Genomic DNA, 56,018 nt, shown 5'->3' on the forward strand with positions numbered 1-56,018 from the left:
GTCCCTGCCCTTCACCTCCACCAGGCGCTCGCCCGCCAGGCGGCCCCTGCCGCGCAGCAGCAGCGCGGGCAGCTTGGTGATCCAGTCGGCCTGGCTGCTGTCGTCGAGGTGGCCGACCGCCTTGTCCCTGCTGTTCAGTACCGCGGCCACGTCGACGGGCCCGGCGAGCGCCAGCCCCGGCACCCTGTCCACCTCGGCCTCCAGCTCCATCGGCCGCAGCAGCGCCTTGCTGGGGATGCACGCGTAGTAGGAGCATTCGCCCCCGGCGAGGTGATCCTCGACGACGGCGCACGACAGACCGCCGCGCACCACCCGTCCCGCCACGTTCTCTCCTGCGGGGCCCGCGCCGATCACGACCACGTCCACGTCGGTGCTCTGCATCGTCATGTTCCGACCGTAAGCCCTGCGGGTGCCTCGGGCTGTCACCAAGTCAGGAAGACCGCCTCGGGGGAGCGGTGGATGAGGGTGAGCGCCATGCCGACCTCCTCGTCGGCCAGTCGCAGGCCGGGCAGCTCGCGCATCAGGGTCTGCAGCGTGATCCGGGCCTGCTCCTTGGCCAGCTGCGAGCCAGGGCATCCGTGCGGCCCGTGGCCGAACGACAGCTGCCTGAACGCGGGACGGGTGATGTCGAACTCGTCGGGGCGCGCGTTGGCGTCGGCGTCGCGACCGGCGGAGGCGAAGGAGACGAAGACCACGTCGTCCTCCTCCAGCTGGGTGCCGCTCAGCGTCACGCTGGTGGTGACCGTACGGCGGAAGCCCTGGACGGGCGCCTCGAACCTGAGCGCCTCCTCGATCGCCGCGGGGACCAGCTCGGGCCGCTGGCACAGCAGCTCCCACTGGCGGCGGTCGCGCAGCAGGTTGAGCACCAGCGTGCCGAGCAGCGCGGTCGCCGTCAGGTGTCCGGCCAGCAGCAGGTTCTGCAGGTTGGAGACGATCTCCTTGCGCTGGTCGAGCGTCAGCTCGTCGGAGCCGGGCGCCAGGTCCCTGACCATCTCGGTGATCAGGTCGTCGCGCGGGTCCTCCCTGCGGGCGCGGGCGTAGCCGTCGAGCAGGTGCTGCAGGGCCACGATCTCCTTCGCGGCCTCGACCTGCCCGGCCTCCGTCAGCTCGGTGAACAGCAGGCTCTCGGCCTGCTGCGCGCCCCTGATCGCGCCGGGGACGTCGGCGGGGTCCAGGCCCAGCAGGTGCCCGATCACGTCGGCGGGCAGCGGCTTGGCGTAGGCCGCCATCCACTCGACCTGGCCGTCACCGGAGAACGAGTCGATGAGCGCCTCGGCCCGCTTGGTGACGAACGGCAGGGCGGCGGCCACCCTGCTGGGCGACAGGCCCCTGGTGAGCGGCCTGCGCAGGCGGCGGTGCGCCTCCCCGTCCGCGGTGAGCACCGCCTGGACGCCGCCGAGTCCTTTGACCAGCTCCGAGAGAGCGGCGCGTCCAGGCAGATAGTCGGGCTTGAGCGCGCGAGCCGAGGAGAAGTACTCGGGCTTGCTCAGCACCTCGCGCACGTCGTCCCGCCTGCTGACCAGCCAGGCGCCCAGCTGGGGCAGGAAGGTGAGGCCGCGGGTCCTGCGGGCCTCGGCGTAGACCGGGTACGGATCGCGGTAGAAGGGCTCAGCGTTCACCCGCCCATCGTGGCGGGTGACCGTATGCCGGACAAGATCTGACGTGTCGGCGAACACGAAACCCCAGGCCCGCGGGCCTGGGGTGTGTGGTGGACGATACTGGGATTGAACCAGTGACCTCTTCCGTGTCAGGGAAGCGCTCTCCCGCTGAGCTAATCGTCCGAGGTGGAGACGGGATTTGAACCCGTGTGGACGGCTTTGCAGGCCGCTGCCTCGCCTCTCGGCCACTCCACCGAGGGAGGCCTTCAGCGATGGCCTCTCCGAGCGGAAGACGGGATTCGAACCCGCGACCCTCACCTTGGCAAGGTGATGCTCTACCACTGAGCCACTTCCGCGTTGCCGCTCACTCGCGGCGACAAGGAAACTCTAGCGGAGTTTCCGAGCACATGCGTCATCCATCGCTCCTGCGCAGCTGCCTGGCCACGCTGCGCTCGGTCGACGGCAGGGTCAGAAAGATCTCCAGAATCCTGGTCAGCCGGTGGACCTCGATGCGGTGGAAGGCGGGACCCTCGGAGCGCGCCAGGATCAGCGTGAGCGCCAGCGGCGGCAGGGGAGCGGCGATGATGTGCACGCCGGAGTCGAGGGTGGAGGCGACGGGCCTGGGCGGGGTGACCTCGGGTAGCGGGACGTGCTGCGGCGCGCGCCAGCTGGAGTAGACCAGGGCGCGCGGGTCCCTGTCGGTGCCGGCGGCCGCCCAGTCGGCGCTGAACAGCACCGGCATGGAGTCGATCAGCGTGGACAGCGCCCTGTCGCCCGCCGTGGTGATGTACTTGAGTATCTCCAGCTCGGGATAGGTGCCCGGGGCCTCGCGCGTGGTCCACACGCCTTCGACGGTGACGCCCTGCACGCCCGCCAGGCTCTTGGCGAGCGTCTCCTTCGAGGTGTTGTCGGGGCAGAAGAGCGTGAAGTCGTCGAGCGCCCTTCCCGCGCCCCGCTCCAGTACGGTGACCTGGGTGATGTCGGCTCCTGCCGCACCGAGCGCGCGGGTGATCTGGCCGAGGGCTCCCGGCCTGTCGGGCAGCCCGATGCGTAGTCGCAGAAGCATCGATGGCCTCCCGATGTCGCAGATCGATCCCAGGTCACACCCTATCCGCGAATAACGCTCACGGGTCCTGGTGCGCTAGAACTTAACAAACCGACCGTCGAAGCAGTCGCAGGAAGCGAGGGTGGCGCTCCGCCATGAAGATCGGGCCGCTCGAGGTGTGGCCGCCGGTGGTGCTCGCACCGATGGCGGGTATCACCAACGCGCCGTTCAGGGTGCTCTGCCGCGAGCAGGGGGCGGGGCTTTTCGTGTGCGAGATGATCACCACGAGGGCCCTGGTCGAACGCAACCCCAAGACCATGCGGATGATCAGGTTCGCCGACTCGGAGCGGCCGAGGAGCATCCAGCTCTACGGCGTCGACCCCGAGATCGTCGGCAGGGCGGCGAAGATGATCGCCGAGGAAAACCTGGCCGACCACATCGACCTCAACTTCGGCTGCCCCGTGCCCAAGGTGACGCGCAGGGGCGGCGGGTCGGCGCTGCCGTACAAGAGGAACCTGCTGCGGCGGATCCTGCGCGCGGCGGTCGGCAACGCCGGCGCGCTGCCCGTGACGATGAAGATGCGCAAGGGCATCGACGACGACCATCTCACCTACCTCGACGCGGGCAGGATCGCCGTGGAGGAGGGCGTGGCCGCCATCGCGCTGCACGGCCGTACGGCCAGGCAGCACTACGGCGGCGTCGCCGACTGGGAGGCGATCAGGCGGCTGAAGGAGGCCGTCACCGAGATCCCCGTGCTCGGCAACGGCGACATCTGGAGCGCCGACGACGCGCTGCGCATGGTGGCCGAGACCGGGTGCGACGGCGTGGTCGTGGGGCGCGGCTGCCTCGGCCGCCCCTGGCTGTTCAGGGATCTGGAGAACGCCTTCAACGGCGGCGACGAGCGGGCCAGGCCGACCCTCGGACAGGTCGCGGACACGATGGCCAGGCACGCCGAGGGCCTCACCGAGTGCTTCGACATCGAGCGCTACGCCATCGCCGACTTCCGCAAGCACGTCGGCTGGTACCTCAAGGGCTTCACCGTCGGCGCCGACCTGCGGCGCGAGCTGGCCACCGCCGAGTCGCTCGACGGGCTCAGGTCGAGCCTGGCCAGGCTCGACCGCGACCAGCCGTGGCCGCCCAACACCGACACCCCGCGCGGCAAGTCGGGCGAGCGCGACAGGGTGCACCTGCCCGACGGCTGGCTCGACGACCCCTACGACTGCGTCGTGCCGGAGGACGCGGAGTCCGACATCTCGGGCGGCTGACCCGTCCGGCGAGATCGCCGTCAACGATCTCTTGACTTCTTGTCGGTGCGCATGGGTAACTTGCCCAGCGTGAGCGCCTCTTCAGCCGAGGACCTGATCGCCGAGTACGACGCCGAACGCCCCGTGCGCAAGCTCAGCGGGCGCGTCTCGGCCCTCGTGACGGTCATCGCGCTCGGGCTCGCGCTCTACGTGCTGTGGTGGACCTTCTTCCCCGGCGCGATCCAGCCGTACCGGATCGGATTCCTCGCGGTCGTGCTGCCGCTGGTGTTCATCTGCTTCGGGCGCGACAAGGAACGCCCCTCGGCCCTCGACTGGACGCTCGCGGCGCTCGCCCTGGCGGCATGCCTCTACCCGCTGATGGTGTTCGACGCGTTCATCAGGCGCGCCTTCGACCCGACCACGCTCGACATCGTCGCGGGCCTGGCGATCACCGCGCTGGTGCTCGAGGCGGCGCGCAGGACCGTCGGCTGGATCCTGCCGGCGGTCTGCCTGGTCTTCATCGCCTACGCCTACTGGGGAGGCTGGATCCCGATCGGCTGGTCGATCGGGCACAGGGGCTACGACATCGACCGCATCGTCGTCGCCTTCACGATGGGCACCGAGGGCATCTACGGCGTGCCGCTCGACGTGGCCGCCACCTACATCATCCTGTTCACCATCTACGGCGCGGTCCTCGACCACTCCGGCGCGGGCAAGTTCTTCGTCGACGTCTCGCTCGCCGCCTTCCGCAGGTCGCGCTCGGCTCCCGGCCGTACGGTGACCATGGCGGGCTTCCTGCTCGGCACCGTCAGCGGCTCCGGCGTGGCCACCACGGTCAGCGTCGGCAGCGTGGCCTGGCCGATACTCAAGCGCGCGGGCTACCCGAGAGAGCAGGGCGGCGGCGTGCTGGCCGCCTCCGGCATCGGCGCGATCCTGTCGCCGCCGACGCTGGGCGCCGCGGCCTTCATCATCGCCGAGTACCTCAGGGTCAGCTACCTCCAGGTGCTGCTCTACGCCACCATCCCGACCGTGCTCTACTACCTGGGCATCTTCCTGGCGATCGAGATGGACGCCAGGAAGTACGGCACGCACGCGGTCGCCGTCGACGCGCCCAGGCTGGGGCCGCTGGTCAGGCGCTACGGCTACCACTTCAGCTCGCTCTTCGTGATCATCATCCTGATGGCCCTCGGCCAGTCGCCGTTCCGCGCCGTGGTCTACGCGACGCTGCTGGCCTTCGCGCTGTCGTTCCTCGACCCCGAGCACAGGCTCACGCCCCGGAGGGCCGCCGAGGCGCTGGCGGCGGGCGTCAAGGGCGTGCTGCCCGTCGCGGCCACCTGCGCGGCGGCCGGCACGATCGTCGCCGTCGTCACGCTGACCGGGCTCGGGCTGAAGGTCAGCTCGCTCATCGTCGGCCTGGCGGGCGGCAACCTGATCGCCACGGCCGTGATGTGCGCGGTCGCGGTGCTGCTGCTCGGCCTGGCCGTACCGGTGACGGCCTCGTTCGTGATCGCGGCCGTCATCATCGGGCCCGCGCTGACCAAGCTCGGGGTGAGCTTCCCCGAGGCCTACATGTTCATCTTCTACTACGCGGTGCTGTCGGAGGTGAGCCCGCCGACCGCGCTGTCGGCCTTCGCCGCCTCGGCGATAACCGGGGGCAACGCCTACCGCACCATGCTCGCCACGTGGAAGTACTCCCTGCCGGCCTTCCTCGTGCCGTTCGCGTTCGTCCTGACCCCGGCTGGAGGCGCGCTCCTGGGGCAGGGGAGTCTGTGGCAGATCGCCTGGACGTTCGCCGCGTCGGCGCTGGCAGTCGTGGCGCTCGCGGTGGCCACGGGCGGCCTGGCGGGTCCCGTCCCGCGGGTCCTGTGCGGGGTGGCCGCGCTGCTGCTCCTGGTGCTGTCACCTGTGCCGATCGCGATCGGCTCAGGTCTCGTGCTGCTTGCGCTCGCCGTACACCTATTGACATCCTCCCCCGCCTGAAGGCGGGGGATTCCAACAGCAACTACCCCACCAGGAGGAGGTCGCGTTGAGGTTCGCGGTTCACCGGCACCGGCAACCCGGAGCCTCCCCGCGCAGACACGGCATGCCCTGCCGCGTGCCGGATGTTACGAGCCGCGTTCACATCCGCGTTGCAGGCGTATCCGCAAGACCGGCAACGGAAGGCGGCTTGGCTCTCGCGCGCCTCCCCATCGACGATCCCGCACGCCGAGCACCGCTGGCTCGTGTACGCCGGATGGATCTTCACGACGCGGCCGGGAGCCTTGTGCTCCAGCCGTTCGACGAGTCGGCCCCATCCGGCGGCCAGAATGCCTCGGTTCAGCCCGGCCTTCTGGCGGATGTTTCGGCCGGGCGTTTCGATGGTGCCTTTCGCCGAGCGGGTCATGCCACGCACGTTGAGGTCTTCGACGGCGATGACGTCGAAGTGGCGGGCCAGGCCGGTGGAGGTCTTCTCGATCCAGTCCTTGCGCCGATCCGTCTCGCGCGCCTTCAGTCTCGCGATCGCCGCCTTAGCCTGCCGCGCCTGTTCGAGCCGCGCTCGGCTCGCGCGAGCCTGCGCAGCAGCCGCAGCAGGCGCGCCTTCTCCGCCTCGCGCAAGGTGGGCGCGTGCAACAGCGCGCCCGTCGACAGCGCCGCGCTGACGGCCACACCCCGGTCGACGCCGACGATCTCGCCCGCGCCGGGCGCGGGGATCGGATCGGGGATGGCGGCGAACGCGACATGCCAGCGCCCGGCCGCATCCCGGGTAGCGGGACACGCCGATCAACCTACCGACCGCCACCGACACAATCAGGAGAACACAGTGCCCGACCGTGCCGCGTTTCCTCCCCGCCCCGAAGGACGAGGCCTCCACGCTGTAGCTGATCGAAGGAGACGCACATGAGGTTGTTGTCCGTGGCGTTCTTGGCGGTGATCGTGGCCGTGGCCGGCTGCGGAGGCGACAGGGGCGCCGAACGAGCAGAACAGACAGGAGGCGGCGGGAAGCGGCTGTCGATCGCGACAGGAAACACCACCGGCGTCTACTACATCATGGGCGGCGGCCTGGCCGACCTCATCAGCAAGAACCTGCCCGGTTACGAGGCCACGGCCGAGGCGACCGGCGCGTCGGTGGAGAACATCCAGCGCGTGGTCAAGGGCGACTCCGACCTCGGCTTCACCCTCGCCGACTCCGCGGCCGACGCGGTGCAGGGCAAGGGCGCGTTCTCCTCCGCCCAGCCGATCAGGGCCCTGGCCCGTCTCTACAACAACTACACCCAGGTCGTGGCGTCAGCCGAGTCAGGGGTGAAGAGCATCGCCGACCTCAAGGGCAAGCGGGTCTCCACCGGTTCGCCCAACTCGGGCACCGAGGTGATCTCGCTGCGGCTGCTCAAGGCGGCGGGCCTCGACCCCGACAAGGACGTCACCCGCCAGGCGCTCGGCCTGCCGGAGAGCGTCGACGCCCTGAAGTCGGGCGGGCTCGACGCGCTGATCTGGTCGGGCGGGCTGCCCACGCCCGGCATCACCGACCTGACGACGACCATGAAGGAGAAGGCGGTCTTCGTGCCGCTGGACGACGTGCTGCCCAAGCTGCAGGCCGAGCACGGGCAGGTCTACGCGGCGGGCAGCATCGGCAAGGACGTCTACCAGGCGCCCGCCGACGTGGCCACGGTGGTGGTGCCCAACCTGCTGGTGGTCAACGAGAAGATGGACCCCGCCCTGGCCGAGAGCATCACGAAGCTGATCTTCGACCACCACGCCGACCTGGTCGCGGTCTCGAAGGCGGCCACGGAGATCACCAAGGAGACGGCGGTGAAGACGGAGCCCGTCCTGCTGCACGACGGGGCGAAGAAGTACTTCGGTTCGTAGGCTTGTGAGGGGCACGGCGGGCCGGGCCGGCGATCACCGGGTCCGGCCGCCGCCCCGGCTACAGGTCGACCTGCCCGCCGCTGCGCCAGTAGACGTTGGCCTCCCTGCTCAGCAGGTCCGCCTCGACCAGATAGCGCCGCAGCGCGGAGAAGTCGTGATGGAAGGCGCGCAGCACCACGTTCACGTCCTTCTCGGAGTAGCGGACGCCGGGCTCGAAGAGCCTGGCGATGTGGTGCAGCACCACCAGCCGCTTCTCATGCTTCGTGGGGATCTCCTTCAGCCGCCCGTCCACCAGGAAGGCCTGCAGGATCCGCTCCTCCTGCGTCAACGCCCGAGGCGGCGGGGCCGCCGCCTTCAGCAGCTCGCGGAAGCGCTCGGGCCGCGCGGCCCAGCTCCCGTCCTCCCGTCGTACGGCGAGGCCGCCGCGCTCCAGCCGTTCCAGGACGTCCTCACCCGCCTCCGGTGGCCGGCCCAGCACCAGGGCGGCGAAGGCGCGCAACGCCGTGTCCTGGTGGAGGAGCCCAAGGACCCGCCGGATGTCTTCGTCGCTCATGTAGCTATTTTGAACCATTGGATCACCTCGAGCGTCTGATCCAGCGTGATGACCAACCTGCTGCTCGCCGGGGCCCTCGCCTTGACCGCCGCGCCCGCCGACACCATCCCCAAGGGCTTCCTGCTCTGGGAGAAGGCTGCGGCCAAGAAGGACGACAATCCCGAGACGAACTGGACCGTCAACAAGCGGGCCACGGCCAAGCTCACCGTGAACCCGTGCGACAAGGCGAAGCTCGCCTCGGCGGGACGCGTCGCCGCCCGCACGATCGTCTACACCTCGGTGCCCGATTTCCAGAAGTCCGAGCAGGTGATCCTCTACTCGACCAAGGACCAGGCCGCCCTGGCGCTGGCCGACCTCAAGGCGGCGTTGCGGACCTGCGGGTCCGTCAAGTCCGAGGGGTCGGAGTACAGGTACTCGGGCAAGGTGGTCACGCTCGGTGACGAGGGGCTGGCCGTGACCGGGCAGAACTACGCGGGTCGCAAGCCGGCGATCGGCGGCGAGCGCGCGATCGTGTCCCGCAAGGGCAGCGCCCTGGTGGTCTACTCGCAGGCAGGGGAGTGGGGGAAGCCGGCGGCGGCGGACTTCGCGGCGCAGACCAAGGACGCGACGAAGATGCTCGGGAAGATCTGCGCGATCGCGTCCTGCTGATTGTCACGAGCTTGAGACATGATCATGACACGATCGCGGTGTCGTGACGTGGATCCTTGGAAGGAGACGTGTGCCGGGGCGCCCTTGCCAGTCCGTTCCGGCACACGTTCAGCCGTTTTCCGGCTGACCGGTGAGCGTCCCCCGCCGAGCGGGTCAGGACCACCAGATCTCCCGAGGGGCCGACCGCCGAGGCCGAGCATCGAGCCGACCTCGCCGCCGCGGCCTGAGCGCCGCGCCAGAGCCCGGCTGACGCCCGGCATGCCGATCACGATCTGGTCGAGATCGGCCGCCGACAGCCCAGCCGTGGCCGCTCCAGGGCGGGCGCGCTCGTTGGGAGTCCGCAGCACGCGCGGGCTCCCCGACGTCAGGATCGTCCGCTACCGGCCCGCCGCGTCCCGGGCGACCGGCCGGGCCGCGGTCGATGCGGTCGCCTGGGCCGGTCGTCAGGGATCGTCGTCGTCGTCGGCGCCGAGCAGGGTCACAGGCGGTTGAGGCCGAGGACGTGAAGGACGGCGCGGCCCTCCTCGTCGGAGGCGGCCAGGTCGACCTGGGCGTCGATGCCCCAGTCGCCGTCACCCGCGGGATCCTTGACGACCTGGCGCACCTTCCAGAGCTCCTTCTCCTCGGTGATGCGCAGCAGGCCGGGCCCGCGCGCGTCGGCGTCGGTGAAGATCTCCTCGTGTTCGTCGTAGTAGGCGTCGAGCGCCGCGCCCCAGTCGACGTCGGGAGCCAGCTCCTCCAGCTCGTCCTCCTTCTCCAGCGCGCACAGCTCGACCAGGCGGAACATCGCGTTCCTGACCAGGACCCTGAAGGCGCGGGGGTTGCCGGTGACCGGCCTGACCTTGCGCTCCAGCTCCTGCTCGTGCTCCAGCGCCGTCTCGGGGTTGCTGAGCTTCTCCCACTCGTCGATCAGCGAGGAGTCGACCTGCCGGACCAGCTCGCCGAGCCACTCGATGAGGTCGACGAGATCGTCGGTCTTCAGATGCTCGGGGATCGTCCGGCTCAGCGTCCTGTACGCGTCGGCCAGGTAGCGCAGGACCGCCCCCTCCGACCTGGACAGCTCGTAGAACTGGATGTACTCGGTGAACGTCATCGCCCGCTCGTACATGTCGCGCACGACGGACTTCGGGCTGACGGTGTAGTCGGCGACCCACGGGTGGCCACGCCGGTAGGTCTCGTACGCGCCGAGCAGCAGCGTCTCCAGCGGCATCGGATACATGATCTCCTGCAGCTGCTCCATGCGCTCCTCGTACTCGATCCCGTCGGCCTTCATCTGCGCCACGGCCTCGCCGCGGGCCTTCTTCAGCTGGGCCGACAGCACCTGGCGCGGGTCGTCGAGGATGGACTCCACGATCGAGACCATGTCGAGCGCGTAGCTGGGCGACTCCAGGTCCAGCAGGTCGAAGGCGGCCAGCGCGAAGGTGGACAGCGCCTGGTTGAGCGCGAAGTCCTCCTGCAGGTCGATGGTCAGGCGGGCCTTCCTGCCCTGGTCGTCGGGCTCCCTGAGCTGCTCCACCACGCCGCCCGCCAGCAGCGAGCGGTAGATCGCGATGGCCTGGCTGATGTGCCGCCGCTGCCACTTGCGGTCCTCGTGGTTGTCGGTGAGCAGGTGCTTCATGGCGGCGAAGCAGTCGCCCGGCCGGTTGATGACCGCGAGGAGCATGGCGTTGCTGACCTTGAAGCGCGAGGCCAGCGGCTCGGGCTCGGCCGTCTGCAGTTTCTCGAACGTCTCCTCGCTCCAGCCGACGAACCCCTCGGGCGGCTTCTTGCGGGCGTAACCGCGGCGGCGCTTGGGATCGTCGCCGATCTTGGCCAGGGCCTTGGCGTTCTCGATGTCGTGCTCGGGGGCCTGGCAGGCGACGTAGCCGATCGTGTCGAAGCCCGCGCGGCCGGCCCGGCCGGCGATCTGGTGGAACTCGCGGGCGCGCAGGCGGCGCACCTTGTTGCCGTCGTACTTCGACAGCGCGGTGAACAGCACGGTCCTGATCGGGACGTTGACGCCGACGCCGAGCGTGTCGGTGCCGCAGATGACCTTCAGCAGGCCCGCCTGGGCCAGCCGTTCGACCAGCCGCCGGTACTTCGGGAGCATGCCGGCGTGGTGGACGCCGATGCCGTGCCGTACCAGGCGGGACAGCGCCCGGCCGAACCGCGTGGTGAACCGGAAATTTCCGATCATGGCGGCGATGGCTTCTTTCTCGGCCTTCGTCGCCATGTTGATGGACATGAGGGACTGGGCGCGCTCCATCGCCGCGGCCTGCGTGAAGTGGACCACGTAGACCGGCGCCTGGCCCGTGCTGAGCATCTCCTCGAGCGTCTCGTGCAGCGGGGTCATCCGGTAGGAGTAGACCAGCGGGACGGGGCGCTCGGCGTGCTTGACGACCGAGGTCTCCTTGCCCGTGCGCCTGGTGAGGTCCTCCTTGAACATGGTGACGTCGCCGAGCGTCGCCGACATCAGCACGAACTGCACGTTCGGCAGCTCCAGCAGCGGCACCTGCCACGCCCAGCCGCGGTCGGGCTCGGCGTAGAAGTGGAACTCGTCCATGACGACCTGGCCGATGTCGGCCGCGGCGCCGTCGCGCAGCGCCACGTTCGCGAGGATCTCCGCGGTGCAGCAGATGATCGGGGCGCCAGGGTTGACGCTGGCGTCGCCCGTCATCATGCCGACGTTCTCGGTGCCGAACAGCGACACCAGGTCGAAGAACTTCTCCGAGACCAGCGCCTTGATCGGCGCGGTGTAGAACGTGCGCTGGTCGCGGGTCAGGGCCGCGAAGTGGGCTCCCGCCGCGACCAGGCTCTTGCCCGACCCCGTCGGCGTGGCGAGGATCAGGTTGTTTCCCGAGACGACCTCGATCAGCGCCTCCTCCTGCGCCGGGTAGAGGGTGAGCCCGCGTTCGGAGTTCCACGCGACGAACGCGTCGAAGATGGCATCGGGATCGGCGTCGATCTCTTCGGGAAGGCGGTCTATGAGGCTCACCCTCTCCATCTTGCCAAGGACAAGGCCCAACCGGTTAACGAGACCTGGTCAGAACCGCCCACGGGATGTGGTGAGGAACGTGCCGAGAGGGGACAGAGGGTGCCTTTTCCGGTCAGAACCGCGCACGGGGCGCGGTCAGGAGCAGCCCGGCGGCGATGGCGAGCGTGGACAGGACCGGCGCGCCTCCCTGCGCGAACCCGAAGGCGGTCAGTCCCAGCAGGCCGCCGCCGACCAGCGCCGCCGACACCAGCGAGCTCCTCCACGTGGCCATCCCGTACGGCAGCGCCGGCGGCTCCTCGAACCTGGCGAACGCCCGCAGCAGCGGCCAGATGACCAGGCAGAGCCCCCCGAACCACACCGGCCAGCCCAGCAGCCAGCCGAGACCGCCCGGCGCGGGAGTGTCGATCCCGAGCCCGACGACCACCACGCCGCTCACCGCGAACAGCGCGGGCATGTGCCACAGGTACACGGTCATCATCCGGGGACCCGCCCACGCCACCAGCCGCTCGGTGCGCAGCCGCATGATCCACGGCCGCAGCAGCGTGACCAGGCCGATCTGGCCGATCCCCACGCCCAGCATGGCGAGCGTGGGCGGCGCCATGTTCGACATCTCGGCGCCGGGCAGCCCGATCATGCTGCCGGGGTAGGGCCCGAAGGCCACCAGCAGCGCGGCCGCGCCGAACCCGGCCGGCGCCAGCAGCCCGGGACGGCCGAGCCTGCGGTCGACGTAGAAGAAGCCCAGCTGGTGGACGGCCAGCCACACGAAGCCGATGTTGAGGTAGCCGATCACATCGAAGCCGGAGGTGAACCTGACCAGGTCGGTGGCCACGGCGCCCGCGATCAGGACGGCGGGCACCCGCCATCCGTGCCTGGCGTGCGTCCTGAGCATCAGCGGCGTCGCGGTGACGGCGATCAGGTAGACGACCAGGAACCACAGCAGCTGCCCCGTCAGCCGCGAGCCCACCTCCAGCGGCTGCCCCGGCACCCCGAACGTCGCCAGGATGTGCGGGAAGGGGATCCACACCGCCGCCAGCGGCAGCACCGGCCAGGCCAGCCGCCGCAGCCGTACGGCCAGCCACGCGGGCGCCGTGCCGGGAGCGCGGCGGAAGCTGATCGCGTTGGCCGCGCCGCCCGCGAAGAACACCAGCGGCATGACCTGGCTGATCCAGGTGACCACCCACACTCCCGGGGTGGACAGCGCGTTGCCCGTGGTCAGGCGGACGCCGTCGTAGCCCAGCACCGGGATCGTCCAGTGCTGGAGCACCACCAGGGCCATCCCCGCCAGCCGCAGGACGTCGATGAAGGAGTCCCTGGTCGTGGTGCGTACGGCTGGGCGTTCGAGCAGGACGGTCATGGGGGAGCCTCGATTCGGAAGGTGGTGACTCAAGGCTTCCGTCCAGGACCGTCCAGCACAGTGACGCGGTCCGCCCTCTTGTGGTCAAGATCGCACTACCCCGGATGGTAGGGCTGGCCCTACCCCTTGAGACCTGCCCGCAGGGGCGAGGCGGGACCTGCGAGACTCGTAGCGTGATGCCATGCGCTCCCTGATGAGACGTGTCCTGCTCGACACGCGCTACCTCCTGGTCGGTTTCCCTACCGCCGTCCTCGCCTTCGTCCTGCTCATCGCCGGATTCGCGGCGGGACTCGGCACCGTGGTCGTGTGGATCGGCATCCCGATCCTCTGCGGCACGCTGCTGGTCGCCAGAGGCTTCGCCGACGTGGAGCGCGGCTGGCTGTCCGACGTGCTCAGCCGCCCTGCCATCAGGCCGCGCTACAAGGACGCCCCCGCGGGGGCGGGCCGCTTCCGCCGCATCGTGAACCCCCTGACGGCCGGCCAGTCGTGGCTCGACCTGATGCACGGCATCATCAACTTCCCCATCGCCATCGTCACCTTCGTGGTGACGGTGGTGTTCTGGGCGATCCCGATCGCGGGCCTGTCCTACCCGCTCTACGGCTGGATCACCTCGCGCATCCCCGACAACACGGAGCTTCCCGAGTTGCTGGGGCTGGGCGACGGCTACCTGGTCAACTCGGCCTTCTACGTCTCACTCGGTCTGCTCGGCGCGTTCGTCATGCCGTTCATGGTCAGGGGCGCGGCGCTGCTGCGCGCGGGACTCGGCAGGGCCCTGCTGACCAGCGTCGCCGAGCTGCAGGAGCGCATCGACGACCTGGCCCAGGGGCGAGCGGCGGCCGTGTCGGCCGAGGCCGACGCGCTGCGCAGGCTGGAGCGCGACATCCACGACGGCCCCCAGCAGCGCCTGGTGTCGCTCGCGATGGAGCTGTCCAGGGCCCAGCGCCAGCTGAAGAAGGATCCGCAGGCCGCCCACGCGACGATCGCCGAGGCCATCACCGCCACCCGCGAGACGCTGGACGAGCTGCGCGCGCTCTCGCGCGGCATCGCGCCGCCGATCCTGGCCGACAGGGGCCTGGCGCCCGCGCTGGCCGCCCTGGCGGGCAGGTGCACGGTGCCCGTCGAGCTCGACGTGCAGACCGCCGAGCGCTACGTCGCCGCGGTGGAGAACACGGTCTACTACGTCGTCGCCGAGTCGCTGACCAACCTCGCCAAGCACAGCCGCGCCACGACCTGCTCGGTCCAGCTCAGCCGTACGGGGAACACGCTCTTGCTGACAATCGGGGATGATGGCGTCGGCGGCGCACACGTCGCCAAGGGACACGGTCTGGCAGGGCTGGCCGACCGGCTTCGCGCAGTCGACGGCGAGCTGGTCGTGGACTCCCCTGTGGGCGGGCCGACAGTGATCGTGGCGGAGGTGCCGTGCGGGTAGTCGTGGCCGATGACGCGGTCCTGATCAGGGAGGGCCTGATCAGGCTGCTGGAAGAGTTCGGCTGCGAGGTGGTGGCGGCGGTCGGCGATGGTGAGGCGCTCGTCGAAGCCGTGGCCTCGTTCAAGCCGGACGTGTCGGTGGTCGACGTGCGGATGCCGCCGTCCTTCACCGACGAGGGCCTGCGCGCGGCGGTGCAGGCGCGCGGCCGGGTGCCGGGGGCGCCCGTGCTGATCCTGTCGCAGTACGTCGAGGTCTCCTACGCCGACGATCTGCTGGCCGACGCCCGTGGCGCGGTCGGCTACCTGTTGAAGGACAGGGTCGTGGACGTCGACGAGTTCATGGAGGGGCTGCGGCGCGTCGCCTCGGGCGGCACGGTCTTCGATCCCCAGGTGGTGGCCCAGCTGATGGTGCGCAGGCGCAGGGACGATCCGCTGGCACAGCTGACCCCGCGCGAGCGGGAGGTGCTCGGCCTGATGGCGGAGGGGAAGTCGAATCCCGCCATCGGCAGGGACCTGGTGATCAGCGACGGAGCCGTGGAGAAGCACATCAGGAGCATCTTCTCCAAGCTCGGCCTCTACGCCGACGACGGCGACCAGCATCGAAGGGTGCTGGCCGTGCTGGCGTACCTGAGGGGCTGAGGGGCTGAGGGGTGAGCGCCTGGGAGCCTCGGAGAGGCTGAGGCGCGCGGCCGGTCCTGGTGGACCGGCCGCGAGGGGACTCAGGCCCCGAGCGCGTCCACCAGCTTCTTGCGCTGCTGGGCGCCCAGGCCGCCGAGACGACGCTTCTCGTCGACGCCGGCCTCCTCCATGAGCGCGGTGGCCTTGGCGGGCCCGACGCCCTTGACGGCGCGCAGCGCCTGCGAGACCTTGATCTTCTTGGCGATGTCGTCGTCGCGCTCCAGCAGGTCGGCGAAGGTCAGCTCACCGGCCTTGACCTTCGCGAGCAGAGCGGTGCGGGCGGCGCGGGCCTCCGCGGCCTTCTCCAGCGCCGCCTTGCGCTGCTCCGGGGTAAGAGTGGGAAGTGCCATCTCGATCTCTCCTCGGGGAGTAATGCTTCGGGACTTTGTTACCCGTGGTGTCGCGGCTAATCATGGCGGATGCCAGCGGTTCGTGTTGCGGAAAGCCGCCGCTCAGCCGGTGCGCCAGACCGAAGCGGCCGCCTCGGCGCACGCCACGTCCTGCGCGACGGTGCCTCCGCTGACCCCCACACCGCCGACCACGCGTTCTCCTTCACCGTAGTCCGCCCATAGGGGGATGCCCCCTCCGAAGCACACGAACCTGTCGCCCGCGAGGCCGTACAACTCGCCTCCCGGAGCGGTCAGCGGAGCCAGGTCCGCGGTCGAGATCCGGTTGGCCACCGAGGTGTAGGCCTTGCCCGGAGCCAGGACAGGACCGGCGATTTCGGCTCCTTCCATGCGCTGGAAGCTCACCAGGTGGCCGCCCGCGTCGACGACGGCGACGGACACGAGCGCGCCCTCCCTCGACGCCTGCCTGATCGCCGCCTCGCACATCCGTAACGCGATCTCCAGCCCCACTGTGTCCCGAAATTTCATGAACACATGGGTATCGTCCGATGCGTCCTCATTGCAAGATCATCGTGGTTTCTGTCACATTTCGTGCTTCGGGCGTGTCGCGCGCCAGAAATCGAGCCCCTCGCGGGTCAGGAAGGCGTCAAACACCGACTCCATCGCCCCGATGAGCGGGCCCCTGTCGGCCAGCGCGGAAGCCAGGATCGCCGGCGGACGCCGCCTGCGCATCTCCATGAGCGCCTCGTCGCAGGAGCGCCGCAGCGTCTCGCCCACCAGTGCGACACCCAGGCCCGACACCGTGACCGTGCCGGGGTCGAGGGCGTTGACGAGCGCGCCGATGCCCTTGCCGAGCGCCCTGGCGTTCGCCTCGATCGCCGCCACCGCCGCCCGATCCCCTTCGGCGGCCGCGGCGACGATGCGTTCGGCCTGCTCCCTGCCCCTGCCGCGGCCCGCTTCGAGCCCCACGTGCCTGAGCAGGGAGTTGCGGCCGACCGCCAGGCTGAGGCACCCGCGCGCGCCGCAGGGGCACGGCTCGTCGCCGCCGGTCAGCGGCATGTGGCCGAACTCGCCCGCCGTACCGCCCGATCCCGCGAGCGGGCGGCCCTCGATCAGCAGGGCGCCGCCCGGGTCGAAGTCGACGTGGACGTGCAGGCCCACGTCGACGCCGCGCAGGTGGCCGCGGCGGGCCTCGGCCAGGCCCGCGAGCCTGGCGTCGTTGCCGACCCTCAGCGGCACCTCGCCGAGCGCGAGCGCCGCGGCCACGTCGACGTCGACCCAGTCCAGGTGGGAGATGTCGAGCAGCCCGTCCGCGCGCACGGGGCCCGCGGCCGACAGTCCCACGCCCACCACCCTGGGCCCGAGCCGCTCGCGCAGCGCCGCGCCCAGCGAATGCAGCGCGTCACCGGGCGTGCCGTCGTGCCCTCGGGTGGCGAGCACGGTCGAGCCGCCGCCCAGCTCGCACGCCGCAAGCGTCCACGTGTCCTCGCGCAGGTCGGCGGCCAGGGCCAGCGGGCCGTTCGGATGCGGTCCGGGCAGCCGCGTGGGGCGGCCCCTGGCGTGCTCCTTCGGCGGGGACTCCTGGAGCAGCTCGTCCTCGACCAGCCCGGCCACCAGCACCGAGGCCGTGCCGCGCGCCAGCTCCAGATCGCGCGTCAGCTGCGATCTCGTACGGCCGGCCGCGCCGTCGTGCACCGCGCGCAGCAGTCCGAGGCGGTTGTGCGCGCGCAGGTCTCCCACATCCATGGAAGTCAGTTTATGCTCTAGCCGTGAACAAAAGAGCGCGTATCGGTGTGTTCGGCTTCTTCTTCCTCTGCGGTCTCGTCATGGGCATGTGGGCCGCGGGCCTACCCACCCTGAACGAACGGCTCGCCCTCGGGCCGGAGAAGCTCGGCTTCGCCCTGCTGCTGGTGTCGTTGGGCGCGCTGGTGTCGATGCTCGCGGCGGGCCGGATCGTGGACCGGCTGACCAGCAGGACGGTGTGCTGGTTCGCCGGCCCGCTGTCGGCGGTGGTGCTGCTCGGCCCCGCGCTGGCGCCCTCCTACCCGGTGCTGATGGTCACGGCGGTCGTCTTCGGCCTGGGCCTCGGTGTGATCGAGGTGGCGATGAACGTCCACTCGGTCGAGGTCGAGCACGCCTACGGCAGGCCGATCATCTCGGCCTTCCACGGCACGTGGAGCCTGGGCGGCGCGACGGGCGGCGCGCTCACCGCCCTCGGGCTCAAGCTCGGCGTGGACGGGCAGGCGTTGCTGATCGGCGCAGCCGTCGTCGTGCCGTTCCTGTATCTGCCCGCCGTGCGCCTGCTGCTGCCCGGACGGCCCGCGACCGCCTCGGCGGATACGGGCGGCGGCATGGGCGCGATGCGCTGGGGGCTGGTGGCCCTGCTCGGCCTGGTCGCCTTCGCCGGGCACCTGAGCGAGGGCGCGGCCATCGACTGGGCGGCCCTGCACGCGCGGCTGGTGCTCAACACCGACCCCGCAGCGGCGCCCCTCGCCTACACGGTGTTCTCCATCGCGATGACCTCGGTCAGGCTGCTCGGCGACCCGATCAGGGCCAGGTTCGGGCCCGTGCGCACGATCCAGCTCGCGGGCGTGTTCGCCACCGCCGGATACCTGCTGGTGCTCTTCGTGCCCACTGTCGTCGGCGCCTGGGTGGGCTGGGCGCTCGCCGGCATCGGCCTGGCCACCGTGGTGCCCGTCGTCTTCAGCGCCGTGGGCGCGGCCGGCGGGGCCGTGGGACGGGCGCTGTCGCTGGTGACCGCGTTCGGATACTCGGGGCTGCTGGTCGGGCCCGCCATCCTCGGCTTCGTGACGGAGAGGTCGTCGCTGCCCGTCGCGCTGATCATCCCCGCCGTGCTTGCGGCGGTGGTGGGCCTGGCGGGCGCCCCCGCGATCCGCGCGATCACCGCGGCCCCCGAGCCCGAGCCCGTGCCCGTCGGCCGCTGACCGGCCACCCGCGGGCTGCGTGGACAATGGGCCGGTGGAACTACACGATCTCTCGGCCGGTGACGGCGTGCTCGAACGCGTCGGCGAGGTGGCGCGGGCGGCGCTGGAGCGCTACGAGGTGTCACCCGCCGCCACCGTCACGCTGATCAACGTCTCGGAGAACGCCACCTTCCGCGTGGACGACCCCGAGACGGGAGGGCGGTCGATCCTGCGGGTGCACAGGCTCGGTTACCACGCCGCGGCCGCGATCGGCTCGGAGCTGGACTGGCTGGAGGCACTCAGGAGGCAGGAGGGCGTCCGCACCCCGGGCGTGATCGAGTCGGCCGACGGCGCACGGGTGGTCCAGGCGGGCGGCAGGAACGTCGTGATGTTCGAGTTCCTGCCGGGCGCCGAACCGCGAGAGGACCGCCTGGTCGACGGGTTCAAACAGCTCGGCGCGGTGACCGCGCGCATGCACAGGCACGCCGTACGGTGGCGGCGGCCCGAGGGGTTCACCAGGTTCGCGTGGGACTGGGACGCCGCCTTCGGCGCGGAGTCCCGATGGGGACGATGGCAGGACGGCGTCGGCGTCGACGACGAGGCCCACGCCGTTCTGACGCGCCTGGAGCGCCGGCTGCGCGAGCGGATCGCGCGTTACGGCCGCTCGCCCGGGCGGTTCGGGCTGATCCACGCCGACATGCGCCTGGCCAACCTCCTCGACGACGGCGGAGCCGAACCCAGCGTCATCGACTTCGACGACTGCGGGTTCGGGTGGCACGTCTACGACCTGGCCGCCGCGCTCAGTTTCATCGAGCACGAGCCCGTGGTGCCCGAGCTCGTCGACTCGTGGCTGGACGGCTACCGCAGCGAGGAGCCCTTCGGAGCGGAGGACGAGCGCGAGATCTGGACGTTCATCCTGTTCAGGAGGCTTCTGCTGGTGGCGTGGATCGGGTCGCACCAGGGGGTGGACATCGCCAGGGAGCTCGGCGCCGGATACACCAGGGGCGCCTGCGACCTCGCCGACCGCTACCTCACCTCGGCCTGACGCCGCAGGGCCAGGGGCCCCGCGCGCCGCAAGGGACGCGCGGGGCCGGTGCCTCACCCCAGGTACGGCCGCTGCAGGAATCGGCCGAGCGCCGGGTCGTACAGGCGGGTGCCCATGAGCACCGTGCCGCCCAGCGCGGCGGAGACGAACCTGCCGCCGAGCCAGCCGTACCTGCGCGACCGGGAGGCGACGCCGAACTCGTCGAAGCCCAGGACCGTCGCCGCCCCGGAGTCGAGGTCGAGCTCGGTGGCGACGTCGCCGTGCAGGGTGGTCAGCTGCACACGCACCGCGCCCGTCGCCGAGGTGAGCGCCGCCAGCTCGTCGCCGATCCCTGTGACGTTCCTGACGATCGACCCGCCCTCGGCCAGCCAGCGCGGCCACTCACCCTCCGCGCCGTAGTGGTGCACGGTCACCGCGCCCGTCCCTGTCGTCTCCGACCTGACCCTGCCCATCGGGTCGCGCGCCCAGCTGAGCGTCTGGTCGCCCGCGGTCTGCTTCGACGGGGCGCCGTCGTCGAAGTAGTCCACCGTCCTTCCGCCCGGCAGGCTCGTCGTACGGCCGAGCCCGTCGTAGCCGTATCCGTCTCCGGCCAGGCGGCCGTCCGCGTAGGTGTAGCCGGTGATCGCGGAGGCCGCGTCGTCGGCCTGCGGACAATCCTCCTCGGAGCTCTGCACGGCCAGCCGCGTCCTGTTGCTCTGGCCGTCGTAGGAGTAACGGCGCAGCGAGCACACCGGGAAGGCGATCTCCCGCACCGAGGTGAGCCTGCCCGCCCCGTCGTAGCCGAGGGCGCGGTCGGTCATCGTGTCGGTGCGCAGCTGGAGGACCGGCTGCCCGTGGACGGAGAGCCCGGCCTGGTCGATCAGCACGGGACCCTCCACCCCGTCACGGGTGTAGACGCGGGCGAACGGCTGCCCGATCTCGTCGAACAGTCCCGCGAGCCGCAGGCCGCCCGGCAGCTCACCGGCCACCATGCGGCCCTCGTCGTCGTAGCGGGCGGTGAAGAGGCCGGCCACCGAGTCGGTGACCGAGGTGAGCAGGCCGCGCGGTTCCACCGCGTGGTCGTAGGCGTAGACGGTGGTCGAAGGCGCCGAGTCGCTCACCTTGGCCATGCGGTCGAGGTCGTCGTACTCGGTGCGGGTCACCGCCCCTTCCGCGTCGGTGTGGGAGATGAGGCGGCCGAGCCTGTCGTAGGCGGAGACGACCTTCGCGTCCGCCTGCCTTCGCTCGATCACCCTGCCGTTGCCCTGGTCGTAGCCGAGCTGCCGCGCTCCGATCGCGAGAGGCCGCCCCGCGCCGTCGCGCCTGATGACGGTGACGGAGGCCCCTTCCGTGATCGTGTCGATCTCGCCCAGAGCGGTGTAGGTGAAGGTCTTGTCGCCATCCCTGCAGGTCAGCCCCGCCCATTCGGGACGGCCGCCGCACTCGCCACCGCCGCCGGCGGTGAAGGGCACCGCCCTGTCGACGGTCCTGGTGACGGCCTGGCCGCCGGGGTCCAGGACGGTCCGCACCGGCAGCGCGCTGCCCCAGTCGTAGACCGTGGCGGTGGTGCGCACGTCGGCGTCGGGCATGGACTCCCGTCCGACGATCCTGGCTCCCTTCCTGACCGTGGTCGGCAGGTCCCTGGCCAAGGCGTCGCCCGGCCGCTGCTCGTCGTAGGCGAGCACGGTGTGCGTTCTGGCCCCGATGGCGAAACCGGCGGGCAGATCCTCGTTGATCTCGGCCTCGAGGTTGACGATGTGGACAGGGCCGAGCTCCTCCAGCTTCCTGCGGCCGGACGGATCGTAGAGTGCGCGGGTCGACAGCAGTTCGGCGCGCTCGGCGGGACTGTAGCCGGAGATGCCCAGCTCGCCGAGGCGGTAGTCGGTGTCGGGCCGCTGCGACAGCTCCCTGTTGCCCGCGGTGAGCTCGCGGACGGCATGCCCGAAGCGGTCGTACTCGGCGGCGCTCAGGCGTCCGCCTGGCACCAGGGTGTCGACGGCTCGGCCCGCCTCGTCCAGGTAGGTGACCGTGGCCCTGGTCCACGATCCCGGTCGCTGGTCGGGCGGGAGCAGCGCGGTGGCGGTGACGGGGGCCGCCTTCTGCCCCCAGGCCGCGACGTGCCCGGCCGCCACGTCGGCGGGGCCGCCCGCGGCCCGGTCGAGCGGCACGCCGTACACGACGGTGGTGGTGGCCTGTCCCGCCACCTGGTCGGCGGTGCCCGGCTTGAGCGTGGCGCGGGTGACCGACAGCAGGCGGCCTTCCGCGTCGTAGCGGGGCGTCCACGGCAGTTCGCCCGGCGGGGTGAGCGAGGCCAGGCGGCCTGCGGCGTCGTAGCCGTACAGGGTCTTGAGCGGGGGGCTGATCCGGGGATCCCACACCTCGGCCAGCCGTCCCGAGGCGTCGTAGGCGTACTGGGCGATCGCCAGGCCCTTGAAGCTCAGCGTGATGACCCGGCCGTCCGCGCCGTAGGTCAGGTCGAGCCTGCGCCCCGCCTGGCCGAGCGCCGTCAGCCTGACCTGGCCGCCCACCGTCTCGTACGCGTGCTCCGCCGGAAGGTGGAGGCCGCCCTGCCTGGCCAAGACGGTCGCGTGGCCCCGGGAGTCGGTGAGGGTGTAGGAGCCGGTGAGCGTGAGGTCCTCGGCGCCGGGTTCGGGCCGCCAGCCGTCGCCGCTTCTGGTGAACTGGACCGGCCTGCCCTCCTGGGTGATCACTTCGACCGACGTCGGGGAGGTCTCCCGCAGGGAGGCGATGGCCACCGGCCACTCCCTGCCGAAGGGAGTGAGCGGGCCGCTCCTGCCACGGGAGCCGTGGACCCTGGTGATCGCCAGACCGAAGGGGCCGCCCTCGGCCGCCCGCAGCCGGTAGTCGCCGGTCAGCAGGTTGACCTCGCCGGGACCCACCTCCGCCCTGGCGGCCGCCGAGGCCGAACCGTCGGAGACGACCGTCACGGAGGCACTCTCGGCGGCGTTGCCGAAGACCACCGCGCGGACCTGGACGGCGGCGTCGCCCAGCTGCGCGCCCACGTCCCAGACCAGCCCGGACAGGCGGCCGGGAGCGGCCACCGGCCAGGCGGTCAGCGGCTTGCCGTCGGCGCCGAGCACGTGCGCGACGGGGATGTCGGCCCAGGCGTCGCCGTCGGCTCTGCGGTACTGGAACGTGGCCTGGGTGAACCCGGTACCCGACACGGCCAGCGGGAGCTTGCCCGCAGTACGCTGCCCGTCCTTCGGCGAGGTGAGCACGGCCACGGAGGCGCCGGCGCCCACGTTGAAGGCGTAGGCCGTCGTCGGAGAGGCGTTGCCCGCCTTGTCGAGAGTGTGGACGCTCAGGGTGTGCGGGCCCGTGGTCGGGGGCGTCACCTTCGCGGTGACGGCCGCGCCCGTGGTGAGCACCTTGGTCACGGCCCCGTCGTCGAGCTTGTAGGCGAGCCAGCCGGTGTCGGAGTCGGCGGGGGTGAGCGTGAAGGCGCCCGGCTTGCCTGCGTCGCCGTACCAGCCGCCGTCGGCGGGGTAGTCGGCCGAGGCCGCCTTGGGCGCGGGGGGCTTGACGGTGTCGACGGTGAAGTTCGCGCTCTGGTACGCCTTGGAGGACAGGGAGCCGTCGTTGGCCCAGGAGCGGATCGTGTACGTCCTGCCGTTGACCAGCTTCCCCGCGGGCACGGTGGCGGAGGAGAAGCCGTTGCTGGCCACGTAGCCGCCGTAGAGGTTGTCGACGACCAGGCTGGAGCCGTCATAGACGTCGAACAGTCCCCGCGTGTTCCCCTTGTCGGGGTCGCGCACATGATTGCGCAGCTGCGGTGTCAGGGTGTTGGTCCACTGCGTGCCCGAGTAGTCGCTGAAGGGCGAGACCCACGTCGAGACCGGCGTTTCGGGGTAGGAGTTGTAGGTCACCGAGATGTACGGGACTCCCGAGGAGGCGTTGCCGGAGTTGAATCGCTTCCAGGCGAACTCGTCGGACTCGTTGGCGGCACGCAGCCCCATGCCCGATTCCGTGTACGCCTTGTCCGCCCACATCTGGACCAGCGAGGTGACGTTGGCGCTCACCCAGCCGTTGGCACAGCTGCCCCAGCCCTTCGTCTCCGACGAGGTGGCGTAGCGGGCGGCCATCGTGGGTCCTGGCCACCGGGAGGAGGTCGAGGCGCGGTTGGCCGACCAGACCTCCCACGCCCTGGCGTTGCAGGACCAGGAGTGGTGGTTCCACAGCTTCAGCGACGCCGAGAGGATCTTCTTGCCCGCGATGCCGGGCGTCTTCCACGTGATGAAGGATCTGGCGACCTGACCGCTGCCGTTGTTGCCGATCTTCAGTTCGGTCGCGCCCGACTGGTCGGTGCCGTAGCCCTGCTGCACGAAGGTGTCGAAGACCTGGCCGAGGTTGAGCGAGGGGTCGACGGTGACCGGATAGCGCGTGGCCGGGTCGTCGAGGAAGGCGGGGTCGGGGGTGAGGACGAGGTCCTGGCCCGACAGCTTCATGGCCACGGGCGCCCGGTTCAGATGATCGCCCGAGTTCGGGTGCGTCCGCGCGTCCCACATGACAGGGGCGGGGATGGTGACGGAGACCTTGCCCTTGCGGTCCACCAGCTCGACACCTCCGTCACCGGACCGGCGGGCCGTCATCCCCGGCGCCCTGAGCCGCAGCGTGTACGACAGCGGTGCGGCAGGACGCCGCTTGAGCAGCAGGAACTGCTCGGCGCCCGTCCTGGTCGCGGTCACCACCAGGTCGGCGCCAGGAAGCACCTCCGGATAGGTGGCGCTCTCCCCCCGCAGCTGCGGCGTGGGCAGTGCGTTCTTCCACCCCATGGTGACCTTGGACTCGCCCTCGCCCACCGTGATGAGGTCCCCGCTCCCGACACCGAGAGTGAGCCCGCGGCGGTGGCCCCTGGCCGCGATCTGCCCGGCGGCGTTCGGGGCGAGAGCGATGTCCACAGGCGCCCAGACCCCGTCGCGGCGGAATCGGATCGGGCCGGCGAAGCTGTCGACGGTGGTCGAGCCGTCGGGGTTGGCATAGGTGGTGGTGGTCTCCGTGCGGGCCGATTCGATCTCGACCCGCCGGCCGTTCAGCCGGGCGGTCAGGTTGGCGGAGGCCTCGTCGGGCGCCGTCGTCGGTCGGGTCGTCGTCGGGATGGGGGGTGGCGCCGCCGCGGCCGGAGAGGCCAGCGGGGCGAACGGGGCGAGGGGGACCAGGGGGAGGAGGGCGAGCGCGAGACCGCCGGCGACCGCCCGCGGCGTGATGGCAAGCATGGGTGCTCCGGAAGCGGACGTAGGGCGACGCCCCCGTCGCTGGGACGGGGGCGCCGGACAAGCGGGGGAGAGAAGGGCTACCTGGTCGAGCAGCTCTGCTTGCGCACCTCACCCCAGGTGATCGGCCCGGGCCACTGTGCCCGGATGGCGAAACACTGGTTCTTCTGGGCGGCTTCACGGATCTTGTAGATGAACGAGGCGATGCCGGTCACGACCGCCACCTTGCAGATCAGCTTGGCGCGCTTCTCCTTGATCTTGTCGCAGACGTACTTGAGCACCTCGGCGCCGGCGGCCGCGCCGCCGTACAGCCAGGCGCTGTGGATCCTCTTGGTCACGGTCCGCGAGAAGATGACCCTGCACATGGCCTTCCACCAGGTGCACTGCAGCTTCAGCGCCGGGTCGGCGACCACGGGGTAGGCGGCGCCCGCGTGGTTGACGGTCTGGATCAGCGTCATGCCCTCGACGCGGTAGGTCGTGGGAACAGGGTTGCCGTTGGCGTCCTTGGCCCAGGGGGCGTCGATCTCGCCGAGGTAGACCTCCTCGTTGTAGATCAACACCGTCTGGCCGTCCTCGTCGAGCTCCAGCGTGCTGTTCTCCGGAGCGCTGATCGGGAAGCGGAACTCGGTCGGCGCCGAGGAGTCCTTGATCACGGTCAGCACGCGGGCCACCTGGCCGGTGCGGTTGTGGGCGAAGGCGACGCTCGGCTGCTTGGCGGCGTAGGTGACCAGGCCGGGTAGCGGCTGGTTGCCGCCGCCCACGGCGTCGGGGGTGCCCATGCTGATGTCGGAGTCGCTCACCGTCGCCGTGAGCGCGGTGTCGGGGGTGGTGGAGGCCGCGAAGGGCTTCTGCGTGTTGCCTTCGGGGATCTCCGTCGGCGGCGTGGTCCTGGCCTCCTCGACGATCTCGGGGACGACCTGGGTGAGGGCGGCGAGGGCGGGGTCGTCGGCGGCGAGTGCCGGGACTCCGGACAGGCCGGCCGAGCTGAGGGCGAGACATGCCGTGACGATGACGGCGAGTGCACGAGTGCCGATCCGCATGAATGTCCTTCCGCATGCGATGAGGGGGGTGTGCACAAACGCCGCAAACGTAAGGATCATGGCTGTCCGTCAGAGTGATCTTGGATGGCCGGGCGGTAAACGTTTCCCATCCAGAGTGATCACTCGGTCGGCGGGCCGATGGGCTGAGCGGGATCCTGCTGACCCGGCGGCGCATGACCTCCCCGGTGCCACCCGCCGGGTTCCGCGATCTCTGGACCCGCGCCTGTTCAAGCCATCCACGCCTGACCGGGCGTTGACCTCGTGTTACGTGATCGTGACTTGACCCTCGAAGTTACGTGCATGTTTCATGGGCCCAGCACGGTAAACGTTTACAGCGAGTTTGCTGTAAACGTTTTCACTTGAGAAGGGGGGAGCCTTGGCCGAAGGACCCACGATCAACACGATCGCCGAACGGGCCGGGGTGTCGATCGCCTCCGTCTCGCGGGTGCTCAACGGCCTGCCCACCCGGCAGGAGACCGTCCGCAAGGTGCTGACCGCGGCGGAGGAGCTCGGCTACGTGCGCAACGCCGTGGCAAGGAGCCTCAAGTCGCGCCGCACCCACCAGGTCGCCTTCGCCATGGCCGACATCGGCAACCCCGTCTACCTGGCGATGGTGCGTCAGATCCAGCCCGTGCTGAAGGCGGCGGGATACCGGCTCGTCCTGCACTCCACCGACGCCATCGTGGCCGACGAGATCGACGTGCTGCACAGCCTCGGCGAGCGTTACGTCGACGGGCTGATCATGAGCCCGCTGCGCGTCACCGACGAGCACCTGAAGATGATCGCGACCGCGCGGGCGCCTGTCGTCATCATCGGTTCCGTCCCGGACGGCACGCGGGTCGACAACGTCAGGGCCGACTCGCGCACCGGCGTCAGGCTCGCCATCGATCATCTTCATGCGCTCGGCCGCCGCAGGATCGGTTTCCTCAACGGCCCGCTCGACACGGTGCCAGGCGCGGCGCGCGCCGCCGCCTACAGGGAGGCGCTGAAGGAGCGCGGCCTGCCGTACGACGAGGGGATCGTCGAGGTGGGCGACTTCTACCGGGCCGCTGGGGCGCGCGCCGCGCGGGCCCTGCTCGACCGGGCGGCCGGGGTGGACGCGCTGATGTGCGCCAACGACCTGATCGCGCTCGGCGCCCTCGACGTGCTGCGCGCGGCGGGGCTGCGGGTGCCCGAGGACGTGGCGGTGGTCGGCATGGACGACACCGACCTGGCCGCCGCCTCCTGGCCGTCGCTGACCAGCGTCTCGCTGGGCTCGGCGGAACGCGGCAAGGCCGCCGCCGAGCTGCTGCTCGACCGGCTCAACGACATGGACAGGGAGCCGCGGCTGGTCACGGTGCCGCCCGTGCTCGTCGTCCGGGCGTCCACGGCGGGCGAGGCCGCCGCGGGACCGGTTCCCGTCCGGCAGGCGGTACCCGTGCAAACCGCACCACAGTCGTCACCACAGTCGAAGGGAGGCACGCCATGACGGCGGTCGCGGCCAGACCCCCGCGCACCTCGCCGAACCCGCGCCGCAAGGTCCGCTCGAGGCAGGGCCGCGAGACGCTGCTGCTGATGCTCCCCGCGCTGGTGCCGGTGCTGCTGTTCAGCGTCGGCCCGCTGCTGTACGGCATCGGCCTGGCCTTCACCGACGCGCGAGCGGGCCGCAACGCGGTCTACGAGTTCGTGGGCCCGCAGAACTTCATCGACCTGCTGTCGGACGCCGACTTCTGGTCCTCCTTCAGGATCGGCCTGATCTGGGCGGTCTCGGTCACGGGCCTGCAGTTCCTGCTCTCGCTCGGCCTGGCCATCCTGCTGAACCAGAACCTGCGGTTCAGGGGCCTGGCCAGGGTCCTCGCGGTCGTGCCGTGGGCGATGCCGCCCGTGGTGATCGGCCTGATGTGGCGCCTGGTCTACCACCCCGACGCGGGCATTCTCAACAGCATGCTCGGCACCGACGTCGACTGGCTCGCCGACTTCTCGCTGGCGCTGCCCGCCGTGATCGTGATGGGCGTCTGGAGCGGCATGCCGCAGACCACCGTGGTTCTCCTGGCAGGGCTCCAGGGCGTGCCGAAGGAGCTGTACGAGGCGGTCGAGGTCGACGGCGCGGGCACCTGGCGGAGGTTCTGGAACATCACACTGCCGCAGCTGCGGCCCGTGATCGTGGCCATCACCTCGCTCGACTTCGTGTGGAACATCAACCAGTTCAGCCTCGTCTACGTGCTGACCCAGGGCGGTCCTGGAGGTCAGACACGGCTGCCGATGCTCTTCGCCTACGAGCAGGCCTTCCGCTACGGCTTCTTCGGCTACGCGGCGGCGCTGGGCGTGGCGACCATGATCGTCGTGCTCGCGGTGCTCGGCGTCTATCTCTGGCGGCAGATGAGGGAGGCGTCATGAAGCAGATCCCGAAGTACGCCGCGCTCCTGGCCTACATGATCTTCCTGGTGTTCCCGCTGGTCTGGCTGCTGTCGACGGCGTTCAAGACGCCGCAGGAGATGGCCAACCTGAACCCGGCGTGGATCCCGCGCGAGCCGACCCTGAGCAACTTCGAGGCCGCCTTCACCGAGCAGGACCTGGTGGGCGCGGGCGTGCGCAGTCTCATCGTGGCCTTGTGCAGCGCGGTGCTCACCGTGGTCGTCGCCCTGCCCGCGGCCTACGCCATCGCCCGCTACCGCAGTCTGGTCAGCAAGATCGCGGTCGGGTGGGTGCTGGTCAGCCAGGTCTTCCCGTTCATCCTGATCATCATCCCGCTCTTCATGGTGTTGCGGAACCTCGATCTGGTGAGCACGCTGCCCGGCCTGATCATCGTGCATGTGACGTTCACGCTGCCGTTCGCACTCTGGATGCTGCAGGGCTACGTGCGGGCGGTGCCACCCGAACTGGAGGAAGCCGCCTCCGTCGACGGCGCCGGACGCGTGCGCTCGATCGTGAGCGTGGTGGCGCCGCTCCTGGCCCCCGGCGTGGTGGCCACCTTGTTGTTCTCGTTCATCTCGTCGTGGAACGAGTTCCTCTTCGCGCTCGTGGTCCTCAAGGACCCCGACGTGATGACATTGCCACTCACTCTGGTCCGCTTCACCGGGCCAGAGGGAGTGTCCAGGCTGGGTCCGCTGGCCGCCGCATCGGTCGTGGCGACGATCCCCAGCCTGATCTTCTTCGCAATCATCCAGCGACGGCTGAGGTCCGGCCTCATGGCCGGAGCGGTCAAGGGCTAGGAGGCTCTTATGCGTATCAAATCCGCTTTGGCAGTCGCGGCGATCGTCGCCATGGCGGCCGCGTGCGGCTCCGGCGGTGGCGGCGAGGCCGCCGAGCCCGCCAAGTCTGGTGGCGAGCCGGTGAAGCTGAACTTCCTCAGCCTGGCCTGGCAGAAGGAGTCCGTGGCCGCCAACAAGGAGATCGTGGACGCCTGGAACAAGGCCAACCCGACCATCCAGGTCACCTACGTCCAGGGCAGCTGGGACAACGTCAACGACCAGCTCGTCACCTCCTTCGAGGGTGGCGACGCGCCCGACGTCATCCACGACGACTCGCCCGCGCTGTCCGGCTTCGCCTCGCGCGGCTACCTGCTGGACCTGAAGGACAAGGTGCCCGCCGAGCTGAAGAGCGACATCCCTCAGTCGGCGTGGGACACCGTCACCTTCGACGACGGCAAGGGCAACCAGGGCGTGTACGGCGTGCCGTTCCTGCAGGAGTCGCAGGTCATCATCGCCAACAAGAAGCTGCTCGACGCCGCGAAGGTGCGCGTGCCCACCGTGGACGCCCCCTGGACCTGGGACGAGTTCGCCGAGGTCAGCAAGAAGCTGACCAAGGGCGAGACGTTCGGCGTGGCGTGGCCGATGAAGTCGCCTGTCAACAAGACGCTCAACCTGGCGCTCAACTTCAACGGCACCTTCTTCCAGACCGGCGCCGACGGCAAGACCACGGTCAAGGTCGGAGCCGAGGAGAAGCAGGTGCTGCAGCGCATCCACGACCAGCTCTACAAGGACAAGTCGGCCGACCCCTCGGCGCTCGGCATGGGCACCGCCGACCCGCTGCCCGGCTTCTTCGGCGGCAAGTACGCGCTGCTGCCCGTCGGCGTCTACCTGCGCCAGCAGGTAGTGGAGCAGGCTCCCGACGGCTTCGAGTGGGTCACGCTTCCCCCGCTGAAGGGCGACACCGCCAACCAGGGCGCGGTCTCCCAGACCCTGTCGGTCTCGGCCGACAGCAAGCACCCCGAGGCGTCCATCAAGTTCATGTCGTTCTTCCTGAACGGCCCGAACCAGGCCAAGCTCGCCAAGGGCGACTGGCTGCTGCCGACCTCGCAGAAGGCCGCCGCCGACCCGTCGATCACCACGAAGGAGAACGGCTGGGACGTGGCCACCGCCTCGGCGCAGAACCTGGTCGTCGCGCCGTTCCTCAAGGTCAACGGCTTCGACGAGTGGAAGAGCAAGGTGGCCACCCCCACCCTGCAGCAGTACTACGCCGACAAGATCACCCTTGACGAGGCGGCGGCGAAGCTGGTCGAGGAGGGCAACAAGGTGCTGGAGCGGTACTCCTCGTGACCCTGACGCAGGAGCGCGCCCGGGGGTGTCTGCTCGGCCTCGCGGCCGGCGACGCCCTCGGGGCGCCCGCCGAGAACATGGAACCCGCCCAGATCGCCGCCAGGTGGGGCAGGCTCACCGAGATCGAGGGCGGCGGCACCGACGACACCGAGTACGCCATCTTCGCCGCTTCCCTTCTGATACGGCACGGCCACGAGCTGACCTGCGACGACGTCGCCGACGCCTACCGCAGGGAGATCATCCCCTCGGTGCTCGGCCCCATGAAGGGCGCCGGCTTCTCCGAGCTCGGCACCGTCCAGGCGCTCAGGCGAGGCCTCGAACCGCCCATGACCGGGATGATCCACTCGCACGGCTGGTCCGACGGCCTGGCGATGAGGGCGGCGCCGTACGGGATCTTCTGTCCAGGCGACCCGGCGGAGGCGGCGCGGCTGATCGAGCAGGACGGCCTGGTCAGCGGCGAGGGAGAGGGCATCAACGGCGGCATGGCGGTCGCCGCCGCCGTGGCGGCCGCGATGGCGGGAGCCTTGCCGGAGGAGGCGGTCGACGCGGGACTGGCCGCGATCCCCGAAGACTCGTGGACCGCGCGCACCATCACCAGGGCCCGCCCGCTCAGGGACTCACCTGAGAAGCTGCACGAGGCCGTGGTCATCAGGCACTACCCGTGGACCGATCTCGCACCCGAGGCCGTGGCGCTGGCCTTCGCCGCCTACCTGCACGGTGAGGGCGAGGTGGAGGAGTCGGTGACCTACGCGGTCAGCCTCGGCCGCGACGCCGACACCATCGGCGCCATCGCGGGCGCGCTTTCGGGCGCGGGACAGGGTGAGGGCGGCGTGCCGGCCAGGTGGGCCGAGCGCATCGGCCCCGCCACAGGCAAGTGCCTGCCGGTGGTGGCGGGCAGGCACGTGCTCGACGTCGCGGACGAGCTGGCGAGAGGACTCTAGGACACCACATGTCGGGGGACAGGATCACAGGCGCGTTCGTCGGCCTGGCCGTGGGCGACGCGGCCGGCTGGCCGGCCGCCAGGCATCGCTCCGCGCTGCACGCGCCGTGGAGCAGGCGGCTGCACCGCGAGCTCGACGCCTTCGCCGAGGAGCACAGGGTCACCACGCTGCCGGTGCCGTTCGCGCTCAACCAGCAGACCGCGCCGCTGGCCGTCGGGCCTTCCGACGACGCCGAATGGCTGGCGTGGACGGCGCTGACCATCACGCAGGACAGGGCGAGGGCCTTCCTCGACCTGGCCGGGCGCGACGACCTGCGGGCGCGGATCTCGGTGACGACCGCGCTGGACAATCTGCGGCGCGGCGTCGAGCCGCCCGCCAGCGGGCACGACAACCCGCACTTCTTCGACGACGCGGCAGCCGTGCGGGCCGTCGCGTTCGGTGTGACGGGCCGCGACCCCGTCTCCGACGCGCGGGTCACCAACGCGGGAGACGGCGTGCTCGGCGCCAAGGCGATGGCCGCGGCGGTCGCGGCGGCGGTCGAGAGCGGCTCGGCCGCCATCGCGGTCGAGGCGGCGCTGGCCGAGCTGCCCGAGGACAGCGCGATCGGCCACAACGCCAGGACGGCGCTGCGCGTCGCGCGCGGGGCGGGGGCGGCCTTCGCCGCGGTGCCCGCGCTCGACGCCGCGCTGATCGACCACGTCTACAGCTACGCCGTCTCGGCCTCGGTGACCGTGCCCGTCGCGCTGGCGCTGACCGAGGTGTCGGGAGGGTCGCTCGCGCAGGCCGTACCGGCCGCCGCGTGCCTGTCGGCGGTGGCCGACTCCGCGCCCGCGCTCACCGGGGCGCTCACCGGCGCGTGCGGCGGATTCTCGGTGATACCCGAGGGGTGGGCCGCCTCCGCGCGGAGGCTGGCCGGGTGCTGCCTGCCCGAACTGGCCGGCAGGGATCTAGTGGATATTTCGGAGGGAATCGCATGACGCCGCTGGAAGACAAGGCCGCTGGTTGCGTGGCGGGAGCGGCGGTCGGTGACGCCCTCGGCGGCGCCACCGAAGGCTGGACTCCCGAGCAGATCACCCAGCGGTACGGCGGGACGGTCGAGGGCGTCGTACCGCCCTTCAACACCGACTGGCGCAACGCGCGGCCGATCGCGCCGTACCACAAGGGCGACGGCCACATCACCGACGACACGTTGATGACGCACGCGCTGATCCGCGTCTACGAGAAGACCGCGGGACATCTCGACGCCTACTCGATGGCCGAGCACATGGTGCCGGAGATGATGGCGGAGAAGCAGTGGATCCCCGAGCTCGAGGCCGAGGCGCTGCCGCTGCAGCGGGTCTTCCTCGCCGAGAAGTGGATCGTGGCCCGCCTGCACTACGGGCACGTCGACCCGCGCGAGGCGGGCGTCGGCAACATCGTCAACTGCGGGGCCGCGATGTACGTCGCGCCGGTCGGCGTGGTCAACGCGGGCGATCCCGACGCGGCCTACGCCGAGGCGATCGACCTGACGGGGGCGCACCAGTCCTCCTACGGGCGCGAGGCCGCCGGCGTCATGGCGGGTGCGGTGGCCGAGGCCATGCGGCAGGGCGCGACGGCCGACTCGGTGGTGGCCGTGGCGTGGCGGCTGGCCAAGGACGGCACCAGGGCCGCGATCGACGCGGTGTGCTCGCGGGCCCGTGACTTCGGGCACTGGGAGGGCTCCTTCGAGGGGCTGCGCGCGGCCATGCGGCCCTACGACACCGTCGCCGACACCTACCGCGACCAGGGGCTCGGCGCCCGGCGGCCGTCCCGCGTGCACAGCATCGAGGAGCTGCCGCTGGCGCTGGCGTTCCTGCTGATCGCCAAGGGCGACTACAGGGACACCGTGCTCGGCGGGGTCAACTACGGGCGCGACGCCGACTCCATCGCCTCCATGGGCGGGGCGATCGCGGGGGCGCTCGGCGGGCTGTCCTGCGTGCCGTCCGCGTGGGTGTCGCAGGTCGGTACGGCCAGCCGTACCGACCTGGTGGCTCCCGGCATCGCCCTCGCAGGGGTGGCGCGGCGCATCCACCGCGACGACGTGGCCAGGCGGCGCGCCCACGAGGACGCCTTCGCCGAGCTGGCCGGCGAATGATCAGGCTCACCTGGGTGCAGCCCGAGGACCTGGTGGGGCACGAGCTCCGCCAGGCCGCGGAGGACGGCCGCGACGTGGCGGACGTCGCGGCGCGCTGGCACGCGGCGGGCGGCCACGACGCGCCGCCCCGCGCCGGAGCCTCACCGCCCGACGCGCTCGGGTTGCGCGGGCCGGCCGAGGAGTTGCTGGACGAGCTCGCGTCACGCGAGTCGCCGCTGGACGAGCCCTCGGGACTGGAGGAGATCGTCTCCCTGTGCCCTGCCTGGCCCGCCGACCGCGGACGGACAGGGCTGCCCGATCACGCCAGGGTGCTGGGGGCCTGGCTCGGCAGGGCCGCCGGATGCGTGCTCGGCAAGCCGGTCGAGAAGATCCCGCGTGAAGGCATCAGGGCCATCGCCGAGGCCACGGGGAACTGGCCGATCCGCGGCTGGTTCACCGCGGCCGGCCTGCCGTCCGAGATCAACGAGCGGTGGCCGTGGAACCGGCGCAGCGCCGTCAACTCGCTGGCCGAGAACATCGACGGCGTCCCCGAGGACGACGACCTCAACTACCCGCTGCTGGCCCTCTCCGTCCTGGAGCGGCACGGCCGCGACTTCACCACCGACGACGTGGCCAAGCTGTGGCTCGACGAGCTGCCCGCGGGCCGTACGTTCACCGCCGAGCGCGTCGCCTACCGCAACCTGCTGGCGGGCCTCGAACCGCCGGAGACCGCGACCCACCGCAACCCGTTCCGCGAGTGGATCGGCGCGCTGATCAGGACCGACCTGTACGGCTGGGTCAACCCGGGCGATCCCGCGCGGGCCGCCGAGTACGCCTGGCGCGACGCCAGGCTCACCCACACGGCCAACGGCCTCTACGGCGCGATGTTCGTGGCCGCCATGTGCGCCCAGTCGATGGTGGCGACCTCGGTGAGGGAGGTGGTCGAGGCGGGCCTGTCCGTGGTGCCGCCCGGTTCGAGGCTGGCTCACGCCGTACGGCTAGCCGTCGAGGACGCCGCGCGCTTCGCCGACTTCGAGCAGGTCGTCGACCGTCTCCACGAGCGGCACGGACACCTGCACTGGGTCCACACGATCAACAACGCCGCTCTGGTCGCCGCCACGCTCGTGCACGGCGACGGCGACTTCACCGCCTCGATCGCGGGAGCGGTGGCGGGCGGCTGGGACACCGACTCGGCCGGCGCCACGGTCGGCTCGATCGTCGGCGCCCTGAACGGCGGCGTGCCCGGCCAGTGGCGGACGCGCGACAGCCTGGCGAGCAGCCTGACCGGGTTCGACGGCATCGCCCTGAGTGAACTGGCGCGGCGCGCAGAGAGGATGATGGTGCCATGATCTCGGTCTTCGGCAGCGTGAACATGGATCTGGTCGCCTACGTGCCCACGGCGCCCAAACTCGGAGAGACAGTTACGGGGCGCTCCTTCCGCACCATCCCTGGAGGGAAGGGCGCCAACCAGGCGATCGCCGCGTCCCGTGCGGGCGCGGACGTCGCCTTCCTCGGCGCGGTGGGCGACGACTCCTTCGGGGTGGTCCTGCGGGCGACGCTCGTCGAGTCGGGCGTCGACGTCAGCGTGCTACGGCAGGCGCAGGGGTCCAGCGGCATCGCGCACATCGTGGTGGAGGACTCGAGCGGCAACTCGATCATCGTGGTGCCCGGCGCGAACGGCACCGTGACCGGGCCCTCGGAGGACGATCTGGAGCTCATCGCGGGCTCCTCCGCGGTTCTGCTGCAGCTCGAGCTGCCCATGGAGGCCGTGGTCAGCGCCGCGAAGGCGGCCAAGGCCGCGGGCGCCCCCGTGATCCTCACCCCCGCGCCCGCCCAGCCGCTGTCGGACGAACTGCTCGACGCGGTGACGCTGATCGTGCCGAACGAGCACGAGGCGGCCGCGATCACCGGCGTCGAGGACCCCGCCAAGGCGCTGGACGCGCTCCTGGAGCGGGTTCCCGAGGCGGTGATCACGCTGGGCTCCGAGGGGGCGCTGTACGGCTCGCGCGACGGGGTGCGGCTGCCGGTGCCCGCGGTTCGGGTGCAGGCGGTCGACACCACGGCGGCGGGCGACACGTTCGTCGGCGCGCTGGCGGTGGCCAGGGCGGAGGGGCTGTCGCCCGAGGATGCGCTCCGCTTCGCCTCGGTGGCGGCCTCGATCTCGGTGCAGCGCGAGGGGGCCAGCACCTCGATGCCGACCCGCGCGGAGATCGACGCCGCGCTGAGCTGACCCCGCCTCTCCCGGGTCATGGCTCGCCGTACTCCCTGGGGTTCGCCTCCGGGGAGGGCGGGGGTCTAGCCGCGCAGCCGCTCGGCGCACTCGTCGCGGTACCGCTCCACCAGCGGCCGCACGCGGCCGGGGTCGCCCAGCACCGCGCGCGACACCGAGGGCAGCACCGCCCGCCGTACCCCTGCGAAGAGCCTGGCCACGTCGGCGGGCGAGGCGCCCTGGGCGCCGAGGCCGGGGGAGAGGATCGGGCCGCCGAGCCGGTCGAGCGGATGGCCCACCTTGTCGAGGGTGGCGCCCACGACCACCCCCACCGAGCCGAGGTCGGCGGCGCCTTCGTTGACGGCGGCCACCCCGTCGAGGATCTGGTCGGCGACCGCGCTCTGCAGGTCGGTGGCCTCGGGGTTGGAGGTGCGGGCCAGCACGAACAGGCCCGCGTCGTTGCCGCGGGCGACGGCGATGGCGCCGGTGAGCGACCCGAACCCGAGGTAGGGGCTGACGGTCAGCGCGTCGACCGCCATCGGGCTGCCCTGCTCGAGGTAGGCCTCGGCGTAGGCGGCCATCGTGGTGTCGACGTCGCCGCGCTTGGCGTCGAGGATCACCAGCGCGCCCGCCTCGCGCAGCGCGGGGATGACCCGCTCCAGGACGGCGACGCCCCTGCTGCCCCAGCGTTCGTAGAAGGCCGACTGCGGCTTGACGGCGGCGGCGAGGTCGCCGACGGCCTCGGCGACGGTGTGGGTGAAGCGTTCGAGCCCGGAAGGGGAGTCGTCCAGGCCCCACGCGGACAGCAGCGCGGGGCTCGGGTCGATGCCGACGCACAGCGGCCCCCGCCGCTCCATCTGCGCGCGTAACCGGACGCCGAACGGCTCGCTCATGCCCGCGACTCTACTGGATGGCCCCCTCAGGGAGGTCGTCCTCGATGCTGTCCGACGCCTTGACCAGAGCGGTCAGCGCCCGTGCCACCGTGGCGGTCTCCATGCTGGGCCGGTCGGTCTCCGTGACCTGGTGCGGCGCGTACGGCACGTGCACGAACCCGCCCCGCAGACCGGGCCGCTCGGTCGCGATCAGGTGCGCGAGCCCGTAGGCCACCTGGTTGCACACGAACGTGCCCGCCGTGTAGGAGACGGCGGCGGGGATCCCCTCCGCCCTGACCGCCCGCACCATCGCCTTCACCGGCAGCGTGGACAGGTAGGCGTCGGGGCCGCCCTTCACCACGGGCTCGCCGGACGGCTGGGCGCCCGCGTTGTCGGGGATGCGCGCCTCGATGAGGTTGATCGCCACCTTCTCCACCGAGATCACCGCTCGCCCACCCGCCTGCCCTGTGCACAGGACCAGTGCGGGGTCGTGCCGCTCGACCGCCTCGCGCAGCGCGGCCAGCGCGTCGGCGAACACGCACGGCAACTCGACCGCGGTCGCCCCGGGGACCAGCAAGGCGGCGTCGTAGGACGGGTTGGTCGTCTCCCCGCCGAACGGCTCGAACCCTGTGACCAGCACATGCGACATTTCATCTAATCCTTAGATACGGGTCGTAACGTCCAGATATGAGTCTCGACCATGAGGGACAGCGGGTGAGCAGGCGGACCGTCTTCGCGGGGATCGGCAGCATCGGCCTGGCCACGCTGCTGTCCGCGTGCTCGGACGAGGGAGCCTCGGCCCAGGTGACCACCTCGACGGGGTCCACCGCCACCATCACACCGACCACCGCCACGGGCGACCTGGCGAGCCTGTTCCCCGGCGACAGCGCCTGCGCGCCGACGCGGGAGGCCGCCCAGGGCCCCTACTACTTCGACGCCGACAAGATCCGCAGCGACATCCGCGAGGACAGGCAGGGCGCCAGGCTGCGCATGGCGATCAAGGTGCAGGACGTCGAGTCGTGCAGGCCGATCCCCAACGCGGTGGTGGAGATCTGGCACTGCGACGCGCACGGCGTCTACTCGGGCTTCGAGGTCCAGTCCGCGGGGACGGGCGGCGTCGCGAACTGGAACGGCGGGGACGCGACCCCGCAGGACGACGAGCGCTACCTGCGCGGCGCCCAGGTCACCGGCGTGAACGGCATCGTCGAGTTCACCACGATCTACCCGGGGTGGTACCGCCGCAGGACCGTGCACATCCACGCCATGGTCCACGTCTCGAACAAGCGCGTGCTCACCACGCAGACGATGTTCGAGGAGGCGCTCACCACCGAGGTGTACAAGGCCGCGCCGTACAGCGGGCACACGGGCCGCGACACGTTCAACGACAACGACCCGATCTTCGAGCCGAGCATGATCACGAAGACCGTCGAAGACGGCGAGGGCTATCTCGGCGTGATCACTTTCGCGGTGCGCGCTACTGGGTAATCACCTGGCATGTACGAGATCGCCCAGCGTGTTCTCACGCTGCTGACTGAGCCGCCGGGCGAGGTCACGGTGACGATCGGCCTGCCGTACGAGGAGCCGACGGGGGAGTGGTCCTGCCCCTACCGGATCGACGGGCTCGGCGGCTGGGAACACGAGCGGAAGGTCACGGGCGCGGACTCGCTGCAGGCGCTGGAGATCGTGGTGACCGTCGTGCGCAGTGCCCTCCAGGAATCGGCGGAGGCGCGCGAGGGGCTGCTGGTGTGGGAGGAGTTCACGTGAGCAGGCGGCGCCAGCGCGGGATCTCGGTCACCACGGTCGCGGCGGCCAGTACCGACACCACGACGGCGACGACCGACGCCCACGCGACCCATGACGCGGCCACTGCGGCGACCAGTTGCAGCACCACCAGCAGGATCGTCACGATCCCCGGCACGGCGACGATCACCTGACGCTTGTCGCCCGGGGTGGCGAAGACCGTCGGCAGCCCGATGAGCGCGATGACGGAGAGTACTGCCAGCACCACGGAGTGTGGCGCAAGTGCCCAGGGCGTCGCGATCCACGCGGCCAACTCGGTGGTGAATCGAAGTGCGGAGCCGATTCCGGCTTTTTCAGGCACCCGGAAACCCTACTATGTGCCGTTATGTCTGACGTAAGACTGTTGGAGCTCAGGGCGCGTACCCGCGAACGCCCCCCAGGACCCGAGATGGTGCGGGTCATCGACCTGACCAGCCCCTCCGGGCTGCGCCTGCGCCGCTACCACCCGGCAGACCGCCCGCGGCCGCTGGTGGTGTACCTGCATGGCGGCGGCTGGGTCTTCGGTGACCTGGAGACCCACGACCGAACCTGCCGCAGGATCGCGCGCGAGTGCGACGTCGAGGTGCTGGCCGTGGACTACCGGCTCGCCCCCGAGCACCCCTGCCCCGCCGCCCTCGACGACGCGGTCGAGGTGCTGCGCTGGACCAGGCCCGTGGCGGTCGCCGGGGACAGCTCGGGCGGCTACCTGGCCACGATGGCGTGCATGCGGCTGCGCGACGAGGGCTGCGCGATGCCGGCGCTCCAGGTGCTCCTGTGCCCGAACACCGACCTCACGCTCTCCTCCCCGAGCGTCGTCTCCAAGGGCTCGGGCTTCGGCCTGGACGCGGACACGCTGGCGTGGTTCGTGGCGCAGTGGGTGCCCGACCCCGCGCTGCGTCCCGCCGCCAGCCCGCTGCTGTCCCCCAACCTGTACGGCATGCCGACCACGCTCCTGGTGACCGCGGAGAACGACGCCCTGTGCGACGAGGGCGACGCCTACGCCGCCAAGCTGGCCGAGGCGGGCGTGAAGGTCGTGCACCGACAGGAGCCGGGACTGGCGCACGGCTTCATCCAGGACGCCGCCCCCGAGGTCGGGCCCGCCTGCGAGCGGGTCTTCTCCGACATCAAGGCCCTCATCCCGCGTTGAGGCTCATGCCGGATAATGCCCGGCATGAGCCTCCCCCGCCTGATCGCCACCGACCTCGACGGCACGCTCCTCGACCCCGCGGGCGCGGTCACCCCTCGCACCCGCCGCGCGCTCGAGAGCGCCAGGCAGGCGGGCGCGGAGGTGGTCTTCGTCACCGCGCGGCCGCCGCGCGCCATCGGGCTGATCGCGAAGGAGACCGGCGTGTCGGGCACGGCGATCTGCAGCAACGGCGCGATCGTCTACGACCTCGCGGCCGGCCGGATCGTCACGACCCACCCGCTCGACAGGGAGGACGCGCGCACGGTCGCACGGACCCTCTCCGAGGCGCTGCCGGGCGTCAGTTTCGCGATCGAGACCGGCGCCGGGGTGCTGTTCGAGCCGGGATACGGCAAGCACATCCCCGAGGACCTGCCCTACCGCAGGCAGGTCGAGTCGGTGTGGACGGCCACGGAGCCCGTGGTGAAGCTCCTGGCCTGGTCGAGCGAGCACCATGCCGACGAGATGTTCACCGCCGCCGTCGCCGCCGTGGACGGCCAGGCGGAGATCACCCACTCGGGCGGCAGCGGGCTGCTGGAGATCAGCGCGGCGGGGGTGACCAAGGCGGGCACGCTGGCCGAGCTGTGCGACGAGCGCGGCATCGACCCCTCGGCCGTCGTGGCCTTCGGCGACATGCCCAACGACCTGGCCGTGCTGACCTACGCGGGAACGGGCTACGCGATGGCCAACTCCCACCACACCGTGCTGGCCGCCGTGGAGCGCCACACGCTGTCGAACGCGGAGGACGGGGTCGCCGTGGTGCTGGAGGGCTACTTCACCCCGTGAACTCCTCCTGGGCCGCCATGACCTCGTCGGCGTGCTCGAACGCCCACTCACCGAACGCCTCGATCGGCGCGAGCATGCTGCGCCCCAGCTCCGTCAGCGTGTACTCGACCCTGGGCGGCGCCTCGGCGTAGGCGGCGCGGGAGACGATCCCGTTGAACTCCAGGCGGCGCAGCGTCTCGTTCAGCACCTTGGGGCTGATCCCGCCGATCCGCCTGCGCAGCTCGGCCGGACGGCTCGGCCCGTCGCGCAGCGCCCACACCACGACGGCGTTCCACGTGTTGGCGAGCAGGTCGAAGGCCAGCCTGGCCTGGCAGTCGGCGAGGAACATCGCGACACGCACCAATCGGTATCCATTGGACTTTCTACCTTCGTCCTTACTTACACCTTCGAGGAGGACGCATGCGTATCGGCATTCTCGGCGCGGGCGGCATGGCCGACGCCCTCGGCACCCAATGGCGCCGCGCGGGACACCAGGTGATGACCAGCGGCAGAACCTCGGGCTCCTTCGCCCAGGCGATGGAGTACGGCGACGCCGTGCTGCTCGCGGTCCCCTCCCACGCCGCGCTCGACGTCGTGGACGAGTCGCTGAAGGGCAAGGTGCTCATCGACTGCACCAACCCGAGCGTGGGCGGCGAGCTGACCGACGACTACCCGCTGGCCGAGCGGGTCGCGGCCGCCACGGGGGCACGGGTGGTCAAGGCGTTCAACCTGTGCCACGTGGACGTCTGGCGGATGACGCCGCCGGTCTTCGGCGGGCGTCCGCTGGCCGTACCCCTGTGCGGGGACGACGAGGAGGCGCTCGCCGTCGTCAGGCGGCTGGTGGAGGACCTCGGGTGCACGCCGTTCGACGGCGGAGGGCTGGCCAGGGCCGCGCTGCTGGAGGTGACCGCGGCCTTCATGATCGGGTTGTGGTTCAAGGGGCTGGACGCCCAGGCCATCGCGCCGCCGGTGTGACGACTACGCCCGTCGGCGTAGTCGTGATGACGACGGGCGGAGGATGTCGCAGGGAATCGTCGCCGGGATTCTGGAGCACATGGTCAGATTCCTCACCCCCTTCAAGATCCTCGCCCTGGTCAACGTGGCGGCGGTGCTCGTCCAGGCCGTCACGGCGGGCCAACTGCTCAGCGGCGGCGGCAAGGCGCTCCACGGCATGGGCGCGGGCGCCGTCCATGCCGCCGGGCTGCTCCTGCTGATCGTCGGCGTGCTCATGTGGCGTCCAGGGCGAGGCCCCGGCGGGCCCGCCCTGGCCGCCCTGGTGATCCTGCTGGTCGGCTTCGTCCAGTCGGCCACGGGAGGCTCCGGCGTGACGGCGCTCCATGTGCCGCTCGGCATGACGATCATGGGCCTCAGCGTGTGGCTGGCCGTATGGGCGTTCACACCCTCGCGTTCGGCACGCAGTGCGTCCTCTTGATGCCGAGCCCCTGCCCGACCCGCTTCCCCGCATCGGTTGCCTTCGGCTCCTTATCCCGAAGAAAGGTCGATAAAAGTCCATATGGGTTTGACTCCTGGGAGACGATCAGCATGCTTGCCTCATGAGGGACGTACGGGTGATCGTCGGGCCGGGTCTGGCGGCCGACTGGGCGTTGCTGGGGGAGGTGGCCGAGCGCGAGTTCGCGGCGCTCGGGGTGAGCGGGGCGCTGCGACACGCCCGCGACGCCGCCGAGGCACGCGCCCTCCTCTCCAGTACGGCGGGCGGCCCCGTCGTGGCGATCCCCGGCCCGTCGGGCGAGCTGCGCGACCTCATGGGCTCGGTCGAGGGCGTCGTCTGGTGCGACTTCGGTCGGGTGTCCCAGATCGAGGGGGCCGCGCACATCCACGGCAGGGGGATCGACGGGCTGGCGTGGGCGATCAGGCATGCCGTACACCAGGACAGGCAGCGGCCGCTGCGCGTCGGCTACGGCAAGCATCCCGAGCAGTGGGGCGACCTGCACCTGCCCGCCCACGGCACCGCCGATCTCCCCCTGCCCGTCGTCGCGCTCGTGCACGGCGGGTACTGGCGCTCGGTGTGGGCCGCCGACCTGATGGACGCGCTCTGCGCCGACCTGACGGCGCGCGGCTTCGCGGCGTGGAACCTGGAGTACCGTCGCCCCGACCTGCACGGCTGGGACGCCACGACCGCCGACGTCGCCGCCGGGCTCGGCGCGCTGTCCACCGTGGCCGACTCGCTGCCCGGTGCCCGGCTCGACCTGGGAAGGGTGGCGGTCGTCGGGCACTCGGCCGGAGCCCAGCTCGCGCTGCGCGCGGCGGCCGACAGCGCGGACGTGGCGCTTGCCGTGTCGCTGGCGGGGGTGCTCGACCTGGTGGAGGGGGACAGGCGCCACCTCAGCTCGGGCGCGGTGGCGGCGGCGCTGGGCGGGTCGGCGCGCAACGACTGCGGGTCGCCGCACGCGACGTACGCCGAGTCGAGCCCGCTGCTACGGCTGCCGCTGGGAGTGCCGCAGCTCATTGTGCAGGGGTCGGGGGACGACCTCGACCTGATCGACTTCAGCCGCAGGTACGCCAGGGCGGCCGAGGCGGCGGGGGACGAGGTGACCTACATGGAGATGTCGGGCGACCACTTCGCGGTGATCTCACCCCGCACGCCCATCTGGCGCACCACCGCCCTCGCCATCGCCGACCGCCTGAGCAGATCCACCACCGCCAAACCCGCCGAGCCCGCCTGACCGGCCCCTGCCGACCACCGGGCGCCCCGCATTCCTGGGCGCCCGCTCCCTCCGCTCGGCGGCCGGATCCGGGGCAGCGGCTCGACGCTCCCTTCGGAAGGACGGGTGCGCGGTGCCGCGACACGGAACAGATCCTGGCGTTTCGCGCCGCCGCGCCGTACCAAGGAGGGGAGGGAAAGGAGCCGCAGTGGAGGTCTCGATCGTCGGAGCCGGCCTGGTCGGCTGCCTGCTGGCCTGCTACCTGGCCAGGAGGGGCCACGAGGTGACGCTGTACGAGCGCCGCCCCGACCCGAGGCTGGAGGGCGCCGAGCGCGGCAGGTCGATCAACCTGGCCATCTCCGAGCGCGGCATCGACGCCCTGAGAAGGCTGGGCCTGGCCGAGGAAGCGCTGTCGGAGGCCATCCCGATGCCCGGCAGGATGATGCACGCCGTCGACGGCGCCCTCACCTTCCAGCCCTACAGTTCCGACCAGCAGCACGCGATCAACTCCATCAGCCGCGGCGCCCTCAACGGCAAGCTGCTCGACGCCGCGGAGGCGAGCGAGGGCGTGCGGGTCAGGTTCGGGCACCGGCTGACCGGGATCGGGGACGGCACGCTGGAGTTCGAGGGCGGCATCGTCGAGAAGGGCCAGCGGGTCGTCATCGGCGCCGACGGCGCCTACAGCGCGGTCAGGGCCAGGCTGCAGCAGCTGCCGGGGACGGATTTCAGTCAGCAGTACCTCGACTACGGCTACAAGGAGCTGACGATCCCGCCCAAGCGGGGCGAGTTCGCCTTCGACCCGGGGGCGCTGCACATCTGGCCGCGCGGCCGCTCCATGATGATCGCCCTGCCCAACCCCGACAGGTCGTTCACCTGCACGCTGTTCTGGCCGCACGAGGCGCTGGCCGCGCTCGACACACCGGAGAAGGTGCGCGCCTACTTCCGGAAGGAGTATCCCGACGCCGCCGAGGTGATGCCGCACCTGGCCTCCGACTACGCGGGCAACCCCGTCGGGCACCTGGTCACGATGCGCTGCGACCCCTGGCACAGGACCCTCAACGGCACGCTGGTCGGGCTGATCGGCGACGCGGCCCACGCCATCGTCCCCTTCTACGGTCAGGGCGCCAACTGCGGCTTCCAGGACTGCGTCGAGCTCGACAGGTGCCTGGACGAGACGGGTGACGACTTCGCCGCGGCGCTGGAGCTGTTCCAGCGCCGCAAGGCCGACACCGACGTCATCGCCCGCCTCGCGCTGGACAACTTCGTGGAGATGCGCGACAAGGTCGGCTCCAGGGCCTTCCTCGCGCAGAAGCGCGTCGAGCACGCGTTGGAGCGGGTGCTGCCGGGTCGCTACGTCTCCCGCTACGAGCTGGTCTCCTTCTCCACCACCCCGTACGCCGAGGTGGAGCGGCGCGTGGCCCGCCAGCGCCGCTGGGCGGGAGCCGCGGCGGCGGGGCTGCTGATCGCGGGGGCCCTGGCCTGGAAGAGCTCCCGATAAGTCATCCGTCTTGAATCCTCCCGCCCACCCTCAGGTGAGCAGGAACACCTCCCACTCCTCACCACGCTCGCCGTCCGCGACGGGGTCGGCGGTGAGACGGCGCAGCTCGGCCACGTCGATCGGGCACAGTCCCCGGCCAAGCGTGGCCAGGCCGTCGCTCACCTCGACCCCTGCCAGCTCCCTCAGCCGGTCCCTGTAGGCGACCCGGTCGTCCAGCGTGACCTCGTGGTCGCGGAACGTAGTACCTGAGCGCCCTGAACGGCTCGTCACCCGGGCCCCTGCGGACGCCGTGATGCCGCAGGGCGGCCGCGATCCAGCCCTCGTACTCGCACGGCCAACTCCTCCCGTCCTGGCCGGGAGCCTCCTCGAAGACCTGCGAGGGCTCGGGCTCGGGCAGCGGGCCGAGGACCATCACCATCGCGTCCTCGGGCAGGTCGAACGGCTCGTCGGTGAGCTTGCCCAGCTCCGAAGGGAGGATCGGGTACAGCCCCTCGGAGAAGGTCGTGTGGTGCGGCACGCACTCCACACCCAGCAACTCCCGCAACCGCTCCCTGTACTCCACGAGCTGGTCGATCGTCGGCCTCCTCGGCACCCGCGTCCCCGCGTACACCTCGCACAGCCGCCGCATCCCCTCCTCGACCCCCGGAGCGGGCCTCACGACGGTGACCAGGATCTGGCCGTCGTGCGAGACGGCGAACCACTCCCGCCCCGGGGGCAGCGCCTCCGGCAGCCAGAGGTTCCCGATCGCCACCACCAGGGCGGGCGTGCCGATCCCGTAGGAGCTCAGCGGCTCGTACGGCACCCGCGCCTCCTCGGGGCCTACGAGATGCCGCACGCCCAGGGCGTCGAGTTCGGCGAGGTGCCCGCGCACGCCCGCGATCCAGTCCCGATCCGTCACGCGGCGATCATGCCAGAACTACGGCAGGAGCCCCAGCCTGCGGGCGGCGACGACCGTTTCGTGCCTGTTGTGGGTGCCGAGCTTGCGCATCGCCCCGCGCAGGTAGCTCTTGACCGTCTCGGGCAGCAGCCCGAGCCGCCGGGCGATCTCGGCGTTGCCGCAGCCGAGCCCCACCCACGCCAGCACGTCGAGCTCGCGCGGCGACAGCCGTACGGGGGGAGGGGCGGCCCGCTGGCCGGCTCCTGACAGCCGCGCGCAGACCGACAGCAGCCGCTCGCGCAGCTCGGGCTCGGCGACCTCCTGCGCGATCGCGCGCAGTTCGGCGTTGGCTTCGCGCAGGTCCTCCTGGCCCGGCGCCGCGCCCGCGCGTTCGGCCAGGGCCAGCCGCCTGCTCACCTCGTCGCGTACGGCCAGCTCGGTCGCCAGCTGGCCGCCCACCCGCATGGCGGCGACCAGCACCCTGTCGCCGAAGGGCAGCGGCTCCCTGATCGCGCCGTAGAGCACCGCCCGTACCACGGAGTTCACGACGACGGGCACGGCCAGCACCGAGCGCAGCGACTCGGCCAGGACGGGCCTGTCGTACTCGTGGGTGATGTCGGTCGCCGTCGCGTAGTCGCCGACCGCCGCCGGCTTGGCCAGCGTGAGCACCTTGCCGCCGAGCCCGGCGCCCGCGTTCACGGCGAGGCCGTGCAGCGCGTTCGTACGCGTGCCGCGCAGCTGCGACATCCTGATGTGGCGCCGATCTCCGACCGTCCCGCCGAAGGCCACCTGCACGCCCGCCGAGCGCTGCAATCTGCTGAGCGCCTGCTGGAGCGCGTCCACCTGCTCGAGCATGCCCTGATCCAACCACCGGCGCCCCCGTCGTACCACCCCTGTTCGGGGGTGGTACGGCCGGCGGCGCGGTCGCAGACTTCAAGCATGCAGTCCTACTCCAGCGCCGTCGCGGACACGCCGCTGCTCGGCGAGACGATCGGGCAGAACCTCGAGCGGACGGTCAGCCGCTTCGGGGACAGGGAGGCGCTCGTCGACGTGCCGACGGGCAGGCGGTGGACCTACACCGAGCTCAACGAGCAGGTGGACGGCCTGGCCAGGTCACTGCTGGCCAGGGGGATCGCCAAGGGCGACAGGGTGGGCATCTGGGCCCCCAACTGCGCCGAGTGGGTGTTCACGCAGTACGCCACGGCGAAGATCGGCGCGATCCTCGTCAACGTCAACCCCGCCTACCGAAGCCACGAGCTGGAGTACGTCGTCAGGCAGTCGGGCATGCGCCTGCTGATCAGCGCCGTGTCGCACAAGACCAGCGACTACCGGAAGATGATCGAGGAGATCGACTTCGACGAGGTCGCCTATCTCGGCGAGGACAGCTGGGACGCGCTGCTGGCCGAGCGGACCCCCGCCGAGCGCCTCGCGGCGGTCGAGCTGTCGGCCGACGACCCCATCAACATCCAGTACACCTCGGGCACGACGGGCTTCCCCAAGGGCGCGACGCTGTCGCACCACAACATCCTCAACAACGGCTACCTCGTCGGCGAGCTGATCCACTACACCGAGCACGACCGGGTGTGCCTGCCGGTGCCGTTCTACCACTGCTTCGGCATGGTGATGGGCAACCTCGGCGCCGCCTCCCACGGCGCGTGCGTGGTCATCCCCGCCGCGGGCTTCGACCCCGAGGCCACCCTGCGCGCCGTCGAGCGGGAGCGCTGCACCAGCCTGTATGGCGTGCCGACGATGTTCATCGCCGAGCTCGCGCTGGCCGGCGGGTTCGACCTGTCCAGCCTGCGCACCGGCATCATGGCCGGCTCGCCGTGCCCGGTCGAGGTCATGAAGCGCGTCGTGAGTGAGATGCACATGACCGAGGTCGCCATCTGCTACGGCATGACCGAGACCTCCCCCGTCTCCACCATGACCAGGGTCGACGACGGCCTGGAGCGCCGCACGGAGACGGTCGGCAGGGTGATGCCGCACGTCGAGGTCAAGATCGTGCACCCGGAGACCGGCCTGACCGTCCCGAGGGGCGAGCCGGGCGAGCTGTGCACCCGCGGCTACTCGGTGATGCTCGGCTACTGGGAGGAGCCGGGCAAGACGGCCGAGGCGATCGACTCGGCCAGGTGGATGCACACCGGCGACCTGGCGACCATGGACGACGACGGGTACGTCAACGTGGTGGGCCGCATCAAGGACATGGTGATCAGGGGAGGCGAGAACGTCTATCCCCGCGAGATCGAGGAGTTCCTCTACCGTCACCCCGACATCGCCGACGTCCAGGTCATCGGCGTCCCTGACGATAAGTACGGCGAGGAGTTGATGGCCTGGGTCGTCATGCGCGAGGGAGCGGACCCACTGACGGCCGAGGCGGTCAGGGAGTTCTGCGGGCGAGAGATCGCCCACTACAAGATCCCGCGCTACGTCCACGTCGTCGACTCCTTCCCGATGACCGTCACCGGCAAGATCAGGAAGGTCGAGATGCGCGAGCGCGCGATCGACCTGCTCGAACTGCGGTGACCATGCCGTGCAGCCCCATGGCGGCGGCGAGGCAGGCCAGGGGAATGGCGGGCAGCACGTAGCGGTGGTCGAAGTCGAGCGCCGCGATGGGCCCGACCAGCAGGAACATCGACATCGCCCACGGCAGCAGCGCGGCCCTGCGCCACAGCGCCGCGCTCACGCCGCCCGCCAGCAGGATCACCCCGAACAGCGTGCCGTGCAGGAACCACGGATAGCGGTAGCCGGCCAGGATCGTGCCGAACGGCTCGACGGAGGCCATGCCCCGGACGCCGTCGTACTCGGACCGTATCTTCTGGACCAGGGGGAACTGCCACGGCAGGTCCCACGACCCCTTCGGGAACGACAGCGCGGGCGACATCCGCTTGGGATGGGCGACCGGTGTCCAGGTGAAGGCCAGCGAGGTGTCCCCGACGACCTCGCTCAGGTACTCCAGCGGCTGGGCGAGGATGACCTTGGTCGCGAACGACCTGGCCAGGTCGTTGTTGGCGAACCTGCCGCCCGGCAGCCGGTTGAGCGAGGCGCCCGCCGCCCAGACGTACTCCGAGGCGGCGTCGACCACGGTGCCGTTCGGGCAGAGCTTCGCCTCCTCGGGGGTCAGCTCGACGCGTGCGCAGTCGGCGAACGTCATCGTCCTGGCCCACAGCGACACCCCGTCGGCGCCGGAGAGCGCGACACGGCCGTTGTGCTGCTGGTACCAGCCCGCGTAGGCGGCCACTGGGAGCGCTCCCGCGAGGGCCAGGGCGGCGACGGGACGCCAGCCGGCCCGCCGTACCAGGAGATAGAGGAGGGCGAGGCCGAGCAGCGGGACGGCCGCCGTGCGGGTGAGCCCCGCAAGTGCCAGCAGCAGGCCCGCGGCGGCGCCCGACCAGATGGAGACGCGCCACATGAGCAGCGTGAGCGCCGCGATGATCAGGAAGTACACCTGCAGGTCCGACAGGATCGCGTGCTCCAGGCGGATGAAGGCGGGGTCGAACAGCACCGGGAGGGTGGCGAGCGTGGCCGCCCAGCCCGGCACCGACCACCGGCGCAGCAGCAGGTAGATCATGACGCCGACGCCCAGTCCCATGAGGTGCTGGATGCCCGCCACCACCCTCACGTCGGAGAACGGCCACAGGAACCACGAGTACCCGGCGGGGTGGAAGGCCCCGCCGGGACGAAGGTGGAGCGCGGTGTCGAGGTAGGTGAAGGAGTCGTACCAGTACAGCTGAGCCGTGGTGTAGCCGATCATCACCAGCGCCCGCAACCCCGCTGCCGCGGCGAGCACGATGCCGAACAGGAGATGGCCCGACCGCCGGCTCGGGATGAGCGAGGGCAGGGCGGGCCTGACGATTGTCGCGGTCATCCGGCCAGTCCATTGATCAACCGCTAACCTGAGCGTCACCAAAAGTGGTTATGTCCGCGTTATGTGCATCCGGAGATCATCGGGGGAATGGAGGCGCGGGTGCGGGTGCTGATTGCCGAGGATGAGCGCATGCTCGCCGACTCGATCGCCGAGGGCCTGAGGGGCGAGGCCCTGGCAGTGGACGTCGCCTATGACGGGGGGGCGGCGCTGGAACGGCTGGGCGTGCACGACTACGACGTGCTCGTCCTCGACAGGGACCTGCCGGTCGTGCACGGCGACGAGGTGTGCGGGAAGGTGGTCGAGCAGGGCCTGATGGTCAGGGTCCTCATGCTGACCGCCGCCTCCGACGTGCGTGCGCGCGTGGCGGGGCTGTCGCTGGGGGCCGACGACTACCTGCCCAAGCCGTTCGCGTTCGAGGAACTGGTCGCCAGGATCCACGCGCTGGGCCGCAGGGCCAGACCGGCCGATCCGCCGATGCTGGAGCGGGCGGGGGTCAGGCTCGACTGGCCGCACCGGCAGGTCTTCCGCGGGGGCCGCTACGTGCCGCTGGCCCGCAAGGAGTTCGGCGTGCTGGCCGAGCTGCTGCGCGCCAGGGGCGCGGTGGTCTCGGCCGAGACGCTGCTGGAGAAGGTGTGGGACGAGCACATCGACCCGTTCACCAACACGGTCAGGACGACGATGACCAAGCTGCGCAGGAAGCTCGGCGAGCCACAGATCATCGAGACGGTCCCAGGATCGGGGTACCGCATTCCATGAGCATCCGCCTGCGGTTCGGCCTGGCCTGCGGCGGAGTTGCCCTCCTCATCGGCGCGCTGGCGCTGGCCGGTCTCTACCTGGTGGTACGGCAGACGCTCGAGCCCCGCAGCGGTCTGATGACGCCGGAGTTCATCGACACGAGGAACGGCCGCTACGACAAGGGGACCCGCGGCTACGCGATCGCCTTGGAGAGAGCGGCCACCGTCCGCCGGATCTACCAGCGCGATGCCCTGGCCAACGTGCGCGAATACGGCGCGCTCATCGTGCTCGGCGGCGCCGGAGCGGCGCTCGGCCTGGGCTACGGGGTCGCGGGCTGGGCGCTGCGCCCGCTCAGGTCGGTGACCCAGACGGCCAGGCGGGTGGCGCAGAGCCACGACCTCACGGGACGCATCGCCTACGAGGGATCGAGCGACGAGCTGAAGGAGCTGGCCGGCATCTTCGACACCATGCTCGGCAGACTCGCCCGCTCCTTCGACGGGCAGCGCCGCTTCGTCGCCAACGCCTCGCACGAGCTGCGCACCCCGTTGACGATCAACAGGACGCTGGTGGACGTGGCGGTGCGGCGGCCCGAGGCGACCGACGACGTCAAACGGCTCGGCGAGTCGCTGCTGCTGGTCAACGCCAGGCACGAACGGCTCATCGACGGCCTCCTGGCGCTCGCCGAGGGCGAGAACAGCGTGCTGGACCGGCGGCCCTTCGACCTCACCGACGTGGCCGAGCACGTCCTCGACGCGGTCGCGAGCGAGGCCGCCGAGCGGGAGGTCACCATCCACCGCCTCCTCGACGCGGCGCCGACGGCGGGGGAGGCCGTGCTGGTGGAGCGGCTGGTGCAGAACCTCGTGGAGAACGCCGTCAGGCACAACCACGCCAAGGGGGAGGTGTGGGTGACGACGCGGCAGCGGGCCGAGCAGGTCGAGCTGGTCGTGGCCAACACGGGGTTGCAGGTCCCGACGTACGAGATCGAGGCCATCTTCGAGCCGTTCAGGCGGCTGCACGGCGACAGGCTCCGCTCCGACAGGGGCAGCGGCCTCGGCCTGTCGATCGTCCGGGTCATCGCCGAGGCGCACCACGGCACGGTCACCGCCCGCCCCCGCGAGGAGGGCGGGCTGACGATCACCGTCGAGCTCCCCATCGAGCAATGAGGCATGTGGCCACCATCACGTTGCCTTATTAGAAAACAGTCCAAAAAATGATGCTATGGCCGACCTTCCCCGTCTGGCGGTGACGCGAACCGCCAAGCTCGCCACGCTCCCCCTCGGCTACGCGGGCCGTACGGCGCTGGGCCTTGGAAAGCGTGCGCTCGGCAAGCCCGCCGAGCTGATCGCGACCGAGGTGCAACTGCGCACCGCCGAGCAGATCTTCAAGGTGCTCGGCGAGCTCAAGGGCGGCGCCATGAAGATGGGGCAGCTGCTGTCGGTACTGGAGTCTGCCCTGCCGCCGGCGATCGTCGAGCCGTACCGGGCGGCGCTCACCAAGCTGCAGGACTCCGCCCCTCCCATGCCCTCGGCCACCGTGCACAGGGTGCTCGCGCGGGACTTCGGTGACGGCTGGCGCGAGTACTTCGCCTCCTTCGACGACGTCCCCGCCGCCTCGGCCTCGATCGGGCAGGTGCACAGGGCGGTGTGGGCCGACGGCAGGAGGGTCGCGGTCAAGGTGCAGTACCCCGGCGCGGCCAAGGCGCTGCGCACCGACCTCAGGCAGGTCGGCAGGGTCGCCAAGCTGTTCGGCGTGCTGCTCCCAGGACTCGACGTGAAGGCGTTCGTCAACGAGCTCCAGGAGCGGGTCGAGGAGGAGCTCGACTACGGCCTGGAGGCGGAGGCGTGGCACGCCTTCGCCGAGGAGTACGCCGACGACCCCAACTTCGTGATCCCGCCCGTGGTCGCCGCCTCCGAGCACGTGATCGTCACCGAGTGGCTGGACGGCGTGCCGCTGTCCAGGGTGATCGAGGACGGCACGCAGGAGGCGCGCGACAGGGCGGCGCTGCTGCTGGTGCGCTTCTCCTTCTCCTCGCCCACCCGCTGCGGCCTGCTGCACGGCGATCCGCATCCGGGCAACTTCAAGGTCACCGAGGACGGGCGGCTCGGCGTGCTCGACTTCGGCGCCGTCAAGCGGCTGCCCGGCGGGCACCCCGCGGCTATCGGGCCGCTGCTGCGCTGCGGCGCGGCCGGCGACATCGAGGGCGTGGCCGAGGTGTTCAGGGGGGAAGGCGTGATCCGCGAGGGCGTCGAGATCGACATGGACGCCCTGGCCGCGTTCGTCGCGCCGTACGCCGAGCCGATCACCGCGCACGAGTTCGCCTTCACCCGCGACTGGATGCGCGAGCGCGGCCTGTACATGTTCAGCGACGGGTCGAGCATCTTCCGCATGCTCAACGTGCCGCCCGACTACGTGGTGAGCTTCCGCGTGCTCACCGCGGGCTACGGCATCCTGTCGCAGCTGGCCGCCAGGGCCCGTTTCAGGGCCGAGGCCGAGCGCTGGATCCCCGGCTTCGCCGACCCGGCCTGAGCGACATTTCCGGTAAGTCTTAGCATGTCGTGATGCTCGAAGTCCTCGGCCTGTTCACGGCCGGCGTCGTGGCCGGACTGGTCAGCACCGTGGTCAGCCTGGCCTCGATCGTCTCCTACCCCGCACTGCTCGCCTTCGGCCTGAGCCCGCTGGCCGCCAACGTCACCAACACCGTCGCCCTGGTCTTCACCGGCATCGGCGCGGCGGCGGGGTCGAGGCCCGAACTCAAGGGGCAGGGCCCGCTCGTGCTGCGCCTGGGCTGGATCACCGCCCTCGGCGGCGCGGCGGGCGCGCTGCTCCTGCTGATCACGCCCTCACGGACGTTCGAGATGATCGCGCCCTTCCTGATCGCGATCGCCTCCGTGCTGCTCATCCGGCCGCCGGGTATCCGGCCGGGCGGCAATCACAGCAGGCTCATGCGGGTCGCGCTGTTCGCGGTCGCCGTCTATGTCGGCTACTTCGGCGCCGCGGGCGGGATCCTCATGTTCGCCGTGCTCACCGCCATCATGGACCAGGCCCCCGCCAGAGTGAACGCGGTCAAGAACGTCGTCTCGGGACTGGCCAACTTCGTGGCCGCGGCCGGGTTCGCGCTGTTCGGCCCCGTGGAGTGGTGGGCGGTCGCGCCGCTGGCCGCCGGGTTCCTCATCGGCGGCCGGCTCGGCCCCTCCATCGCCCGCCGCCTTCCCGGCCGATCGCTGCGCTACCTGGCCGCGGCCTGCGGGCTGGCGGTGGCCGTCAAGCTCGGCGTCGACGCGCTCTCCTGACGCGCGGGCTCCCGTGGTGGGCGCGCACGGCCCGCCGAAAGTGGCCGGCCGCCGCAGGGCGCGTCGCGGAAGGCGGAGCTCATGGGAGCCGGTAGGGCACGTGTGCCGTACCGGCTCCACGGGGTTTACGACTGGTGCTGCCTCAGCAGCTCATGCACCTTCTTGATCTTTTCCACCGACGGCGGCGCGACCGCCGCGGCCCTGGTCTTGGCGGCGACCGCCGCGCCGGTCGGCGAGGTGGCGGGCTTGCCCGGCGTGAACAGCCAGGTGTCGAACAGCGCGTCCAGCTGCTTGCCCGAGATCCGCTCGGCCAGCGCGACGAACTCGGCGGTCTCGGCGTTGCCGTGCGCCTTGTTGCGCACCCACGACCTGACGATGGAGAAGAACGCCGCGTCGCCGACCTCGGTGCGCAGCGCCTGCAGCGCCATGCCGCCGCGGTAGTAGGTGGCGTTGTGGAAGAGATCGGCCACGCCCGGATCGCCCGGCTTGACCTGCCAGAACGGGTCTTCGGCAGGAAGGTCGTTGTAGAAGAAGTCGGCCACCTCGGCGGCCGTGCCCTCGCCCAGCTTCTCCGACCACATCCACTCGGCGTAGGTGGCGAAGCCCTCGTTGAGCCAGATGTGCTTCCAGTCCTTCACCGCGATGCTGTCGCCGAACCACTGGTGGGCGTTCTCGTGCACGACCACGTAGGTGTCGGGGCCGCGGGAGAAGAAGCGCGGGTCGTAGACCGGCTGCGTCTGCGTCTCCAGCGCGAACCCGGGCAGCGCGCTGGTGACCGAGCCGCCCATCGAGTGGAACGGGTAGCGGCCGACCTGGCTCGCCAGCCAGTCGACGATCTGCGGCGTCTGCTCCACCGACGTCTTGGCCGCCGCGTCGTACTGGCCGAGGTTCTTGCTGTAGGAGGTGGTGACGGGCAGCCCCGACGACGAGCGCCCGGTGCGCACGTCGAGCTGGCCGATGAACATCGTGGCCAGGTAGGTGGCCATCGGCTTGTCCATCACCCACGTGGAGGTCGTCTGGCCGTGGGAGGTGCGCTCCTTGACCTTGATGCCGTTGCTGACGGCCTGCGTGCCGTCGGGCACGGTGATCGAGATGTCGTAGGTCGCCTTGTCGAGCGGGTGGTCGTTGCTGGGGAACCACCACCACGCCACCTGCGGCTGGCCCAGCGCGAGCGCGCCGTCGGCGGTGGCGATCCATGGGGTGAAGCCGCCCGTCTCGTCGGGCACCGGCACCTTGGAGGGAGTGTCGGCGTAGGTCACCTCCACCACGAACGGGCTGCCGCTGACCAGCTTGCGCGCGGGAGTGATCTCCAGCTCGTGCAGGCCGGACCTGGCGAAGGTGGCCGGCCTGCCGTTGACCTTGACGCTGTCGACCTTGAGCAGGAAGTCGAGGTTGAAGCGGGTCAGGTGCTGGGTGGCCGTGGCCCGGATCGTGGTCTTGCCGCGCAGCAGATCCGTGCCGGGCTGGTAGGACAGGTTCAGGCTGTAGTGCCTGGCGTCGTAGCCGCCGTTGCCGTGGTTGGGGAAGTAAGAGTCTCCGATGCCCGGAGCCCCTGGGCCCTTCTCGGTGGCGGCCGCGGGAGTGGCGAGGAAGAGCGCCGCGGCCGTGCTCATGGCGATGAGGGTGCGTGATCGGATTGATCGCATCATCGCAAATTAACCGAGGGCCGCGACCTCGTCTACGACATTCGGGTCACCGCGGCGAATCGGTGGGAAACCCCCCGCCAGACGGTGATGGCGGCAGGCTCGTCGAGCAACGCCTCCCTGTGCAGCCGCTCCAGGTCGAAGCCCCTGTCGTCCCACTCCAGGATCCGCTCGGGCGCCACCTCGGGATGGAACTGCACGCCCCACGCCGCCGGGCCCACCCTGAAGGCCTGGTAGGGGCAGGCCTCCGTCTGCGCCAGCCAGGCGGCGTCCTCCGGCAGCCCGACGACCGCGTCCTTGTGGTGCTCGATCGCCGTGACGACCTCGGGCAGCCCGTGGAAGAGCGGGTCGTCACCCGTCTCGGGACGCAGGGTGATCGGGACGCTGCCGTTCTCCGGCTCGCCCGCGTCGGCCTTCACCAGGCCGCCCGCGACCTCGGAGAGCATCTGACCGCCCAGGCAGATCCCCAGGTACGGCCGGGCATCGTCGATCGCCTGGCGTACCAGCTCCCTGGTCGCGGGCAGCCACGGCGCCCTGGCGTCGTCGGAGGGCAGGTAGCCGCCGCCCAGCACGAGCAGCGCCCGGTCGCCCAGGCGCTCGGGCACCTCGGCCCCCTCGAAGGCCCGCACGACCTCCAGCCCGAGACCGTCCTCGGCCAGCCAGTCGCCCACCCTCCTGGGGCCTCCACTGGCGGCGTTCTGCACGATCAGGACTTCACGCATCGTAGGCCTCTCTCAGCGCGACAGGGGTCGGGTCTGGTCGTCGTCGCCCTGGTCGGGCGGCTGGTAGGGAGTGAAGGCCGACGGATAGGACGGCGGCTGCTGGGGTGGCGGGCCGTACGGGGAGGAGGGCGAGGGGTGCTGCGGCGAGCCGTATGGGGAGGAGGGTGAGGGGTTCCGCGGTCTGGCCGCACGCCAGCGCGACGGGAAGGCGGAGGCGGTCAGCAGCAGCACGCCGAGCATGAACAGCAGGCCGGACGGGCCGATGGTGTCGAAGCCCACCCGCAGCGTCGACGGAAGCAGGTCCAGCAGCTTGGCCGGATACAGCTCGATGACGAGCATCCCCAGGCCGGCGAGCGTGTAGGTGAGGCCCGCCAGCAGGGAGGCGATGGGGGACAGGCGCGAGCCCGCGACGAATCCGAGCACGATCGCGCAGGCC

The 56,018-nt window shown here is 71.0% G+C and carries 52 protein-coding genes and 3 tRNA genes (2 of these 55 only partly in view); 30 read left to right on the forward strand and 25 right to left on the reverse strand.

Going from position 1 to position 56,018, the window contains the following annotated elements; translation table 11 throughout:
- The 6 genes from AB0B45_RS18535 to AB0B45_RS18560 all read right to left on the reverse strand — a co-directional run.
- On the reverse strand, positions 1–387 hold the beginning of the coding sequence (locus AB0B45_RS18535) for an NAD(P)/FAD-dependent oxidoreductase (protein ID WP_358131911.1). Its footprint begins 1,017 nt before the window's first position; only the first 387 of its 1,404 coding nucleotides appear in the window; its start codon is at positions 385–387; the stop codon falls past the left edge of the window.
- 35 nt (positions 388–422) lie between these two features.
- Entirely contained in the window at positions 423–1,619 is a 1,197-nt protein-coding gene (locus tag AB0B45_RS18540; RefSeq protein WP_358131913.1) for a cytochrome P450, read from the reverse strand.
- 87 nt (positions 1,620–1,706) lie between these two features.
- A tRNA-Val gene (locus tag AB0B45_RS18545) sits at positions 1,707–1,781 on the reverse strand.
- 1 nt (position 1,782) lies between these two features.
- Positions 1,783–1,853, reverse strand: a tRNA-Cys gene (locus AB0B45_RS18550).
- 29 nt (positions 1,854–1,882) lie between these two features.
- Positions 1,883–1,954: transfer RNA gene (locus tag AB0B45_RS18555), tRNA-Gly, on the reverse strand.
- 56 nt (positions 1,955–2,010) lie between these two features.
- A complete protein-coding gene (locus tag AB0B45_RS18560; RefSeq protein WP_358131914.1) occupies positions 2,011–2,664 on the reverse strand; it encodes an ACT domain-containing protein in 654 nt (217 codons plus the stop codon).
- A 134-nt stretch (positions 2,665–2,798) separates the two neighbouring features.
- Between AB0B45_RS18560 and dusB the strand changes: the two genes are divergently transcribed.
- Together dusB and AB0B45_RS18570 are read left to right on the forward strand one after the other, a co-directional pair.
- The gene (gene dusB / locus AB0B45_RS18565) at positions 2,799–3,908 is read left to right on the forward strand and encodes a tRNA dihydrouridine synthase DusB (protein ID WP_358131916.1); all 1,110 of its coding nucleotides are present in this window, start codon (positions 2,799–2,801) and stop codon (positions 3,906–3,908) included.
- A gap of 69 nt (positions 3,909–3,977) precedes the next feature.
- The gene (locus tag AB0B45_RS18570; RefSeq protein ID WP_358131918.1) at positions 3,978–5,867 is read left to right on the forward strand and encodes a TRAP transporter fused permease subunit; all 1,890 of its coding nucleotides are present in this window, start codon (positions 3,978–3,980) and stop codon (positions 5,865–5,867) included.
- Between the two features lie 22 nt (positions 5,868–5,889).
- Here the strand turns inward: AB0B45_RS18570 and AB0B45_RS18575 are convergent, their stop codons facing one another.
- On the reverse strand, positions 5,890–6,642 hold the full coding sequence (locus tag AB0B45_RS18575) for a transposase (protein WP_358131920.1): 753 nt from the start codon (positions 6,640–6,642) through the stop codon (positions 5,890–5,892).
- A 122-nt stretch (positions 6,643–6,764) separates the two neighbouring features.
- Here AB0B45_RS18575 and AB0B45_RS18580 point away from each other — a divergent pair, with 122 nt between their 5' ends.
- A complete protein-coding gene (locus tag AB0B45_RS18580) occupies positions 6,765–7,730 on the forward strand; it encodes a TAXI family TRAP transporter solute-binding subunit (RefSeq protein ID WP_358131922.1) in 966 nt (321 codons plus the stop codon).
- A gap of 58 nt (positions 7,731–7,788) precedes the next feature.
- Here the strand turns inward: AB0B45_RS18580 and AB0B45_RS18585 are convergent, their stop codons facing one another.
- Positions 7,789–8,283, reverse strand: a complete 495-nt coding sequence (locus tag AB0B45_RS18585) for a DUF2087 domain-containing protein (RefSeq protein ID WP_358131923.1) — start codon at positions 8,281–8,283, stop codon at positions 7,789–7,791.
- A gap of 48 nt (positions 8,284–8,331) precedes the next feature.
- Between AB0B45_RS18585 and AB0B45_RS18590 the strand changes: the two genes are divergently transcribed.
- Complete coding sequence (locus AB0B45_RS18590) at positions 8,332–8,931, forward strand: hypothetical protein (protein ID WP_358131924.1); 600 nt, start codon at positions 8,332–8,334, stop codon at positions 8,929–8,931.
- 478 nt (positions 8,932–9,409) lie between these two features.
- Here AB0B45_RS18590 and AB0B45_RS18595 read toward each other — a convergent pair whose 3' ends face one another.
- Both AB0B45_RS18595 and AB0B45_RS18600 read right to left on the reverse strand, forming a co-directional pair.
- Complete coding sequence (locus tag AB0B45_RS18595; RefSeq protein ID WP_358131926.1) at positions 9,410–11,914, reverse strand: DUF3516 domain-containing protein; 2,505 nt, start codon at positions 11,912–11,914, stop codon at positions 9,410–9,412.
- Positions 11,915–12,017: 103 nt separating this feature from the next.
- Entirely contained in the window at positions 12,018–13,259 is a 1,242-nt protein-coding gene (locus AB0B45_RS18600; RefSeq protein WP_358131928.1) for an acyltransferase, read from the reverse strand.
- 181 nt (positions 13,260–13,440) lie between these two features.
- On the opposite strand from AB0B45_RS18600, the gene AB0B45_RS18605 reads away from it, so the two are divergent.
- On the forward strand, positions 13,441–14,688 hold the full coding sequence (locus AB0B45_RS18605) for a sensor domain-containing protein (protein ID WP_358131930.1): 1,248 nt from the start codon (positions 13,441–13,443) through the stop codon (positions 14,686–14,688).
- On the forward strand, positions 14,679–15,326 hold the full coding sequence (locus tag AB0B45_RS18610; protein ID WP_358131932.1) for a response regulator transcription factor: 648 nt from the start codon (positions 14,679–14,681) through the stop codon (positions 15,324–15,326). Before AB0B45_RS18605 ends, AB0B45_RS18610 begins: the two co-directional genes overlap by 10 nt.
- A gap of 80 nt (positions 15,327–15,406) precedes the next feature.
- Here AB0B45_RS18610 and mihF read toward each other — a convergent pair whose 3' ends face one another.
- The 3 genes from mihF to AB0B45_RS18625 form a co-directional block, all read right to left on the reverse strand.
- Positions 15,407–15,715 carry an integration host factor, actinobacterial type gene (mihF, locus tag AB0B45_RS18615; RefSeq protein ID WP_183659676.1) on the reverse strand — a complete coding sequence of 103 codons (309 nt, stop codon included), beginning with the start codon at positions 15,713–15,715 and terminating at the stop codon, positions 15,407–15,409.
- A gap of 102 nt (positions 15,716–15,817) precedes the next feature.
- Positions 15,818–16,240 carry a heme-binding protein gene (locus AB0B45_RS18620; RefSeq protein ID WP_358131934.1) on the reverse strand — a complete coding sequence of 141 codons (423 nt, stop codon included), beginning with the start codon at positions 16,238–16,240 and terminating at the stop codon, positions 15,818–15,820.
- A 54-nt stretch (positions 16,241–16,294) separates the two neighbouring features.
- A complete protein-coding gene (locus tag AB0B45_RS18625) occupies positions 16,295–17,458 on the reverse strand; it encodes an ROK family protein (protein WP_358131936.1) in 1,164 nt (387 codons plus the stop codon).
- 23 nt (positions 17,459–17,481) lie between these two features.
- On the opposite strand from AB0B45_RS18625, the gene AB0B45_RS18630 reads away from it, so the two are divergent.
- Positions 17,482–18,657, forward strand: a complete 1,176-nt coding sequence (locus AB0B45_RS18630) for an MFS transporter (RefSeq protein WP_358131938.1) — start codon at positions 17,482–17,484, stop codon at positions 18,655–18,657.
- Between the two features lie 34 nt (positions 18,658–18,691).
- Positions 18,692–19,681 (forward strand): phosphotransferase, encoded by a 990-nt coding sequence (locus AB0B45_RS18635; RefSeq protein WP_358131939.1) that lies wholly within the window; start codon positions 18,692–18,694, stop codon positions 19,679–19,681.
- A gap of 53 nt (positions 19,682–19,734) precedes the next feature.
- Here AB0B45_RS18635 and AB0B45_RS18640 read toward each other — a convergent pair whose 3' ends face one another.
- Together AB0B45_RS18640 and AB0B45_RS18645 are read right to left on the reverse strand one after the other, a co-directional pair.
- Entirely contained in the window at positions 19,735–24,894 is a 5,160-nt protein-coding gene (locus AB0B45_RS18640; RefSeq protein WP_358131941.1) for a DNRLRE domain-containing protein, read from the reverse strand.
- A gap of 77 nt (positions 24,895–24,971) precedes the next feature.
- A complete protein-coding gene (locus AB0B45_RS18645) occupies positions 24,972–25,931 on the reverse strand; it encodes a hypothetical protein (protein ID WP_358131943.1) in 960 nt (319 codons plus the stop codon).
- A 376-nt stretch (positions 25,932–26,307) separates the two neighbouring features.
- Here AB0B45_RS18645 and AB0B45_RS18650 point away from each other — a divergent pair, with 376 nt between their 5' ends.
- Genes AB0B45_RS18650 through rbsK form a run of 9 tightly spaced genes read left to right on the forward strand, consistent with a single transcriptional unit; the run spans position 26,308 to position 35,711 of the window.
- Positions 26,308–27,399, forward strand: coding sequence for a LacI family DNA-binding transcriptional regulator (locus AB0B45_RS18650; protein ID WP_358131944.1), 1,092 nt, complete (start codon positions 26,308–26,310; stop codon positions 27,397–27,399).
- The gene (locus AB0B45_RS18655) at positions 27,396–28,307 is read left to right on the forward strand and encodes a sugar ABC transporter permease (RefSeq protein ID WP_358131946.1); all 912 of its coding nucleotides are present in this window, start codon (positions 27,396–27,398) and stop codon (positions 28,305–28,307) included. The genes AB0B45_RS18650 and AB0B45_RS18655 overlap by 4 nt, the downstream gene beginning before the upstream one ends.
- The gene (locus tag AB0B45_RS18660) at positions 28,304–29,122 is read left to right on the forward strand and encodes a carbohydrate ABC transporter permease (RefSeq protein WP_358131948.1); all 819 of its coding nucleotides are present in this window, start codon (positions 28,304–28,306) and stop codon (positions 29,120–29,122) included. The genes AB0B45_RS18655 and AB0B45_RS18660 overlap by 4 nt, the downstream gene beginning before the upstream one ends.
- Before the next feature lie 9 nt (positions 29,123–29,131).
- Positions 29,132–30,448, forward strand: coding sequence for a sugar ABC transporter substrate-binding protein (locus AB0B45_RS18665; protein ID WP_358131950.1), 1,317 nt, complete (start codon positions 29,132–29,134; stop codon positions 30,446–30,448).
- Entirely contained in the window at positions 30,445–31,389 is a 945-nt protein-coding gene (locus AB0B45_RS18670; protein WP_358131952.1) for an ADP-ribosylglycohydrolase family protein, read from the forward strand. Before AB0B45_RS18665 ends, AB0B45_RS18670 begins: the two co-directional genes overlap by 4 nt.
- Positions 31,390–31,397: 8 nt before the next feature.
- Entirely contained in the window at positions 31,398–32,366 is a 969-nt protein-coding gene (locus AB0B45_RS18675) for an ADP-ribosylglycohydrolase family protein (RefSeq protein ID WP_358131954.1), read from the forward strand.
- Positions 32,363–33,502 carry an ADP-ribosylglycohydrolase family protein gene (locus AB0B45_RS18680; protein WP_358131956.1) on the forward strand — a complete coding sequence of 380 codons (1,140 nt, stop codon included), beginning with the start codon at positions 32,363–32,365 and terminating at the stop codon, positions 33,500–33,502. The genes AB0B45_RS18675 and AB0B45_RS18680 overlap by 4 nt, the downstream gene beginning before the upstream one ends.
- Complete coding sequence (locus tag AB0B45_RS18685) at positions 33,499–34,830, forward strand: ADP-ribosylglycohydrolase family protein (protein ID WP_358131958.1); 1,332 nt, start codon at positions 33,499–33,501, stop codon at positions 34,828–34,830. Before AB0B45_RS18680 ends, AB0B45_RS18685 begins: the two co-directional genes overlap by 4 nt.
- Positions 34,827–35,711: a ribokinase gene (gene rbsK, locus AB0B45_RS18690; RefSeq protein WP_358131960.1), complete on the forward strand. Its 885-nt coding sequence runs from the start codon at positions 34,827–34,829 to the stop codon at positions 35,709–35,711. Before AB0B45_RS18685 ends, rbsK begins: the two co-directional genes overlap by 4 nt.
- A 65-nt stretch (positions 35,712–35,776) precedes the next feature.
- Here rbsK and pyrF read toward each other — a convergent pair whose 3' ends face one another.
- Together pyrF and pcp are read right to left on the reverse strand one after the other, a co-directional pair.
- Positions 35,777–36,583: an orotidine-5'-phosphate decarboxylase gene (pyrF, locus tag AB0B45_RS18695; RefSeq protein WP_358131961.1), complete on the reverse strand. Its 807-nt coding sequence runs from the start codon at positions 36,581–36,583 to the stop codon at positions 35,777–35,779.
- 10 nt (positions 36,584–36,593) lie between these two features.
- Positions 36,594–37,211 carry a pyroglutamyl-peptidase I gene (gene pcp, locus AB0B45_RS18700; protein WP_358131963.1) on the reverse strand — a complete coding sequence of 206 codons (618 nt, stop codon included), beginning with the start codon at positions 37,209–37,211 and terminating at the stop codon, positions 36,594–36,596.
- A 38-nt stretch (positions 37,212–37,249) separates the two neighbouring features.
- Here pcp and AB0B45_RS18705 point away from each other — a divergent pair, with 38 nt between their 5' ends.
- The gene (locus tag AB0B45_RS18705; RefSeq protein ID WP_358131964.1) at positions 37,250–38,047 is read left to right on the forward strand and encodes an intradiol ring-cleavage dioxygenase; all 798 of its coding nucleotides are present in this window, start codon (positions 37,250–37,252) and stop codon (positions 38,045–38,047) included.
- Positions 38,048–38,056: 9 nt separating this feature from the next.
- Entirely contained in the window at positions 38,057–38,326 is a 270-nt protein-coding gene (locus AB0B45_RS18710) for a hypothetical protein (protein WP_358131966.1), read from the forward strand.
- On the opposite strand, the gene AB0B45_RS18715 is transcribed toward AB0B45_RS18710, so the two are convergent.
- Positions 38,319–38,663 carry a hypothetical protein gene (locus AB0B45_RS18715; RefSeq protein ID WP_358131967.1) on the reverse strand — a complete coding sequence of 115 codons (345 nt, stop codon included), beginning with the start codon at positions 38,661–38,663 and terminating at the stop codon, positions 38,319–38,321. The genes AB0B45_RS18710 and AB0B45_RS18715 overlap by 8 nt on opposite strands.
- A gap of 24 nt (positions 38,664–38,687) precedes the next feature.
- Here AB0B45_RS18715 and AB0B45_RS18720 point away from each other — a divergent pair, with 24 nt between their 5' ends.
- Together AB0B45_RS18720 and AB0B45_RS18725 are read left to right on the forward strand one after the other, a co-directional pair.
- Positions 38,688–39,488 carry an alpha/beta hydrolase gene (locus tag AB0B45_RS18720; protein WP_358131969.1) on the forward strand — a complete coding sequence of 267 codons (801 nt, stop codon included), beginning with the start codon at positions 38,688–38,690 and terminating at the stop codon, positions 39,486–39,488.
- 24 nt (positions 39,489–39,512) lie between these two features.
- Entirely contained in the window at positions 39,513–40,310 is a 798-nt protein-coding gene (locus tag AB0B45_RS18725; protein WP_358131970.1) for an HAD family hydrolase, read from the forward strand.
- Here AB0B45_RS18725 and AB0B45_RS18730 read toward each other — a convergent pair.
- Positions 40,300–40,650 carry a helix-turn-helix domain-containing protein gene (locus AB0B45_RS18730; protein ID WP_358131971.1) on the reverse strand — a complete coding sequence of 117 codons (351 nt, stop codon included), beginning with the start codon at positions 40,648–40,650 and terminating at the stop codon, positions 40,300–40,302. The two genes, AB0B45_RS18725 and AB0B45_RS18730, sit on opposite strands and share 11 nt — an antisense overlap.
- A gap of 59 nt (positions 40,651–40,709) precedes the next feature.
- Between AB0B45_RS18730 and AB0B45_RS18735 the strand changes: the two genes are divergently transcribed.
- From AB0B45_RS18735 to AB0B45_RS18750, 4 genes are all read left to right on the forward strand, one after another.
- Entirely contained in the window at positions 40,710–41,264 is a 555-nt protein-coding gene (locus AB0B45_RS18735; RefSeq protein WP_358131973.1) for an NAD(P)-binding domain-containing protein, read from the forward strand.
- A gap of 79 nt (positions 41,265–41,343) precedes the next feature.
- Positions 41,344–41,721, forward strand: a complete 378-nt coding sequence (locus AB0B45_RS18740) for a hypothetical protein (protein WP_358131975.1) — start codon at positions 41,344–41,346, stop codon at positions 41,719–41,721.
- A 121-nt stretch (positions 41,722–41,842) separates the two neighbouring features.
- Positions 41,843–42,973 carry an alpha/beta hydrolase gene (locus AB0B45_RS18745; RefSeq protein WP_358131977.1) on the forward strand — a complete coding sequence of 377 codons (1,131 nt, stop codon included), beginning with the start codon at positions 41,843–41,845 and terminating at the stop codon, positions 42,971–42,973.
- A 187-nt stretch (positions 42,974–43,160) separates the two neighbouring features.
- A complete protein-coding gene (locus AB0B45_RS18750) occupies positions 43,161–44,450 on the forward strand; it encodes an NAD(P)/FAD-dependent oxidoreductase (RefSeq protein ID WP_358131979.1) in 1,290 nt (429 codons plus the stop codon).
- A 58-nt stretch (positions 44,451–44,508) separates the two neighbouring features.
- On the opposite strand, the gene AB0B45_RS18755 is transcribed toward AB0B45_RS18750, so the two are convergent.
- Complete coding sequence (locus AB0B45_RS18755; protein ID WP_358131980.1) at positions 44,509–45,348, reverse strand: hypothetical protein; 840 nt, start codon at positions 45,346–45,348, stop codon at positions 44,509–44,511.
- 18 nt (positions 45,349–45,366) lie between these two features.
- On the reverse strand, positions 45,367–46,182 hold the full coding sequence (locus AB0B45_RS18760) for a LuxR C-terminal-related transcriptional regulator (protein ID WP_358131982.1): 816 nt from the start codon (positions 46,180–46,182) through the stop codon (positions 45,367–45,369).
- A gap of 84 nt (positions 46,183–46,266) precedes the next feature.
- Between AB0B45_RS18760 and AB0B45_RS18765 the strand changes: the two genes are divergently transcribed.
- Positions 46,267–47,850, forward strand: coding sequence for an AMP-binding protein (locus AB0B45_RS18765; RefSeq protein ID WP_358131983.1), 1,584 nt, complete (start codon positions 46,267–46,269; stop codon positions 47,848–47,850).
- Here AB0B45_RS18765 and AB0B45_RS18770 read toward each other — a convergent pair.
- Positions 47,798–49,192, reverse strand: a complete 1,395-nt coding sequence (locus AB0B45_RS18770) for a hypothetical protein (protein WP_358131985.1) — start codon at positions 49,190–49,192, stop codon at positions 47,798–47,800. The two genes, AB0B45_RS18765 and AB0B45_RS18770, sit on opposite strands and share 53 nt — an antisense overlap.
- A 99-nt stretch (positions 49,193–49,291) precedes the next feature.
- Here AB0B45_RS18770 and AB0B45_RS18775 point away from each other — a divergent pair, with 99 nt between their 5' ends.
- From AB0B45_RS18775 to AB0B45_RS18790, 4 genes are read left to right on the forward strand one after another with little or no spacing between them, the layout of a single operon-like run.
- A complete protein-coding gene (locus AB0B45_RS18775) occupies positions 49,292–49,948 on the forward strand; it encodes a response regulator transcription factor (RefSeq protein WP_358131987.1) in 657 nt (218 codons plus the stop codon).
- Positions 49,945–51,090, forward strand: coding sequence for a HAMP domain-containing sensor histidine kinase (locus AB0B45_RS18780; protein WP_358131989.1), 1,146 nt, complete (start codon positions 49,945–49,947; stop codon positions 51,088–51,090). The genes AB0B45_RS18775 and AB0B45_RS18780 overlap by 4 nt, the downstream gene beginning before the upstream one ends.
- A gap of 55 nt (positions 51,091–51,145) precedes the next feature.
- Positions 51,146–52,453 (forward strand): AarF/ABC1/UbiB kinase family protein, encoded by a 1,308-nt coding sequence (locus AB0B45_RS18785; RefSeq protein ID WP_358131990.1) that lies wholly within the window; start codon positions 51,146–51,148, stop codon positions 52,451–52,453.
- Positions 52,454–52,485: 32 nt separating this feature from the next.
- Entirely contained in the window at positions 52,486–53,217 is a 732-nt protein-coding gene (locus AB0B45_RS18790; protein ID WP_358131991.1) for a sulfite exporter TauE/SafE family protein, read from the forward strand.
- Positions 53,218–53,342: 125 nt separating this feature from the next.
- Here AB0B45_RS18790 and AB0B45_RS18795 read toward each other — a convergent pair whose 3' ends face one another.
- From AB0B45_RS18795 to AB0B45_RS18805, 3 genes are all read right to left on the reverse strand, one after another.
- Positions 53,343–54,830, reverse strand: coding sequence for a M1 family metallopeptidase (locus tag AB0B45_RS18795; RefSeq protein WP_358131992.1), 1,488 nt, complete (start codon positions 54,828–54,830; stop codon positions 53,343–53,345).
- 65 nt (positions 54,831–54,895) lie between these two features.
- A complete protein-coding gene (locus tag AB0B45_RS18800) occupies positions 54,896–55,582 on the reverse strand; it encodes a type 1 glutamine amidotransferase (protein WP_358131994.1) in 687 nt (228 codons plus the stop codon).
- Between the two features lie 12 nt (positions 55,583–55,594).
- Positions 55,595–56,018 carry the 3' portion of a hypothetical protein gene (locus AB0B45_RS18805; protein ID WP_358131995.1) on the reverse strand. Its footprint extends 149 nt past the window's final position, so only the last 424 of its 573 coding nucleotides appear in the window; its start codon lies beyond the right edge, outside the window — the gene reads right to left on this strand; it ends in the stop codon at positions 55,595–55,597.

The organism is Nonomuraea sp. NPDC049152 (assembly GCF_040648355.1).
Lineage (GTDB): Bacteria > Actinomycetota > Actinomycetes > Streptosporangiales > Streptosporangiaceae > Nonomuraea.

Excerpts from the sequence above, each read along its gene's own strand:
- AB0B45_RS18645 (WP_358131943.1), bottom strand. The coding sequence starts at position 25,931 with ATGCGGATCGGCACTCGTGCACTCGCCGTCATCGTCACGGCATGTCTC.
- AB0B45_RS18770 (WP_358131985.1), bottom strand. The coding sequence starts at position 49,192 with ATGACCGCGACAATCGTCAGGCCCGCCCTGCCCTCGCTCATCCCGAGC.
- rbsK (WP_358131960.1), top strand. The coding sequence starts at position 34,827 with ATGATCTCGGTCTTCGGCAGCGTGAACATGGATCTGGTCGCCTACGTG.
- AB0B45_RS18765 (WP_358131983.1), top strand. The coding sequence starts at position 46,267 with ATGCAGTCCTACTCCAGCGCCGTCGCGGACACGCCGCTGCTCGGCGAG.
- AB0B45_RS18675 (WP_358131954.1), top strand. The coding sequence starts at position 31,398 with ATGTCGGGGGACAGGATCACAGGCGCGTTCGTCGGCCTGGCCGTGGGC.
- AB0B45_RS18705 (WP_358131964.1), top strand. The coding sequence starts at position 37,250 with ATGAGTCTCGACCATGAGGGACAGCGGGTGAGCAGGCGGACCGTCTTC.
- AB0B45_RS18800 (WP_358131994.1), bottom strand. The coding sequence starts at position 55,582 with ATGCGTGAAGTCCTGATCGTGCAGAACGCCGCCAGTGGAGGCCCCAGG.
- AB0B45_RS18660 (WP_358131948.1), top strand. The coding sequence starts at position 28,304 with ATGAAGCAGATCCCGAAGTACGCCGCGCTCCTGGCCTACATGATCTTC.
- AB0B45_RS18590 (WP_358131924.1), top strand. The coding sequence starts at position 8,332 with ATGACCAACCTGCTGCTCGCCGGGGCCCTCGCCTTGACCGCCGCGCCC.
- mihF (WP_183659676.1), bottom strand. The coding sequence starts at position 15,715 with ATGGCACTTCCCACTCTTACCCCGGAGCAGCGCAAGGCGGCGCTGGAG.
- AB0B45_RS18795 (WP_358131992.1), bottom strand. The coding sequence starts at position 54,830 with ATGAGCACGGCCGCGGCGCTCTTCCTCGCCACTCCCGCGGCCGCCACC.
- AB0B45_RS18665 (WP_358131950.1), top strand. The coding sequence starts at position 29,132 with ATGCGTATCAAATCCGCTTTGGCAGTCGCGGCGATCGTCGCCATGGCG.
- AB0B45_RS18790 (WP_358131991.1), top strand. The coding sequence starts at position 52,486 with ATGCTCGAAGTCCTCGGCCTGTTCACGGCCGGCGTCGTGGCCGGACTG.
- AB0B45_RS18585 (WP_358131923.1), bottom strand. The coding sequence starts at position 8,283 with ATGAGCGACGAAGACATCCGGCGGGTCCTTGGGCTCCTCCACCAGGAC.
- AB0B45_RS18740 (WP_358131975.1), top strand. The coding sequence starts at position 41,344 with ATGGTCAGATTCCTCACCCCCTTCAAGATCCTCGCCCTGGTCAACGTG.
- AB0B45_RS18560 (WP_358131914.1), bottom strand. The coding sequence starts at position 2,664 with ATGCTTCTGCGACTACGCATCGGGCTGCCCGACAGGCCGGGAGCCCTC.
- AB0B45_RS18580 (WP_358131922.1), top strand. The coding sequence starts at position 6,765 with ATGAGGTTGTTGTCCGTGGCGTTCTTGGCGGTGATCGTGGCCGTGGCC.
- AB0B45_RS18785 (WP_358131990.1), top strand. The coding sequence starts at position 51,146 with ATGGCCGACCTTCCCCGTCTGGCGGTGACGCGAACCGCCAAGCTCGCC.
- AB0B45_RS18680 (WP_358131956.1), top strand. The coding sequence starts at position 32,363 with ATGACGCCGCTGGAAGACAAGGCCGCTGGTTGCGTGGCGGGAGCGGCG.
- AB0B45_RS18780 (WP_358131989.1), top strand. The coding sequence starts at position 49,945 with ATGAGCATCCGCCTGCGGTTCGGCCTGGCCTGCGGCGGAGTTGCCCTC.
- AB0B45_RS18595 (WP_358131926.1), bottom strand. The coding sequence starts at position 11,914 with ATGGAGAGGGTGAGCCTCATAGACCGCCTTCCCGAAGAGATCGACGCC.
- AB0B45_RS18710 (WP_358131966.1), top strand. The coding sequence starts at position 38,057 with ATGTACGAGATCGCCCAGCGTGTTCTCACGCTGCTGACTGAGCCGCCG.
- AB0B45_RS18735 (WP_358131973.1), top strand. The coding sequence starts at position 40,710 with ATGCGTATCGGCATTCTCGGCGCGGGCGGCATGGCCGACGCCCTCGGC.
- pcp (WP_358131963.1), bottom strand. The coding sequence starts at position 37,211 with ATGTCGCATGTGCTGGTCACAGGGTTCGAGCCGTTCGGCGGGGAGACG.
- pyrF (WP_358131961.1), bottom strand. The coding sequence starts at position 36,583 with ATGAGCGAGCCGTTCGGCGTCCGGTTACGCGCGCAGATGGAGCGGCGG.
- AB0B45_RS18640 (WP_358131941.1), bottom strand. The coding sequence starts at position 24,894 with ATGCTTGCCATCACGCCGCGGGCGGTCGCCGGCGGTCTCGCGCTCGCC.
- AB0B45_RS18620 (WP_358131934.1), bottom strand. The coding sequence starts at position 16,240 with ATGAAATTTCGGGACACAGTGGGGCTGGAGATCGCGTTACGGATGTGC.
- AB0B45_RS18625 (WP_358131936.1), bottom strand. The coding sequence starts at position 17,458 with ATGGATGTGGGAGACCTGCGCGCGCACAACCGCCTCGGACTGCTGCGC.
- AB0B45_RS18605 (WP_358131930.1), top strand. The coding sequence starts at position 13,441 with ATGCGCTCCCTGATGAGACGTGTCCTGCTCGACACGCGCTACCTCCTG.
- AB0B45_RS18600 (WP_358131928.1), bottom strand. The coding sequence starts at position 13,259 with ATGACCGTCCTGCTCGAACGCCCAGCCGTACGCACCACGACCAGGGAC.
- AB0B45_RS18725 (WP_358131970.1), top strand. The coding sequence starts at position 39,513 with ATGAGCCTCCCCCGCCTGATCGCCACCGACCTCGACGGCACGCTCCTC.
- AB0B45_RS18720 (WP_358131969.1), top strand. The coding sequence starts at position 38,688 with ATGTCTGACGTAAGACTGTTGGAGCTCAGGGCGCGTACCCGCGAACGC.
- AB0B45_RS18685 (WP_358131958.1), top strand. The coding sequence starts at position 33,499 with ATGATCAGGCTCACCTGGGTGCAGCCCGAGGACCTGGTGGGGCACGAG.
- AB0B45_RS18745 (WP_358131977.1), top strand. The coding sequence starts at position 41,843 with ATGAGGGACGTACGGGTGATCGTCGGGCCGGGTCTGGCGGCCGACTGG.
- AB0B45_RS18760 (WP_358131982.1), bottom strand. The coding sequence starts at position 46,182 with ATGCTCGAGCAGGTGGACGCGCTCCAGCAGGCGCTCAGCAGATTGCAG.
- dusB (WP_358131916.1), top strand. The coding sequence starts at position 2,799 with ATGAAGATCGGGCCGCTCGAGGTGTGGCCGCCGGTGGTGCTCGCACCG.
- AB0B45_RS18655 (WP_358131946.1), top strand. The coding sequence starts at position 27,396 with ATGACGGCGGTCGCGGCCAGACCCCCGCGCACCTCGCCGAACCCGCGC.